Origin of the sequence: Prosthecobacter dejongeii (assembly GCF_014203045.1) — a bacterium.
GTDB classification, from domain to species: Bacteria; Verrucomicrobiota; Verrucomicrobiia; order Verrucomicrobiales; family Verrucomicrobiaceae; genus Prosthecobacter; species Prosthecobacter dejongeii.
The window spans coordinates 403,700-450,173 of sequence record NZ_JACHIF010000005.1 but is presented as its reverse complement, the minus strand read 5'-3'; the positions used below and the strand labels follow the sequence as shown (position 1 = coordinate 450,173).

Below are 46,474 nucleotides of genomic sequence, written 5' to 3'. Positions count from 1 at the left end.
ACCACCAACCCCACCAACCACCGCCAACCACGCCAACCACGCCAACCACGCCAACCACGCCAACCACGCCAACCCCACCAACCACGCCAACCCCACCAACCCCACCAACCCCACCAACCCCACCAACCCCACCAACCCCACCAACCACCGCCAACCACCGCCAACCACGCCAACCACGCCAACCACGCCAACCACGCCAACCACGCCAACCACGCCAACCCCACCAACCACCACCAACCCCACCAACCCCACCAACCCCACCAACCACCGCCAACCACCGCCAACCACCGCCAACCACCACCAACCCCACCAACCCCACCAACCACCGCCAACCACCGCCAACCACCGCCAACCCCCACCCACCCTTTTTCATCCTCGTTGATTGACTCCGCCCTCCCCTTTCGTTCATGCTTTCACCCGCATGACCTCCCGTCGTTCCTTCCTCACCACGGCCACCACCGCGTCTCTCGCCTTTTCCGCCCTGCCGCTCCTCGGCCAGCAGAGCAAAAAATTCCGCCTCGCCCTCATCGGCAGCGGCTGGTGGGGCATGAACATCCTGCGCGAGGCCCTGGGCCACGGCCGCGTCCAGGTCGTCGCCCTCTGCGACGTGGATGAAAACGTCCTGGCCAACAGCCTCGAAGACGTCAAAACCGAAAGTGGCGATGCCGCCAAAGGCTACAAAGACTACCGCGAAATGCTGGCCGAGGCCAAGCCCGACCTCGTCATCATCGCCACGCCCGATCACTGGCACGCCCTGCAATCCATCGCCTGCTGCAAAGCCGGCGCCCACGTCTTCGTCGAGAAACCCACCGGCCACACCATCCACGAGAGCCGCGCCATGGTCCAGGCCGCCCAGCAGGCCGGCGTCACCGTCCAGGTCGGCCTGCATCGCCGCATCGGCCCGCATCACGTCCAGGCCATGGACTTCCTGAAATCTGGCAAGGTGGGCAAAGTCGGCATGGTGCGCCTGTTTGCCGATAGCAAAGGCGGCCCTGAAGCCCCCAAACCCAACAGCAAAATCCCCGACGGCCTCGACTGGGACCAGTGGTGCGGCCCCGCCCCCCTGCGCCCCTTCAACACCAAACTCCACCCCGGCGGCTGGCGCCATTTCCTAGACTACGCCAATGGCACCCTGGGCGACTGGGGCGTGCACTGGCTGGACCAAGTCCTCTGGTGGAGCGGCGAAAAAGGCCCGAAAAAAGTCTTCTGCACCGGCGGGCGACCCATCTTCGGCCCCGCCATCCTCAACGACCAAGAGCAGACCACCGACGCCCCAGATCACCAAGTCGCCACCTTTGAGTTCGAGCAATTCACCGCCGTCTGGGAACACCGCAAATTTGCCGAAAACAACAACGAAAAGCACAAGATCGGTGCCTACTTCTACGGTGAAAAAGGCGTGCTCCACATCGGCTGGCGCGACGGCTGGACCTTCTACCCCGTCAATGCCAAAGAAGCCCCCACCCACGGCGACCACCAACTGCAGGAGCCCGATGGCCACAACATCTCCCTCCTCTGGGCCGACTTCATCCAGGCCATCGAAACCGGGCGCAAACCCGTGGCCGATATCGAAAGCGCCCACCGCTCCAGTTGCCTGCCCATGCTCGGCATGCTGAGCTGGAAAGCCGGGCGCAGCATCGCCTGGGATGCCGAAACCGAAACCATCCTGGGCGACCCCGAGGCCAGCAAACTCCTTCGCCGCGCCTACCGTCCCGGTTGGGAATACCCCAGCGTTTAAGGCCGAGCGTGCCCCCCCCAGCGCGCCCGCCCCAGCCCCGCAGTTGCACCCCCAGCCACCCGGGGCCAAAGTAAGCCCGCCCTGCCATGACGCTGCGTTTCCCCCTCCTCCACCTCGCCGCCAGCCTGGCCCTGGCCCTGCCTGCCGTGGCGGAGGACCTCCCCGCCGCCCCCACGCCCGGCCTGCGGGATGACACCCGCGCACTTTCCGAAACCCGCCAGACCGAGCTCGCCCGCGACATCGCCGCCTTCCGCGCCGATCTCGGGGTGGATCTCTGGTTCACCGCCGGCACCTTCCTCCCCTCCGGCGAGACCGTGCGCAGCCACGCCCGCCGCCTCCGCCAGCACTGGAGCCCCCAGCGCGAGGCCGTCCTGCTGGCCTACGACCGCGCTAGCGATTCCCTGGGCGTCTCCCTCAGCCCCGGCCTCTGGCAGCGCTACCCCACGGCTGAGCTCAATGCCCTGCCGCAGCGCCTGGCCCCCCTCATGATGCAGAAAGGCCAGCCCCTGGAAGACCGCCTCAGCCAGAGCCTCCGCCTCATCGCCACCCGCCTCCAGCAGTTGGAAAAGCAGCACCGCATCTCCCAGGGTCCCCTCAGCCCCGCCCACCTCCAGCTCGGCCGCGCCTACGCCATCGGCCTTGCCGCCGGGGCCAGCCTGCTCGCCCTGCTCGGCATCCTCAGTCGCCGTCGGGCCATCCACGCCGCCTGGCAGCTCCACTTCCCCAGCGTCCAGGTCGGCCTCCGCTTCGGCGCCCCCCACGGCGGCGGCGTCCTCGCCGAAAAAGCCCCCTGATTCCCCCCCACGCTCTCAAAAGCACTCTCCCCCAGAGCCCCGCCTAACCAACAACGCGTCACCCCTCACCGCCTCCCAGAGTTACGTACCGTATCCATCACTCTCCAAGTGATGCCGCCCGCCCCAAAACGCACCGTCCGCCATGGAGCACACGCGTCTCGCGTGCCGAGTTCTGCGTCTCGCGGAACTCCCATCTCACATCCTCGTCCGCCCCCTTGGCACCGGCCAGGCGTGAGCGCTTCCAGCCCTCTTCCTCCCCGCTCGCTGAGGCCAGGATGGCCTCACTCCTTGAGCCCGCCCACGTTCGCAAGGACAGTATCCATCACTCTCCGAGTGATGCCGTCCGCCCCAGACAGGCCCCGTCCGCCATGGAGCGCACGCGTCTCGCGTGCCGAGTTCTGCGTCCTCGCGTCCCGCGCCTGCGGGATCACACCCACGTTCGCCCCCTTGCACCCTCCCCCCGCCCCGGAGGGGCGAAAGAACAATAGCCGGGGGTGAAGGTGCGCTGCACCGAGCACCCCCGGACCCCCGCCTAACCAAAAACGCGTCCACCCTCCCCGCGCCCTGGCGGGGCGCGAGCCCCCCCGTCCGCCTCCGCCATCCCGAGCTTCCAAAAGACCCTCCCTCTCCCCGCTTGCGGGGATGAGGCCCAGGTGAGGGGTGGTCGCAGCACGCAGAACGCCGTCCGCAAAAGGCACCCCTTTTCCCTCAAACGACACCTCCGCCCTCGCCCCCCTCGAGACCATCCCACCGCCCCTCACCCCTGGCCCTTTCGCTTCGCGGCTTCGCAACCCCGCAAGCGGGGAGAGGGGGGACGTCTTTTCGCCTTCATTGGCTGAAGACCGTCCGATGATCGTTCTCTCTAAATCAGCCCCCGTTCGCCCCACCTGCCCGCGCGCATTCACGACTCGTTCGGAGGGGGCGGACCATCCTGTGTGGGGTGGACGGCATCACTCGGAGAGTGATTCATCCTGTACCAGCACCCGCCCCCTTTGCACGCACTTCCCTGAGACGGGAAACACGCTTCCTGTTAGGCGGCGTTGCGCTCGATGCGCTTGCGCAGGATGGGCGGGCGTTCGCCTTTGACGACGGCTTCGTTGATGGAGACGGAGCGCACGTCCACGCGGCTGGGCACGTCGTACATGACGTCGAGCATGATGCGCTCGAAGATGCTGCGCAGGCCGCGTGCGCCGGTGCCGCGTTTGGCGGCCTCGCGGGCCATGGCGAGGAGGCCTTCTTTATTGATGTTCAGGTCCACGCCGTCCATGTTCATGAGCTTGGCGTACTGCTTCAGCAGGGCGTTCTTCGGCTCGGTGAGCACGCGGACGAGTTCTTGTTCAGACAGGGCCTCGAGCGAGCAGATGACGGGCAGGCGACCGATGAATTCGGGGATGAGGCCGTAGCCCAGGAGGTCTTCGGGCTCCACCACCAGGGGGCCTTTTTTCTCGTCTTCAGCCACAGGGGCGGCCATGTTGAAGCCGAGGGTTTGTTTGCCCTTGCGGCGTTTGATGATGTCTTCCAGGCCCACGAAGGCGCCGCCGCAGATGAAGAGGATGTTCTCCGTATTCACCTGGATGTATTCCTGCTGCGGGTGCTTGCGCCCGCCCTGGGGCGGCACGTTGCAGACGGTGCCTTCGATGATTTTCAGCAGGGCCTGCTGCACGCCTTCACCGGACACGTCGCGGGTGATGCTGACGTTGCCGGTGGTGCGGCCGATTTTATCAATTTCATCAATGTAGATGATGCCGATCTCCGCCTTGGCGATGTCGTAATCCGCCGCCTGAAGCAGACGCAGGATGATGTTTTCCACATCTTCCCCCACGTAGCCGGCCTCGGTCAGAGTGGTGGCATCGGCGATGCTGAAGGGGACGTTGAGGATCTTGGCCAGGGTCTTGGCCAGGAGGGTCTTGCCGCAACCGGTGGGGCCCAGGAGGAGGACATTGCTCTTTTCCAGCTCCACATCATCCGGGCCGGGCATCTTGCGGGCGTTGCCTTCTTTTTTGGCGGCCTGCTGCTGGCTGTGCAGGATGCGCTTGTAGTGGTTATGCACGGCCACGCTAAGGACTTTTTTTGCCTGGGCCTGGCCGATGACGTGCTGGTCCAGGATGGCGGTGATGTCCACAGGCTTGGGCACGGAGAGGACGGGCAGCGTCTCAGTCTCCTGCGCGGCTTCTTTATCCAGGATGGCTTTGCAAACACCGATGCAGTTGTCACAAATGTACACGCCTGGCCCTGCGATGAGTTTGCGCACCTCCGCATGGCTTTTGCCGCAAAAGGAGCACAGGGTAACTGTCGAGGCGCGAGGCATAATTCAGTGTGACATGAAGGGGGTGGGGGCGTCAAGCAGGCGTGACGCTGAATACGCCTAAGAAAAGGCGCATCTACCACGGTAACAGGGCTGTCTTTAGCAAGAGCCGTGCCCGGTCAAAAGGGCGCGCGGCTCTGCTGAAAAGGATGCCCGAGGCCGCTGGGGGGGGGAACCCACAGCGGCGGGAGCTGAGCGCGGAAAAAAAATTCGCGCGACTCGGCGGGGGGGAGCTTAAGCGGCGGTGTGGGCCATGAGCTCGCGATTGCTCTGGAGGACTTTGTCCACCAGGCCGTAAGCGGCGGCTTCTTCGGCGCTCATGTAATTGTCGCGGTCAGCATCGCGCTCGATGACTTCGGGGGTCTTGCCGCAGTGGTGGGCGAGGATGCGATTGAGCCGGCGCTTCAGTTTGTACATGAAGTCCACGGTGCGCTCCACATCGCTCGCGGTACCACGGGCACCCCCGGAGACCTGGTGGATCATGATGTCGCTGTTCGGCAGGGCGAAACGTTTGCCCTTGGTGCCGGAGGCCAGGAGGACGGCGCCCATGCTGGCGCAAATGCCGATGCAGTAGGTGTTCACGTCGCAGGTGACGAACTGCATGGTGTCATAGATGGCGAGGCCGGCGGTGACGGAGCCGCCGGGGCTGTTGATGTAAAAGTGGATGTCCTTCTTCGGGTCCGCCATCTGGAGGAAGAGGAACTGGGCGATGATGACGTTGGCGACTTGGTCATTCACGTCGCTGCCTAGGAAGATGATGCGATCCTTGAGCAGGCGGGAGAAAATATCATACTGGCGTTCATTGCGGCCTTCGGTCTCAATGACGGTAGGATAAATGTAGTTGCTGGGGGAGATGGAGCTGGGGAAATCTTCGGGGTGAGACATGGTGAGGTAATGAAGGGGTGGGCGTGCAGCTTGTCAAACAAGCCCTGGGGTTGAAGTAAACAATACGCCGGCCGCGCGCAAGCAGGCGGAAGGAAATGGGGGGGCGGGAAAGCGGAAGGTGGAAGGGCGGAAGGGGGCGGACCATCCTGTGTGGGGCGAACGGCATCACTCGGAGAGTGATGAATACTGTACTGCCGCAGACGACCTCACAGCCCCCTTTGCCCCCCTGGCCCCCAACCCGCTGCGCCTGGGGACCCTGCGCCCTACCTTTCCGCCTTGCACCGCCCCGGAGGGGCGCGGACATTCGCTTCGCGGCTTCGCACCCTCCCCCGCCCCGGAGGGGCGAAAGAACAATAGCCGGGGGTGCAGCGAGGCTTGGCGAGCGAGAACCCCCGGACCCCCGCCTAACCAACAACGCATCCACACCTACCGCGCCCTGGAGGGGCGCGAGAAGCGCACTCGGACCCAACCGCCCACCCCTCACCTCCCCACGCCCCCGCACACCCCCGACCGGAGCGCGAATATCCTATTCGCCTAACTCCCCCAGCGCGTACGAACACCTAAGCCACCCTCGTTCGCCTCACCTGCCCAACGCTTCCAGGGCTCGTTCGGAGGGGGCGGACCACCCTGTGTGGGGCGAACGCATCACTCGTAGAGTGATGAATACTGTACCTGCGCCCTGGAGGGGCGCGAGAAGCGTGCCCCCACTCTCACGCCCACCCCTCAACTCCTCACGCCCCCGCACACCCCCGACTGGAGCGCGAATATCCTATTCGCCGAACTCCCCCAGCGCGCACGGACACCTCCCCCACCCCCGTTCGCCTCCTTGGCAGTACAGGATGAATCATTCTCCGAGTGATGCCGTCGCCCCTCGCCTCCCCCCGATGCCGGAGGCATCGCAGCCGATAGCCAGGGGTAAAGTGAGTCCCGCCTGCGGGACGAACGCACCCCTGGTGGTACAAAGACGTCGCCTAACTCAAGGTCGCATCCTGGAAGGATGCCAGCGGCGTGCGCTTGGTCTAACATCCCCGGGGTGAATCGGGGGTGCAATCGCCCCTTCTCGCGCCCCTCCAGGGCGCACCTCTGACCACATCGTTGGTTATTCCACCCATCCGGGGGTTCCCGCTCGCCAAGCCTCGCTCCACCCCCGGCTCCTCTTCTTTCGCCCCTCCGGGGCGGGGAGTGCGCAAGGGGGCGGATGGAGGCGGGCTCAAGGAGTGAGGCCATCCTGGCCTCAGCGCTCCCCCCGTAGCCGCCTGCGCCAGCAGGTGGTCTTTGAAGCTCGAAGCCACACCAAAGCCACGCCCGCCCCCACTTCCCCCTCAGCGACGGCTGAAGCACCCCAGGAGTGAGGCCATCTTGGCCTCAGCGAGCGGGGAGAAAGAGGGCTGGAAGCGCTCACGCCTTGCCGATGCCAGGGGCGGACGCATCACTCGGAGAGTGATGAATACTGTACTTGCGGACGGGGCCGTTCCCCCAACCCGCTGCGCCTGGGGACCCTGCGCCCTACCTTTCCGCCTGGCACCCTCCCCCGCCCCGGAGGGGCGAAAGAACAATAGCCGGGGGTGCAGCGAGGCTTGGCGAGCGAGAACCCCCGGACCCCCGCCTAACCAACAACGCATCCACACCTACCGCGCCCTGGAGGGGCGCGAGAAGCGCCCTCGGACCCACCCCCCCACCCCAGAGATGTTAGACCGAGACCACACCGCTGGCATCCCTCCAGGATGCGACCTTGCGTGGGGCGACGTCTTTGCACCACCAGGGGTGCGTTCGTCCCTCACGCGGGACTCACTTGACCCCGGGCTACCTGCTGCGGTGCCTCCGGCAGCGGGGGACAGAGGGCAGGGCGGGCGGTGTCGTTCGGGAGACGGGGCATCCTGGGGCTCTGAGCGAGGGGGCTTCCCTGAGCTTTCCGGGTGGCCTAGCTACGAAAAAACCCAGGCCTGTGACAGACCTGGGCTTCTCCGAAAAAAATCACGGCACCGTCGCGGGATCAATCTTCCGGCATGGCGCGGCCTTTGGTCTCAGGCAGGAACAGCAGGGCCACCAGACCGAGGAGGAAGATCGCGCTCATGTAAGAGCAGGCATTGCGGAAGGCCTCCAGCTTCGCCTCGGGCGTCGTCGCGCCTGCCTTCAGTCCGGCCTGCAGAGTGCCGAGGGTGAAGGGACCGCTGGCCGCCACAAAACGGCCCACGTTGTAGCAGAAGCTCGTGCCGGTGCTGCGCAGGCTGGTGGGGAAGAGCTCTGGCAGGTAAATGGCAAACCCGGCAAACAGGGCGAGCTGGCAGCCACCCATGATGGCGCTCATCCAGATGTCACCCCGGCCATTGAAAAGCTGGAAGTAACCGACGGTGGCCACCAAGGCCGCGATGTAGGCGATGGCGAAGGCTTTTTTCCGCCCCAGGCTCTGCGCGAATTTGGTGAACAGCAGCATGCCGATGAAGGCGCCGATGTTTTGGACGATGGAGTTCACGCCGATCCAGTAAGTCTTTTGACCCGCGATCTCAGCCGCAGGCACGCCTTCCGCCTCCAGAGAACGCTGCATCACATCCCCCACCAGCTCAGGGCTGAAGAAGCCGATGCCCCACAGGCCGATCACCCCCGCGATGCAGAGCACCATGCCCAGCAGCGCATTTTTGCGCCAGCGCACATCCCCCAGCAGGGCTGAGTATGAGCCGAATTTCACCCCGGCTGCCTTGCCGGCGGCGCGCGCTTTCACCCACTTTTCAGGCTCCTTCAGGCGGATCTGGATGAACACGCACAGGAATGCGGGCAGGGCACCGACGAGGAACATGTACTTCCAGGACACGCCCGCCTCGATCACCTTCGTCTGCTCCAGGCGGCCCATCAGCATGCTGACGAGACCGGCGGTGACGTTCCCCACGGCGGACAGCGCCTGCAGGGTGCCCAGGGCGCCGGTGCGGGCGCGGTCAGGCAGCGTGTCTGCCACCAGGGCCACGGCCAGGCCGAAGACCCCACCCACGCCCAGGCCGGTGAGGAAGCGGTAAATGGCAAAGTCCACCCACCCTTTGGAAAAGGCGGAAAGACCCGTGCAGACGGAATAAATCAGCACCGTCAGCGTGAGCGTCTTTGCCCGGCCGATGCGGTCCCCCACGGAACCAAAGATGAGGCCCCCGGTGGCCCAGCCGGCCACGAAGATGGAGGTGGCGTAACCGCCGTATTTGATCGGGTCCATGTCCGGCGGCAGCAGGGCCTTCATCGCCGAATTTCGCGCCAGGAGGAAAAGCTGCTGGTCCAGGCAGTCAAACAACCACGCCAGGGAGGCCACGATGAACACAAACCAGTGATACGGCGTCAGGTGTTTGTACCACGGGTCGTTATCGTTGGGAGAGAGGGCTGTTTGGCTCATGGGCGCGGAGAGTGAAGCAGGCATACCAACGTGGCAATCAGGAAATGCATTGCAGGGAGAATGAAGAGATCCCCTGCATGCCCTGTCGCACCCGCCTCTTGTCACCCGGCCCATCTCCTGCCACCATGGCCGCAAACGCGCCCGCTTTCCCCGCTGCCCTCCTTTTTTCCCCTCTCACCCATGACCCTCCGCGAACCTGAAATCGTCGAACTCCCCACGCCCACCGGGCCCATGCGCACCCTCATCCTGCGGCCTGCCGCCGCCGGGCGCTACCCTGGGCTGCTCTTTCACTCAGAGATCTTCCAGCTCACAGGCCCCATCGTCCGCACCGCTGCATTCCTCGCCGGGCACGGGTTTGTGGTGGGGCTGCCAGAGATTTACCATGAGTACCTGGCGGCGGGAACGGTGCTGGCCTATGACCAGGCCGGGTCTGACGTGGGCAATCGCCTGAAAACGGAAAAGCCGGTGTCGGCTTATGATGGCGATAACCGCGCGGTTCTGGATTACCTGAAGGGGCATGAGGCCTGCACCGGGCGGCTGGGGTCCTTCGGCCCCTGCATCGGCGGGCATCTGACGTATCGCGCAGCCCTGCAGCCGGATGTCGCCGCTGCGGCCTGTTTTTACCCGACGGATCTGCACAAGCGCAGCCTGGGGGCGGGGATGAACGATGATTCGCTGGCCCGCGCGGCGGAGATCGCCGGAGAGCTGATGCTGGTCTTTGGGCGGCAGGATCCGCACGTGCCTGCGGAAGGGCGCGCGCTCATCTACCAGACCCTGACGGCGGCGGGGGTGAACTTCACCTGGCATGAGTTCAATGCCGCGCACGCCTTCCTCCGCGATGAAGGCCTGCGTTACGATGCCGAGCTGGCGCGCCAAGCACTGGGCATGACGGTGGATTTTTTCCGCCGCTGCCTGGCGTGAGCCTTGGGCGTGAGGGGCAAAGGTACAGTATTCATCACTCTCCGAGTGATGCGTCCGCCCCAGCACGCACCGTCCGCCCTCTGGCACCTCCCCCCGCCCCGGAGGGGCGAAAGAACAATAGCCGGGGGTGAAGGTGCGCAGCACCGAGAACCCCCGGACCCAGCCTAACCAAAAACGCGTCACCACCCGCTGCGCCCCGGAGGGGCGCGAGAAAGTCGCTCGCACCGAGACGTCCACCCCTCACCTCCCCACACCCCCGCACACCCCCGTGCCGGAGCGCGAATATCCTATTCGCCTAACTCCCCCAGCGCGCACGCACCTCTCCCCCCACCCTCGTTCGCCCCCACCATCGACCCATTCCACTCCCCAGCGCGCCCCCAAGCCTGAAACACCACAGAGGTAAGAAAACCGCAGAGAAAACCCTTCTGAAAAACTCTTCTCTGCGGTGTTCCTATCTCTTGCGGTGTGTCCTTTTTTCAAAAGCGGATGGGCCTATCGGGAACGGTCGCGCACGGACACTCCGGTCGCGCTAAGAAAGTCAGGCGAATAAAATATTCGCGCTCCGTCCGTCGGCCTTCGGACTCGCAGGAGTGGAGGGGTGGGCGTCTCGGTCCGAGTACCCTTCTCGCGCCCCTCCAGGGCGCACCCTTTTGCCACATCGTTGGTTATTCCGTGCCTACGGGGGTTCCCGCTCGCCAAGCCTCGCTCCACCCCCGGCTACCCGCTTCCGCCCCTCCAGGGCGGGGGCAGTGCAAGAATAAGGCAGGGCGCACGGCCCCCATGCGCAGTGGGGCGGGGAGAATGGCCACGTCCGCAGTACAGTATCCATCACTCTCCGAGTGATGCGTCCGCCCCCAAACGCACCGTCCGCAGTACAGTATCCATCACTCTCCGAGTGATGCCGTCCGCCCCCAAACGCACCGTCCGCCCCCTCCCCCCGCCCTGGAGGGGCGAAAGAACAATAGCCGGGGGTGAAGGTGCGCAGCACCGAGAACCCCCGGACCCAGCCTAACCAAAAACGCGTCACCACCCGCCGCGCCCTGGAGGGGCGCGAGAAGCGTGCCCCCACTCTCACGCCCACCCCTCCACTCCTCACAACCCCGCACACCCCCGACCGGAGCGCGAATATCCTATTCGCCTCACTCCCCCAGCGCGCACGCACCTCTGCCCCACCCCCGTTCGCCCCACCTCCCCGCAGTTCCAGTGCTCGTTCGGAAGAGGGCGGACCATCCTGTTTGGGGCGGACGGCATCACTCGGAGAGTGATGAATACTGTACTTGCGGACGGGGCCTTTCCCCCACCCCCCGCCTAACCAAAACCGCGTCACCGCAGGGCTATTACAGCTTGGCCAGAAGGGCGCGCCCGACGGCTTTGGCTTCTTCGTCGTCTTTTTCCACGCTGGGCATTTTCAGGCCTTTGGCCAATTGCTTGCGGGCTTCGCTTTTGTTGCCCATCTGGGCATGGGTGCGGCCTAACTCGATGTAGTGAATGAGGCGACGGGGGTTGAGGGCGATGGCTTTTTCCAGGCAGGTCACGGCCTGGGTGGTGCTGGCCTCCGGCAGCTCTTCATAGACAAGGGCGGCGAGGGTGCGCTTGATACCGCTGATGTCGGCCACGTTGCGATGCCAGCGGCCGATGATGTGCCAGGCGAGGTCGTTGCGCGGATTGAGCTGGATGGCTTTTTCCGCCCCTTGTTTGATGAGCTTGGAGCAGCGCACTTGCTCACCGGAATCCTGGAGCGGCAGCATCTTCCCGTAGCTGATGGCGGGAGAAAGTTGCGCATCGGAGTTTTTCGGGTCCAGGGCGGCGGCGCGCTGGCCGTAACCGAGGGCGATTTTACCCAGCTTCAGCTTCTCCGTTTTGGAGGCGGTGTCTGCCATGAGATGGCGATACTGCCGGGCAATGCGCACGAGCACATCGGCGTTTTGGGGATCCAGCTTTTCTGCTTGCTGGTAGTAGGTCAGGGCCTGGTTCGCATCCAGCTTCAGGTCATAGACCTCGCCCTGTTTCACGAGGTCCTGCACGGACTGTGCCTGAACTGCGCCTGCAAGCAAAATGCCCGATGCGCAAATCGCACGGACGCCGAACCAAAAGGATGACCATTTTTTCATAACCGCTTTGAACTCACAATGCGCCCAGCGTTCAAAAGTTCGGCTTCACTTAAACGCGGACCCACGAGTTGCAGGCTGGTGACGGGGACTTCTTTTCCCTGCAAGGGCACGGGAATGGCGATAGCGGGGTTGCCGGAGTAATTGAAGCTCACGGTGTTTTGCAATCCGAAGGTGACGGCCTCAAACAGGGCGGAGCCGCCGAAGCGGGGGATGGCGGGTGGCAACTGCTTCAGCGTGGGCAGGGCGATGAGGTCCACACGGCCAAAGGTGCGGCGCAGGGTGCGCTGCCAGGCGGCTTTGCGCTTCAGCGCGGCCTCGTAACCGCCAGTGAGGTGCTCGATGCGGCCTAACAAAATGGTTGCTTTCGTGACGCTGGACACACCGCGCTTGTTGCGGTACTGCTCATCATTCGTCCAGGCATCTCCCACAGCCAGGGTGAGGCCATCTTTTTGCGCCTGGTCCCAGGCGTCTTTAAAAGACTTGTCCAGTTTCACGATGCGGAAGCCGGATTTTTTCAGGGCTGAGTCAATGGCGCGGTCAATTTCAGGGTCGGTGCCGTCCACGTAGAGGCGGCCCACGCGCAGACTGCGGCCATTGGGGTGCTCGGCCCGGGCCTCGGCGTATTCGTCTTCAAAACCGGCCTTCAGCAGGCTCATGCCCGTGGCCAGATTGGGGATGGTTTTGGCCAGCGGGCCCACGGTGTCCAGGTTCTTGGGCGACATGGGGAAGACGCCTTTCAGGGAGACGAGGCCATAGGTGGTCTTCAGCCCATACACGCCGCAGCAAGCCGCGGGGATGCGCACCGAGCCACCCGTATCCGTGCCAAAGGCCACGTCTGCCATGCCCGTGGCCACGGACACGGCCGAGCCACTGGAGGAGCCACCGGAGATGACGCGGTGCTTGCGATCTGTGAGCGGGCTGCGCGGCGTGCCAAAATGGGGATTCACGCCGGAGGACGTGACGCCAAATTCGCTGGCATTCGTCTTGCCCACGATGTGGACACCGCGCGCACGCGCCAGGCGCAGGCAGGCAGCATCCTGCGTGGCGGGCGGGCTGTTCTTCGCCAGGTAGGCAGAGCCTGCGGAGGTGACCTGACCATTGATGTCAATGAAGTCCTTCACCGCCAGTTTCAGGCTGCCTTCTGGGGCTGGCCAGTAGCGGACAAAGACATGGTCCGTAGGGTTGCGCGCGGGCTTGGTGGCCACCAGCGTGCACGAGGGTAAAGTGGGCAACAAACAGGCGACAGTGAGGAGCGAGGAAGCCAGCCGGAGGTGAGGGGAGCGCATACGAGGAGTGAACAGGGAAGTGAGGGATATGCCAGCGAAATTCAGAGACTGATCCAATAGAAACGTGCCGAACGGCCCTGCGTCCGCAGAGAGTCGAGGAATGATTTCGGGGGCCAATTCGCGCCGGGCGGTGAAGATGGATGGCAGAGAATTTTAAAATTCACAACGCACTTTTTGTTACGCACAGAAAATGTCCGCATGGCGAATAGACAGTGCAGGTGGTGATACTGCCTGCCCCCAAAAAAACCAAACTTCTACTCATCCCTGCATCATGAAAGCACTCTTCACTCACTCCCTGAAGGCTGGCCTACTGGCCGCCACACTCCTCACCTCCTCCTCCCTGCTGGCGCAGGTGCAGCGGGTGGAAACCGTCACGGCGACTTCTTCCGAAGGCGTCATCAATGAATTCGGCCCGCAGTCCATCATCATCCGCTCCAGCACCGGCGCGGCCCCTTCCCGCTACACCTTCCGCGAGACCACCACCTATGTGGATGAATATGGCAATCCGGTCTCCACCTCCGTGGTGAAGTCTGGCCTGCCCGTGACGGTGTACTACAGCCAGGAAGGCGATGCCATGGTGGCCTCTAAAGTAGTGGTGCGTGGCATCAATACCCCTAGCGCAGCCGCAGCCGTGGAAACCAGCCAGACCACCACCACCGGCGTGATCAATACCTACGGCCCCGAAGGCCTGGTGGTACGCACAGAGACCTCCGCAGATCCCCTCCGCTACACCTTCAGCAAGACCACCACCTATGTGGATGAAAATGGCCAGCCTGTCTCCATCGAGACCGTGAAGTCCGGCCTGCCAGTGACCGTGTACTACACCCGCAATGGTGACAGCCTGGTGGCCAATAAGGTCATCGTCCGCCGCTCCGCTGCGGTGGTGCCTGCCCCTGAGCCGACGGTGGAAAAAAGAACCACCACGACCACCCGCAGCACCATCATCAAAGGTGACGACTGAACCGCCTAACGAACTGTGCAATACGCCTATCATTTCAAACCCATCCCTCTCATGAAAAAACTCGTTTATTCCTGCATCGGCAGCGTGTGCTTCCTCGCTCTGGCCTCCTGTGAATCCACCGACTACGATGACGACGATGAAGATCGCCGTGTGCAGACGCAGACCACCGTCACGGAGGAAGTCGTGCGCTCCACCCCGTATCCAGGCGTGATCCAGACGCAGACCACGACCGAGCGCGTGTATTGATTTTTTTAGCTTTCTTCAGTTTTTAAAAGCTGGATCTTCGCTGCCCTGGATGTTTTCCGGGGCAGCGTTTTTTATGGGCTTCGAGTGAGGCGTGGATCGGTTTTGGAAAGGTGTTTTTTTGATCGGCCTAACGGCAAAGGTGGCCAGGTAGGTCGCATGCCCCCCTGCACAGCGGGTGCGATGGTGATGCACCCTCAGACATGGCGTCACAACGAGGGAGCGAACGGCAAGGGTAGCCAAGTAGATCGCATGCCCCCTTGCGCAGCGGGTGCGATGGTGATGTGCCCTCAGACGTCGCGTCACAACGAGGGGGCGAACGGACGTTTCTCGCGCCCCTCCAGGGCGCACCACTGACCGCATCGTTGGTTATTCCAACCATCCGGGGGTTCCCGCTCGCCAAGCCTCGCTCCACCCCCGGCTATTGTTCTTTCGCCCCTCCGGGGCGGGAGGTAGGGCGCACGGTCCCCATGCGCAGCGGTCGGGGGAACAGCAACGTCCGCCAGTACAGTATTCATCACTCTCCGAGTGATGCGTCCGCCCCAGCACGCACCGTCCGCCAGTACAGTATTCATCACTCTCCGAGTGATGCGTCCGCCCCAAAACGCACCGTTCGCCATGGAGCGCACATGCGCCTGTCCCGCGATTGCGGGATCACACCCCCGTCCGCCCCCTTGCACCCACCCCCGCCCCGGAGGGGCGAAAGCTCATAGCCGGGGGTGAAGGTGCGCAGCACCGAGAACCCCCGGACTGCCGCCTAACCAACAACGCATCACCACCCGCCGCGCCCCGGAGGGGCGCGAGAAATCACCGCCCGGAGAGGCGCTTCCACAGGCTGCGTTTGCTGCCGGTTTCTGGCTCGCCCTGGCTGGGGGCCAGGCCGCTGCTGCTGGACTGCCCACGCGCGGGGCGTGGCTGGCCGCCGCCCTGGCCGCCGGGGCCACGGGCATCGCGAGCACCGCCCCCCTGACCGCCACGAGCAGGCCGTTCACCCTGCGGGCGTCCACCTTGGCCTCCCTGGCCTTGCGCACGTCCACCCTGGCCACCTTGACCCTGCGGCCGTCCACCTTGACCCCCTTGACCCCCTTGACCTCCTTGACCCTGCCCTCGTCCACCCTGGGGCCGTCCACCGCGCCCTTGGGCCCGTGGATCGCGATAACGTGGCGGCTCTTCGCTGCGGGGAGGTGCGGAGGCGTTGTAGTCAAACCCTTCGGCTTTTTTGCGAATGAGGCCGCGATTGATGAAACGCTCCAGGGCTTTCAGCGAGGACTGATCCTCCGGGCTGATGAAGCTGATGGCGTCGCCAATGGCCTGCGCACGACCGGTGCGGCCGATGCGGTGCACGTAATCTTCCGCATGCATGGGAAAGTCAAAATTCACCACGTGCGAGATGCCATCCACATCAATGCCGCGCGCGGCGATGTCCGTGGCCACCAGCACGCGCACCTCGCCAGATTTGAAATCGGCCAGGGCCTTCAGGCGCTGGTTCTGGGAGCGATTCGCATGCAGCGTGGCACAGCGCACGCCGGTCTGCTCCAGCTTCCGCGCCACGCGGTCGGCCCCGTGTTTCGTGCGGGTGAAGACGAGGACCATGTTCATCTGGTCATCCTTCAGCAGGTGGCTGAGGAGGGAGGGCTTCAGGTGCACGGGCACTTCATAGACGAGCTGCGTCACCGTCTCCGCCGGGTTCGAACGGCGGCCGATTTGGACGATCTTCGGGTGGCTCTGGAACTCATGCGTCAGGGCCTCGATCTCCTTCGAAAGCGTGGCGGAAAACATCAGCGTCTGGCGCTTGCGCGGCATCTTTTGGACGATGCGTTTGATGCTGGGCAGGAAGCCCATGTCCAGCATGCGGTCGGCCTCATCCAGCACCAGGTGCTTCAGCCCGCTGAAGTCGCCGTGGCCCTGACCCATGAGGTCAATGAGACGGCCAGGCGTGGCGATGACGATGTCGCAGCCATTGCGCAGGGAGTTGATCTGCGGGCGCTCGCCCACGCCGCCGAAGACCTTCGCGATGGTGAGCGGCAGGTGCTTGGCATAAGCCAGGACGTTTTCTTCGATCTGCACCACCAGCTCACGCGTGGGTGCCAGGATCAGCACTTTCGTGCCGCGCTTGCTCGGGCCTTCGCCTTGGGCATTCGCCAGGCAGGTCAGCACGGGCAGCGTGAAGGCGGCGGTTTTTCCCGTGCCGGTCTGGGCGATGCCGATGAGATCATTCCCCGCGATGATGGGCGGGATGGCAGCGGCCTGGATGGGGGTCGGTTCAGTATAACCCGCTTCGGCGATGGCTTGGAGAATTTTGGCGTCAAGGCCAAGAGCTTTAAAAGGCATCGGTGAGTATGCACGGGATCGGACGATGTGCGAGCAACGTTTTAAGAAGGGGTAGGAGATGCGCTGAAAATTGTAACTGGCAAACGCCCCACTTCCGGCATCCTGTAACCCGTCTGCGCAGTCCCCCCACCACCCCTGATGCCGCCTCTATGAATGCACGCTTTTTGAAATCGGTCTGCCTCACCTTCACCCTCGGCCTGCTCACCCTGGCCCCGGCCATGGCTCAGGAAACCGCGCCCTCACCCGCGAAGGAGGCGCTGGCAAAAAAGCTGCAGGCGGACATGATCGTGCCCGGTGTGGCCCTGGCGGAAGGCGTGTCAGAGATCACCGGCGTGGCCATCAGTCCTTTGTTAGGCATGAGCGCCATCGGCGCCTGGAAATATTATGAAACGCAGCCCGCGCTGCGCCATCGCCTGCCCTGGTACTGCCACCCGTATGCCTGGGGCACGGGCCTGGCGCTCATCGGCCTGTGTTTTTTAAAGGACTTCCTGGGCGCAGCCGCCCCCGCCCTGGTGAAAAAGCCCCTGGACTTTGCCGAGCTGTTTGAGGACAAAGCCAGCGCCCTGGTGGCCAGCACCGCCTTTGTCCCCCTGGTGGCCCTGGCCATGGCGCAGGTGCAGCGCATCCCCACCCAGGCGCTGGAGGGGCTGCCCGCCCCAGGCCTGGCCATGCTGCCCATGACGGCGGGGCTGGAGGCCGTGCTGCACACGCCCTGGCTCACCGTGCCGCTTTCCATCTTCGCCTTTGCCGCCGTGTGGCTCAGCTCCCACGCGCTGAATGTACTCATCGCGCTTTCGCCCTTTGGCATTGTGGATGCCGGGCTGAAGCTGACGAAGCTGGGCCTGCTCACGCTGGTCACGGGCAGCGCCGCGCTCATCCCCGTCACGCCCATCCCGGCGCTGCTGGTGTGCTTCACCCTCATCCTCATCGGCCTGCTGCTGGCCGGGTGGTCCTTCCGCCTCACCCTGTTTGGCACACTCATGGGCCGGGATTTCCTGCTGAATAAACGCGCCCAAAAGGCGGATCTGGATCGCGGGGTGAGGGGCTTCCTCGCGCGCCGCACCGGGGGCGTGCCCGTGCGCACCCTGGGCTGGCTGCGGCTGGAGGAAGGCGCACCCACCGCCCACTTCGTCTATCGCCCGTGGTTACTCCTGCCGGAGAAAAAAGTGCCCGTCAGCAGTCAGGAGATGATCCTTTGCCGCGGCCTGCTGCACCCCACCGTGGCGCAGCGTGGCGATGCCACCACCCGCCCGCGCCATGCCCTCATCCTCCTGCCCCGCTACCGCCGCCTGGAGGAGGCCATCGCCCAGCGGTTCGGCTGCCAGGAGGTGATGGATAGCACCCTCATGCGCGGCTTCAAAGCCATGCGCCACTGGCTGACCACCATGCTCTCCCCCAGCACCTGGGGCAAAGCCGACCCCGCCCGCCTGCCAGGGTGAAGGGGAAGCGGGGCGGGGAAATGGCCCCGTCCGCCAGTACAGTATCCATCACTCTCCGAGTGATGCGTCCGCCCCAGCACGCACCGTCCGCCAGTACAGTATTCATCACTCTCCGAGTGATGCGTCCGCCCCAAAGCGCACCCGTCCGCCAGTACAGTATTCATCACTCTCCGAGTGATGCGTCCGCCCCAAAGCGCACCCGTCCGCCTCCTCCCCCCGCCCCGGAGGGGCGAAAGAACAATAGCCGGGGGTGCAGCGAGGCACGAGCGGAACCCCCGGTGACGACATAACCAAAGGCGTCGCAAAATGAGCGCCCTGGAGGGGCGCGAGAAACCCCGTCCGCCACCTCCATCCCGAGCTTCCAAAAGACTCTCCCTCTCCCCGCTTGCGGGGATGAGGCCCAGGTGAGGGGTGGTCGCAGCACGAAAAACCTCGTCCGCAAAAGGCACCCTTTTCCCTCAAACGACACCTCCGACCTCGACCCCCGAGACCATCCCACCGCCCCTCACCCCTGGCCCTGCTCCCCGCAAGCGGGGCGAGGGGGGACGTCTTTTCGCCTCCGTGAACAAAAGACCAAACCACCTTCATTCGCCCTCAATCAGCCCCCGTCCGCAGTACAGTATCCATCACTCTCCGAGTGATGCGTCCGCCCTAGCACGCATCGTCCGCCCCCTTGCACACTCCCCCCGCCCTGGAGGGGCGAAAGAACAATAGCCGGGGGTGAAGGTGCGCAGCACCGAGAACCCCCGGACCCCCGCCTAACCAAAAACGCGCCATCACCCCCGCGCCCTGGAGGGGCGCGAGAAGCGCACTCGGACCCACACGCCCACCCCTCACCTCCTCACGCCCCCTCACACCCCCGACCGGAGCGCGAATAGCCTATTCGCCTAACTCCCCCAACGCGCACGAAATCCTCCCCCGCCCCCGTTCGCCCCCACCATCTACCCATTCCACTCCCCAGCGCGCCCCCAGGCCTGAAACACCGCAGAGGTAAGAACACCGCAGAGAAAACCCTTCTGAAAAACTCTTCTCTGCGGTGTTCCTATCTCTTGCGGTGTGTCCTTTCTTCAAAGGCGGATGGGCCTATCGGGAACGGTCCCGCACGGGCACCTCCCCCGCTCTCGTTCGCTCCATTCATCCACACTTCCCGTTAGGCCTTTTCCTAGACCGTCCCGGATGCGGGGCGGGACGACCCTACCCGGCCCCAAACCTGCCCCCCCCTAACGGCCTTTCCTGTGAATCCTGAAAATCCTGTGAATCCTATCAAAAAAACGGTACCCCGGCCATCACGCCACATTCACCCCACACCCACCTTTTCTGGGGTTGTCGGGCCTGCCCGCCTCACACCGCCACCTGCACCTTGAACGGTGCGGCCTGAAACACCACGGGGGTGCCGATGCTGGCCAGCTCGCCATCCACCTCCAGCGGCGCGGCGGGGGTGGAGGTCACGGTGAACTCGCGCAGTTGCAGGTAATCAATGTCCTCCGCAGGCTCATACCCATCCACCAAAATCGCCCGCAGCATCTGCGCAAATTCCCAGCCGCCCAGGCCGCGAAACACCAGCACATCCAGCAGCCCGTCCTGATTCGACGCCTGGCGAAACACCGGCACCGGGCCGCCGTAATGCCTGCCCGCGCCCACCAGCACCACCGAGCCATGCAGCGAGGGCCGCCCCTCGATGTGGACGGAAAGCACGGGCGGCTGCCGCGTCAGCACCTGCATGGCAGACATGACGTAACTCAGCGGGCCAAAGCGTTTTTTGCTCTCCCAGGAGGTCTCCTGGATGATCTCGGCATCGAACCCCACGCCCGCCAGTTGCACAAAGTACTGGTCATTCGCCATCCACAGGTCCAGCTCCCGGAAACGGCCCTGGGAAATCTGCGCCCAGCACGCCGGCAGATCCGCACTGGGCAGGCCCAGCTCCAGCGAAAAAACATTCATCGTCCCCACCGGCAGCACGCCCAGCGCCGTGTGTTTTTCCCCCGCAGGACGGGCGGCATTCACGCGGCACAGGCCCTGCAGCACCTCATTCATGGTGCCATCTCCGCCAGCGGCGACGATGAGCGGGTGGCCTTCACGGGCCAGTTTCTCCGCCAGCTCCGTGGCCTGGCCGGGGCCTTCCGTGAGGATGAGCTCGGGCGCGGGAGTCAGTGCGCGGATGGCTTTTTCACGCGCAGCCGCCTGGGTGCTGCGGGCGGCCGGATTCAGAATGACGGGGATTCTTTCGGGCATGAGGGGCAGCGCCTATGGGCCAGAATGGGGCCGAGCTCAAGCAACACTTCCCTTGGCGAGGCGGCACGCCACCGATCAAGGGTACTTTGCCAGCAGCTCCGCCGCTTTGGCAGGCTCCACCTTTTCAAAAAAGTCGTCTTCCACCATGCACACGGGGCCAAAGCCGCAGCTCGCCAGGCACTCAGCAAATTCGATGCTGTACTTGCCGTCTTCACTCACCGCGATGGGGTGGTGGTGATCGCAGTGGCTGCGGTCAATTTTGGCCTCTTTGCACAGCGCATCCATCAGCTCATAGCTGCCCGTCATGGCGCAGGAAAGCGTGCGGCAGACGCGGATGTGGTACTTCCCAGGGGCGCTCTGGCGGAAACCGGGGTAGAAGGTCACCACCTCCAGCACCTGGATCGGCTCCAGCCCCAGCTTCGCCGCCACCCAGTTCACGATGTCATCGCTGATGAACCGGTAGTGCTCCTGCATCAGGTGCAGCAGGGGCAAAACGGCACTGCGCTTGGAAACGGGGTAATGCGTGATCACCTCGTCCATCTTGCTCTCCAACTCTGCGGGGACTGCGAATGCCATCTTAAAAGTTCAGGTAGTAAAAGGTTGCTAGATTCAGCGCGTGCAGCCTCAGCGGTCGCACTCGCCCATCACGAAGTCGAGGCTGCCCAGCACGGAAGGAATGTCGCTGAGCATGTGACCGGGCATGATTTTGGAAAGGATGCTCAGGTTCACGAACGAGGGGCTGCGGATCTTCAGGCGGTAAGGCACCCCACCGCCCTTGCTGTGGATGTAAAAGCCCAGCTCTCCCTTAGGATTTTCCGCGCCAAAGTACACCTCACCCGCAGGCGCATCAATGCCCTGAGTGGCGATGATGAAGTGGTGGATGAGCTCCTCCATCTTCATGAGCACGCGATCTTTATTTGGCAGCAGGCCTTTGGCATCGGCCACATTGATGGGGCCGCCGGGCAGCTTCGCAAACACCTGACGCAGGATGCGCACGCTCTGGCGCATCTCTTCCATGCGGACGAGGTAACGATCGTAACAATCTCCCTTGGTGCCGATGGGCACATCGAATTCGTACTTCTCGTAGTCGAGGTAAGGGTTCGTTTTGCGCAGGTCATGCTCCACGCCGGAGCCGCGCAGGTTCGGGCCCGAGAGGCCGTAGGCGATGGCATCCGCCTTGGTGATGACGCCGATGTCCTGCGTACGGGCGATGAAGATGGCGTTGCGCGTCAGCAGCTTGTCAATCTCATCAATGACGGGCTCCACCTCGGCAAGGAACTTCAGGACCGACTCGGTAAAGCCGTCTGGCAGATCGCGGATCTGGCCGCCCACGCGGGTGTAGCTGGTGGTGAAGCGTGCGCCGGTGAGCTGCTCGCACAGGTTATAGATCTTCTCACGCTCCGTGAACGTGTAGAGGAAAACCGTCATCGCGCCCACGTCCATGGCGAAGACGCCCACGCCCAGCAGGTGGGCGGAAATGCGCGCCAGCTCACAGCAGATCACGCGGATCGCACGGCCACGCTCCGGCACTTCCCAGCCCATCAGTTTTTCCACCGCCAGGGCGTAAGCCACGTTGTTGGCCAGGGGGGCCAGGTAGTCCAGCCGGTCTGTGTAGGGCACGAACTGGTTGTAATGCATGTTTTCGGCGATCTTTTCATCGCCCCGGTGCAGGTAGCCCACATCTGGCTCCGCCTTCGTGATGGTCTCGCCATCCAGTTCCAAAATCATCCGCAGCACCCCGTGGGTGGCTGGGTGGGAGGGCCCCATGTTCAGGACCAGCTTCTCGCCCACGAGATCGGTCGTCGTCTCTTCGAGACTGTCCAGGTGCATCGCCACCTTGGCGGCGGTGTCCGGGGACTCGTATTCACGGGTAACAGCAGGCATAATGGGGTAAAGATGACTATTCTACGCGGGCCAAACAGCGGCAACACGAATTTGTGAAAAATTTCACAAGCTCCCCTTCGGTGTCCCTGGGGAGTTCGCAGGACTCGGGGGCGGGGGGAGGTGTAGGAGAAAAGGTAGGCGCAGGGGGACGGTGCGCCGCGCGTGGGGGCGGACGGATGTTTCTCGCGCCCCTGCGGGGCGCCCCTCTTGCCACATTGTGGGGGGTTTCGTCCATCCGGGGGTTCCCGCTCGCCAAGCCTCGCTCCACCCCCGGCTACTTTTCTTTCGCCCCTCCGGGGCGAGGAGGTGCAAGGGGAAAAGGTAGGGCACACGGTCCCCAGGCGCAGCGGGGTGGGGGGATGACCTCGTCCGCAGTACAGCATTCATCACTCTCCGAGTGATGCCGTCCGCCCCAGCACGCATCGTCCGCCAGTACAGTATTCATCACTCTCCGAGTGATGCGTCCGCCCCAGCACGCACCGTCCGCCAGTACAGTATTCATCACTCTCCGAGTGATGCCGTCCGCCCCAGCCAAGCCTCGTCCGCCATGGAGCGCACGCGTCTCGCGTGCCGAGTTCTGCGTCCTCGCGGAACTCCCATTTAGCGCCCTCGTCCGCCCCCTAGCTTCCACCCCACTGCGCATTGGGACAATGCGCCCTACCTTACCCCCTCGTCCGCTCCCCCATCCTAAACCTCCCCAAGCCCCTCCCCGCGCCCCGGAGGGGCGAAAGAAGACTAGCCGGGGGTGGAGCGAGGCACGAGCGAAACCCCCGGTCACCTAACCAAGAGCGCGTCCACACACGCTGCGCCCTGGAGGGGCGCGAGAAAGGTCGAATGTCCCCCGATGCGTGTTGTTGGTTAGGCGCTGGTCCGGAGGTCTCTCTGGATGTGGAGGCCCGGTGTTTCGGGGCGCGGGTGTGGGCGCGCACCGCACAAAAAAGGCGACTGAGGTTTCCCTCAGTCGCCTGGAAATGAAACGAGGAGGTGCCGCGGCACGTCCTCATTCGGGGGTTAGCCGATGACTTCTGGCCACTCGGTGTGGAAGAACTCACCTTCAGGCTTGTCCGTGCGCTCATAGGTGTGAGCACCGAAGAAGTCGCGCTGGGCCTGCAGCAGGTTGGCGGGCAGGCGCTCGGCGCGGTAGCTGTCGTAGTAGCCGAGGGAGGCGGAGAAAGCCGGAACGGGGATGCCGTTCAGCGTGGCCAGGGCCACGACTTCGCGCCAGTTCTGCTGCGTCTTGCTCAGCAGGTCCTTGAAGAAGGGGGCCAGCATGAGGTTGCTCAGCTCTGCGTTTTCACGATACGCGTCGGTGATCTTGTTGAGGAAGCGGGCACGGATGATGCAACCGCCGCGCCAGATGGAGGCGATGCGGCCGAGGTCGAGGCCCCAGTTCTTCGCTTCGCCCATGGTCTTGATCAGGTCCAGGCCCTGGGCGTAGGAGATGACTTTGGAGGCGTAGAGGGCATCGTGCACTTTCTGGACGAGCTCGGCTTTGTCCGTGGTGATGTTCACCTTCGGGCCGGTGAGTTCCTTGCTGGCAGCCACGCGGGCTTTCTTCTTGGAGGAAAGGATGCGGGCCTCCACAGCGGCATTGATGGTGCTGATGACGACGGCGTTTTCAGCGGCGTTCAGCAGGGTCCACTGGCCCGTGCCTTTCTGGCCAGCCTTGTCCACGATGAGTTCGACGATCGGCTTGCCCGTCTCAGGGTCTTTCTGTTCCAGGGCCTTGCCGGTGATCTGGATGAGGTAGCTCTGCATGTCGCCGTCGTTCCAGTCGGTGAAGACCTGGGCGATTTCATCCGTGGTGAAGCCGGCGTTTTTGAAGATGTTGTAGGCTTCGCAGATGAGCTGCATGTCGCCATACTCGATGCCGTTGTGGATCATCTTCACGTAGTGGCCAGCGCCGCCAGTGCCGATGTGGATCACGCAAGGCTCGCCGTCCACTTTGGCGGAGATGCTTTCAAAGATGGGCTTCATGACTTCCCAGGTGCTGGCCGGGCCACCAGGCATGATGGAGGGGCCTTTGCGGGCGCCTTCTTCACCGCCGGAGACGCCTGCGCCGATGAAGCGGAGGCCTTTTTCGGCCAAGTATTTGTCGCGGCGCTCCGTGGTCAGGTAGTAGCTGTTGCCACCGTCAATGACGATGTCGTCCTTTTCCAGGAGGGGGATGAGCTGCTCGATCACGGCATCCACCGCGTCGCGGTCGCTGTCTTTGACGGCGTTGGACTTCACCATGATCTGGATCTTCCGGGGAGTGGCCAGGGACTGGACAAATTCTTCCAGGGTCTTGGCGCCGACGAGCTTTTTGCCAGGGTGCTTGGCGATGAATTCGTCCGTCGTGGCGGTGGTGCGGTTAAACACGGAAACCTGGAAGCCACGGCTTTCCACGTTCAACACTAGGTTCTGGCCCATCACGGCGAGGCCGATCAATCCGAAGTCACTTTTTTGGCTCATTTTCAGTCAGTAGGGGTAAGTTAGGCCGCCTGGGCGGGGGCGGGAGTCATACCTGCCGGGGGGATATTTGGCAAAGGGGATTTTGTTCATGGGAAGGATGAATGCGGCTGATGGCCCGGTGAATGGCGGGTGGAAAGGCCTGAAAAAGCTGCACAGAAGGGCGCAAGCGCGTCATTTCTGGGGGTGAAAAAAGTGGTTTTTTCATTCGTTGTCTTCTGAGTTGCCCTTACATTTTGCACGCATGGTTTCCCTATCGCCTTCATCCCGCCGCTTAATCGGCAGCCTCTGCCTGGTGCTGGGGGTGGGGCTGCTGGGCATCGCCGCCCTGGGCCAGTGGACCTCCTGGGGGCATGACCACCGGGAGCCTGCACGGGCGGGGGAAAAATTTGACCCCACGCTGGCAGCGGAGCTGACGGACTACACGCGGCTGCGGGCCCGTGCGGTGGAAAAAATGGCCGCCGCCGGGACGGATGCGGAAAAAATGCGCGCGCTGTGTGATCTGGTGGCCGCCCGCTTCACCCATGAAGAGGCGCACCACACCCTGGCCAGCAACTGGATCCTGGCCGCCGCCGGCCTGCTGCACCCCACCCTGGGCCACATGTGGTCCCCCCGGCTCATCGTGGCGTACGGCAGCACCGTGCTGTGTGACCAGGCCTCGTATGTGATGATGGACATGGCCTTGGCCCAGGGGTACCCGGCGCGGCACATCGGCCTGCAGGGGCACGTGGTGCTGGAGGTGTGGTATGGGGGAGACTGGCACCTGTATGATCCCGACCTGGAGGTCATCCCCATGAAGGCGAACGGGGAGGTGGCCAGCCTGGATGAACTGGCGGCCGATGAGACGCTGCTGGCCGCCAGCTACGGGCACCACCCGCGCATGGCAGACCTCATCCGCACGCGGCAAAATCACCTCTACATGAGCACGCCCAGTGGGGCCCGGTTTGAGTGGAAGGCGAATGTGCTGGCCGTGGTGGAGCAGGTGGCCGAGGTGATGAAATTCCTCCTCCCCCTGGCCCTGGCGGGAGCGGGGCTGTGGCTGCTGCGGCCCGTGCGCCCAGTGCGCGGCTGAGGGGAGCGGCTGCAAGGGGCGTGTGCACATCTTCGAGGTCGGCGCGGCCTCGGTCTAACATCCCCGGGGTGAATCGGGGGTGCAGCGGCCCTTCTCGCGCCCCTCCAGGGCGCACCTCTTGCCACATCGTTGGTTATTCCGTATCTCCGGGGGTTCCCGCTCGCCCAGCCTCGCTCCACCCCCGGCTACCCGCTTCCGCCCCTCCGGGGCGGGAGAACGGCCCCGTCCGCAGTACAGTATCCATCACTCTCCGAGTGATGCGTCCGCCCCAAAACGCACCGTCCGCAGTACAGTATTCATCACTCTCCGAGTGATGCCGTCCGCCCCCAAACGCACCGTCCGCAGTACAGTATTCATCACTCTCCGACTGATGCGTCCGCCCCCAAACGCACCGTCCGCCAGTACAGTATTCATCACTCTCCGAGTGATGCCGTCCGCCCTAGCACGCACCGTCCGCCCCCTACCCCGCCCCGGAGGGGCGAAAGCTCATAGCCGGGGGTGAAGGTGCGCAGCACCGAGAACCCCCGGGCCTCCGCCTAACCAAAAACGCGTCCACCCTCCCCGCGCCCTGGAGGGGCGCGAGAAGCGTACCCCCACTCTCACGTCCACCCCTCAACTCCTCACGCCCCCGCAGGCCCGCAGACGGAGCGCGAATATCCTATTCGCCTAACTCCCCCAGCGCGCACGCACCTCTCCCCCGCCCCCCGTTCGCCTCACCTGCCCGCACGCATTCACGACTCGTTCGGAAGAAGGAGCGGACCATCCTGTCTGGGGCGAACGCATCACTCGGAGAGTGATGGATACTGTACTGCCGCAGATGACCTCACACCACTATCCGTCCCCCCTCACCCCACTACGCATGGGCACCCCGCCCCCCTACCCGCCCCCTCACGCGTTCAGCGCGCTCTGCACATCGCCGCGATGCGGGATGCCTTCTTGGGCGCCGACTTTCAGGGTGGCCAGGGCACCGGCGGCATTGGCCCAGCGCACACATTCCAGCAGGGGCGCGCCTTCCGCCAGGTGCGTGGTGAAGGCTCCGGCGAAGGTATCGCCTGCGCCCACGGTATCCACGGCTTTGACCTTGTGCGCAGCCACTTTTTTCAGCCCCGCTTCCGTGAGCACCAGGGTGGATTTTTCACCTCGGGTGACGATGAGCGTGCGGATCTTTTTTTGGCCTAACCAAGTTTTCCATTCGTCCACCTTTTCAGCCATGTCCTCCGCGTCCGCGCCGAAGATCTGCTGGGCCTCGCCGCTGTTCACGATGAGCACAGTGACGGCCACCTCGCCCCAGGGGAAATCCGGGTGAATGGGCGAGGGATTCAGCACCACGGGCACATCGCGGCCATTGGCCAGTTTGATGGACTCCACCACGGTCTCCAGCGGCACTTCCAACTGGATGAGCAGGGCCTTGGCCACCTCGATCCGCGAACGCTGCATCTTCAGCGCGGGGGCCGTGAGCGCGGCATTCGCCCCAGGGATGACAATGATCTGGTTTTCCCCCTTCGCATCCACGGCGATGAAGGCATTGCCCGTGCCGCCTTTCACGGTGTTCACGGCGCTGCAGTTGATGCCTTCGCGGCGCAGGTGATTGCGGTAGTCGCGGCCATCGGGGTCATCGCCCAGGCAGCCGATCAGGGTCACCAGGGCCCCATGACGGGCAGCGGCCAGGGCTTGGTTCGCCCCTTTGCCGCCGAAGCGTTTTTCCAGGGACGCGGCCGCCACCGTCTCACCCGCTGCGGGCAGACGCTTCACGGATGCGATGAGGTCCACATTCATGGACCCCACGACGACGACGGAGGCTGCTGAGTTCCTGGCCATGTGACTTGGTTGTTAAAAGGGGGGAAGTGACGCTGCTGCTCCCCCAATGCAAGCGCCCTGCGACAATCTTTTCTTCGATTCAACAAAACACGCGGTGAGGTTGTCTGCCAGTCACCATGCGCCGCATTCCTTGTTTTTTTCTGCTCCTCACGGGTCTATGGAGTTCCGTATCCCTGCTGCACGCAGAGGTCTTAAAGGCGGAGTCCATCGAGGCCACCACAAATGTGAAAGCTCCGGACGGATCGGCGAAAATTGACTTCAAGGAAAAAACCATCACGGCCAATGGCCAAAAGCTGCCGCTGATCAAAAAGCCGAGTCAGGACAAAGTGGACCTGACGCTGGATGCGAAGCAGGAAACCGGCACGCTGAAGCTGACGATGGATGGCCACACCCAGACGGTGCCTCTGCGGCCTGCGGGGATCGAGGTCTTTGAGCAAGGGCTGGGCATGCTGAGTCTCAGCGATACTTGCCTGGTACTGGGCTGCACCGACCCGGCCACCGGCTACACGGGCAAGGCACTGCGGGCCTGGGTGGGCAGCCAGTCAGAGCAGGGATTTCAGTTCCGCTACTTCATCACCCAGGTGACCAATCAGCACTTTCTCATGCGCATGGAAAGCGGCGGCAGCGATGGCGGAGCGCAGGTGACGCAGAAGTTCGAGTGGTTTTTGACCCGGCCTTAAACCTCAGCGTTTCGTCGGCGGCTCCACACACAGTTGCACGATGGCCTCACGCACGCGGGCGGCTTGCTCGGGAGACATGACGAGGTAACGGTGGCGGCCTTTGCCATCTTTGGAAGGGCGGTACCAGGTGGCACCATTGTCCTCCACCGTCACACCGCCGGGAGGCGAAAGATCAAAGTACCCGCGATCTGGATAAATGGCATACAGCACCGCCGTCGGGTCCCAGGTGGGGCGGTCATGCGGCGGGGGGTTGTAGGCGTAGTAGGCCTCCTTCAGCGGGTGATGCTTCACGTATTCAAAATCGCGCTCGATGCTCACGTGCGGATACGTCGCCGCCATGCCGATTTCATAACCGCTCCAGACGATGGGTGTGGGCCAGTGGATGGCCAGCTTTTGCGCGGCGGGGACGTCTTTGACCACGTTGTACTCCAGGTGCCGGGTTTCCCATTTCACCGTCTGGAAAGCGCCGGCCATGATGGAAAGGACGGTGACTTTTTGCTTCAGCAAATCGCGTCCGCTGAGTGGCGAGTGGGCATCCGCTGGGGAGTCCAGCAAGCGGGCGAAGTTGGTGAAAAAACCCACCTGCGCCAGCACTACGGATTTGTCTGGCTGGGCGGCCAGGAGCTTGCGCAGCAGGCCCACGGCTTCAGGCGCATCATTGCCGCTGAGGAGGTCATGCGGGTAACGGTAGCTGCCATCGGCGTTCTTTTCATCGGCCAGCAGGTTGAACTTTCCAGGCTCGGGCGTGGCACCATTTTTCACCACGCCGATGGGCGTATCAGGATACCCATGGAAGGTATTCACCGCATCCACAAAGGCGGCGGCCTGGGGATGATCTTTGGTGATGGTCACGGCCAGCAGTTCACAGGCCCCGCGCTTTTGCAGGTTGTGGATCATCTCCAGCGCCATGACGTCATCCACGTCATTGCCCATGTCGGTATCGAAGATGAGTTTCACGGGCGCAGCCTGGCTGAGGCAGGCCGTGGCCAGCAGGGAGTATAACAAAGGTTTCATCATGGTTTTGGAGGTTGGGCGGTGAGGTGGACCATCGCCTCCAGCACGCGGGCGCGCTGGGTGGGCGTGAGGGTGAGAAAGCGATCGCGCACGGGCTGGCGGTCATCCTTTTTCGGCAGGGTGAAGCGGGTGAATCCATCCGCCGCCACACTGACCCGACCGGGCTGCGAAAGGCCGAAGTACTCACGCTCTGGGAACACGGCGTAGAGCACGCTGCTTTGGTCCCAGCAGGGCCGGTCATGCTCTGAGCCACAGTACAAAAGATAGGCCTCTTTCACCAGGTGATGCGGCAGATAATTAAAATCCCGGGCGATGCTCTGGCGCGGATATGGCAGGGAAACGCCGATCTCATACCCGCTCCACACCACCGGCACTTCCACGGGCCAATCCTGCGCCACCGTTTGCATGGCGGGGATGCCATTGATGACATTCGCCTCCAGGAAATGGTTGTTGCTTTCGATGGTGGCAAACCCACCCGCCATGATGGAAAGCAGCTTCACCTTTTGGCGGATCAAAGCCGGACCCGCGAGCGGTGAATGTGCATCGCCCGCGGAACGCAGCAGGTTCGCCATGTTCGCGGCGATGCCCACACTGACGATGCTGACGCTGCCGTCTGGCTGTGCGGCCAGCAACTGCCGCAGCAGGGAGACGGCCTCCGGCACGGCGTCATTGCTCACGATGTCATGCTTATAGTTAGGCGATTCCGCCAGCTTCAGGTAGCGGCTGTCCCGCTTCTGCGCCGTCGCGTCCCGCGTCACGCCGATGGGCAGATCCGGCCTGCCGTGAAAGGTATTTTGCGCATCCACAAACGCTGCCGTCTGCGGATTCTGCTTGGAGATGGTGACGCCCAGCAGCTCACAGGCCCCGCGATCCGCCAGGTTGTGCAGCATCGCCAGCGCCAGCACATCATCCACATCCCCCGTGATGTCCGTATCAAAGATGATCCTGGGCCTCTCCGCCTGGGCGAGGGGGAGGGATAGAACGAAGCTGAGAAGGAGGGTGAAGAAGGGTTTCATGCTTAGCTTTTGCTCGATGAGTTTTTAAGATGAGCACGATCTGTCTCGACCAACTCTTTGAGTTGAGCTGCCGTGGGCAGGGCGGTCAGATAACGCGAAACAAACAGCTTTTGATCCATCCCCGCCGTCGCAAATTCCACTTCGGTTCCATCTTTATCGGTGCATAACAAGATGCCCACCGGGGGCTGATCATGGCCCTGCATCATTCGGGCCTTGAACCAGTTCAAATAGAAGTTCATCTGGCCCGCATCCTCGGGTTTAAAAGCGCGGGTTTTGAGGTCCAGCAGCACATGACATCTCAAGACACGATGATAAAAAACGAGGTCCACGCGATGGTGCTTTCTCCCCTCCGTCATGCGGAACTGCCTGGCTTCAAAACAAAAGCCTTTTCCCATTTCTAACAAAAAGCGTTGCAGATGATCCAGCAAGGCCGTTTCGAGATCGTTCTCACTGTATTGCGGCCGTTCCGCCAGACCAGTAAACTCCAGAATGTAAGGATCACGCATCAATTCCTCAATGGATTCTGGTTGCCCTGTTTTGGCCTGTTTTCTAGCTCTTTCGATCACCGCCTTCTTGTTGGTCGAGAGCCCCGTGCGTTCGTATAGGAGGCTTTCGATCTGCCGCTGAAGTTCGCGTACCGACCACTTTTCCTTCAGGCATTCATTCTCATAAAAAGCCCTCTTCCAGGGATCCGAAATACGAATGAGTTCTTGGAGCTTTGTCCAAGAGATGTCCAAAATCAATACCGAGTCCAAAGGAGTTGGTGAGTGCTGAGAAGGCTCAGATTCGGCGGTCACTGACCGCCGAATCTCGACAGATAATACTTCCAACTCCCCAGAATGTGACGGTTCCCGCCCTCGCAAAAGGCTGACATCCATGAATTCGGCGGTCACTGACTGCCGAATCTGCGGATACATCGCAGAAAAGGTCCGGCAGTCTCGAAGCCTCCTTAGATCCAACCCTTTGATCCCTTTTTTCACCAGATCATCAGCCAATCGTTCCAGCAGACGCTCCCCGTACTTAGCACGGTCTGCGCCCCCTTGTTCAAACTCGACGATGTAGGCTCCGACGATCCAGTTGCGCAAGACGAGTCCCTGATTGGCCACTGAGGCAACTCGTTTGGCCATTTGCGAGCTGAGGTCGGCTATTGCACCGACAAGATGCTTGTAGCCTGTCTGACGCGCAGAAACAGATGCTTGACGTTTTTTCATACCTTCCGCCTCCAGGTATCCGCCAGCACAGCGGCGACGATGACGGCCCCGGTGACCACGCGTTTCACGGGCTCGGAGGCGCCGATTTGCACCAGGCCAGCCTCCAGGGTGGCAATGATGAGGACGCCGAGGAAGCTTTTCACCACGGAGCCCCGCCCGCCCATGAGGCTGGTGCCGCCCACCACCACGGCGGCGATGGCGGAAAGCTCAAAGCCCACCCCCGCATTTGGGTCGGCACTGCCCAGGCGGGAGCAGTTGAAGACGGCGGCGAGACCCGTCAGCAGGCCTAACAAAGCGTGTGCTAAGATGCGTGGGCGATCCACCGGCACCCCAGAAATGAGCGCCGCCTCACGATTCGCCCCAATGGCAATCAAGTGACGACCTAACGTCATGTGTGACAGCATCACCTGCCCGCAGGCGACAATGAGGAGCGCGATCACAAACGCGGGCGAGATGACCAGCCCCCCGATGGGTGCGCCGAGCGACTCCACGCTCGCCCCGATGTACTTGGTCTGCGAATCCGTGGTGAGGAAGGCCAGCCCACGCGCGATCTCCAGCATGCCCAGAGTGACGATGAAGGAGGGCAGGCGCAGTTTCACACTCACCAGACCATTGAGCCCGCCCATCAGCGTACCCACTACGAGGCTAGCGCCAAGGGCCCCTGGCAGCCCCCACTGCTGGTCTGCCATCAGCACGCCCACCACCGCCCCGCAAAAGCCCAGCACGGAGCCCACCGAAAGGTCAATGCCACCCGTCACCATCACCAGCGTCATGCCCGTGGCCACCAGCGCCAGCGCCGGGATGCGATTCGCCACGGACCCGAGCGTGGAGACGCTGAAGAAGCTATCCCGCAACAGGCCAAAGAGCACGATCATGCCCGCCCACACGGCCATGAGTACCAGGAAGTCAGTCCAGCGGCGCAGGTTCATGAGGAGGGGAAGAATAGGGGCAAACTGGGCTATCAGGGTTTAAGCTGGAAGACTTGATTGGCTTGCAGGGGTGTAGTGAGGAAGGTCTTTCCAGAGAGCCACCAAAACAGGGGCTTCGATTTGCGGTCGAAGGAGTATTGAAAGGTGGCCACGCATTGAGGATGGCGTGTCGTATAAACGCCACTGTTTCCAGCTCCATAATCAACGGTCATTACCCAAGTGCCATCGGTTCTGCGCAGATAGGGAATCGTGGTTTCTAAAACCAAAGTCTGACCCGCAGGCAGCATCTTGACTTGGTTCCATTCAGCACGCGGCGAGGCCCTGAACGAGCAGCCCAAGAGTGTGTCCGATGCCTTTTTCGGACTTGCCAGCAACCTTGAAAATTCCGGGTGATCCACCAGGGCCACAGGCCGCGTCGAACGCGAGTGGAGAACCGCTCGCAAGTGAATGTGCTCAGCCGTGACTCTTGGAATCAGTTCCACCTGCGGGGCTTCATTCGACACTGGGTGCACGGAGCAGCTCATCAGCAAACTACAGGCTGAGCCCAACAGAAAAAGAAGATGCCGCATGATGGGTGTGGAGAGATGTTTGCCGTCTTTAGCCCAACTCACTTCGCGATCACATCCACCGTCGTGGTTTGGTCCGCTGGCGCCGCGCCACCTTTCAGGACTTTCAGCGCGGCTTCGATGCCGAAGACGGCGAGTTGATCCGCGTGTTGATCGGCGGTGGCGAGCACGCGGCCTTCGGTGAGCAGGGGTTGGAGCGCGGTGATGTTATCAAAGCCGACGATGAGGACCTGCCCGGTTTTGCCAGCGGACTGCACTGCCGCCGCTGCGCCCAGGGCCATGTTGTCATTGGCACACAGCAGGGCTTTGACATTCGGGTGCGCGCTGAGGATGCCAGCGGCCACGGTGTTTGCCTTTTCCATTTCCCACTGGCCACTCTGCACGCTGACGATGCTCATGCCTGCGGCCTTCATCGCATCCTCAAATCCCGCGCGGCGCTGCTGGCCATTGAAGGCGGTGGTGATGCCTTCGATGATGGCCACCTCATCCCCGGCCTTGAGTTTCTTGGCCAAAACCTCGCCCACACGCTTCGCTCCTTCACGATTGTCCGGGCCCACAAAGGGCACACTGAGCGCGGCCTGTTTCAGGACATCAGGGTCCAGTTTGTTGTCAATGTTGATGACCAGCACACCCGCCTGCTGGGCGCGTTTCAGGGATGGCACCAGGGCCTTGGAATCGGCCGGGGCGATGACGATGGCCTTCGCCCCCTGCGCCACACTTTGCTCCACCAGGTTCACCTGCTCGGTGAGGTCCGTTTCATTTTTGATGCCGCTGACGAGCAACTCATAGTCCGCACTGTGCGCGGCCTGGTGCTTCTTTGCCCCTTCCGCCATGTTGCTGAAAAACTCATTCGCCAGCGACTTCATCACCAGCGCCACCTTGGGTTTGCCCGTGTCCGCAGAGGCCGGGGAGGCGGGTTTACAAGAAGACAGGCCCAGGGCCAAAGCAGGCAGCAGGAGGTGGGTGGTGAGTTTCATGGCTGGGTAAAGCGCAAACGTTTGCGCAAAAGAGTTCTTTCGGTCAATCTTATTCTAACGAGATCGGGTCAAAGGGGCCACCGAGCCGCGTGAAATGAGCGTCACGGGCAGCACCAGCTTCGGTTTGGCCGGGGCCGCAGCGGTGGGGTGGAGCTGCTGAAAGAGCAGGCCCATGGCACGCTCTGCCAGCGCCTCGATGGGTTGGGAAAGGGTGGTCAGCGGGGGATCAATCAGCTCGGCCCAGGGCTGCTCATCAAAGGAGATGAGGGAGACCTGGCGGGGCACCTTCAGCTTCAGCGCACGCAGTGCCTGCAAGGCCCCGAGGGCAATGAGATTCCCCAGCGCCAGGATGGCCGTGGGCCGTGGGCGGCTGCTGCGAAAGAGCTGCTGCACGGCTTCCCGCCCGGTCTCGATGGCGTAGTCATGGCCGATGATGAGGGCCTCATCCACGGGCAAGCCCGCCTTCTTCAAAGAGTGGAGGTAGCCGTGAACACGCTCTTGGTTAGCCGAGGAACCCGGCAGGCCCTGGAGACAGACGATGCGCTGGTGCCCGTGGCCGATGAGGTGGCGCATGGCCAGGCGCGTGCCCTGGCGGTGATCACTGGTGACACAGGGGCCGGTGAAGCCCGCAGGCACGCGATCCATCAGCACCAGCGGCCACTGCTCAGCCCGCAGCGATTGCAAATGCGCGGCCTCCAGCCCCACCGGGGCCACGACCAGGCCATCCACCCGGCGGCTGCGCATCAGCCGCACCGCCTCCGCTTCCACCTCCGTGCTTTCTTGCGAATCCGCCAGCAGCACGGAGTAACCCTGCGCGCGGGCCAGGTGCTCCACCTGCCGGGCCAGCGCGGCGAAGAAGGGATTCGACACATCCGGGATGATGAGGCCGATGGTCTGCGTGGTGCGCAGCCGCAGGCCCCGGGCGATCTCATTCACCACGATGCCCTGCGCCCCCGCCGCCTCGCGCACGCGGGACTGAGTCTCCGCGCTGATGCGATACGCCGCCGCCTTGCCACTGAGCACGCGGGACACGGTGGAGACGGAAAGGCCCGTGGTTTCAGCCAGGTGTTTCAGGCCCTCTTGCGGGAAGGATGCCATGGGTCAGCAGAGGGGGGCTACTTCGTGGCCTTCACAGGCTTTTTCAGGAAGACTTTGCGGTCCCAGTTTTTCGCCAGGGCCTCCGGCGTGGTGGTGGAGGCCAGGCCCTGCGCAGGCACTTCCAGCTTGCTGGTCCAAAGGATACCATTCAGCAGCAGCTTGCGTTGATTTTCATTCGCCCAGTTCGCGTGTAAATCACAGCCCGTGAAGCCAAAGCTGCGCCCGCCCGCAGGCCGCTCATAGGCCCAGGCCACCGTCTCCGCACGCCCCGCATGGGCCTTCGCCGCTTCGTTTTTGCGGCTGCTATCGGGCATGGGGCAGGCCAGCAGCGGCGTCACGCCTTTTTCCGCAAAGTGCAGGTTGTACAGCCAGCCATCCTTCGGCAAAGCAAAGGTGGTTAGACCTTGATTGATGGGATGAGCGGGCACGCTGTCAAACTGCACATCCCAGTGGCCTCGGCAGCCGATGTCACTCTGGAACACGGCGCCGAACCACGCCTTAAAATCCGCCGCGCGATCCGCTGGGCAATCAATGGCCTGATGCAGGATGACCAGCCCCGTGCCTGCCGCAGCCAGGGCCTGCATGCGCGCCCAGCGGTCCGGCGTGAGGAAGGACAGCTTGTCCCCGCCATCCATGTAGATGACCACGCAGCGCGCCCCCTCCAGCACCGCCTCATTTTTCGGCCAACCCTCCGCCACCATCACCGGCGCCACCCCCGGAGCCTGCCGCAGCCAGTCCATGAGCAAAGCGCAACCCGCAAAGTATTCGTGCTGACCCGGTTTATTGCTCGGCGCACCCGCCAGCAGCACCACCTTTGCCAGCGCCGGATCTTTCGGCAGCACCTCCAGCGGCACCTGCTGCTGTTCCAGGGTGAACTCAGCCTGCGCCACAGCGGCGAGGAACACAAAAAGCAGTAAAAGAGAGCGCATCCCCGCAGCCTGAAGAATGCCCCAGCAAGTGGCAAGCCCCAAAATGCAGTGTGGGTATTTGGCAGGGTGTGTCAAAACACCATCAAGCAGCCCCGTCCGCCAGTACAGTATTCATCACTCTCCGAGTGATGCCGTCCGCCCCAAAACGCACCGTCCGCCAGTACCGTATTCATCACTCTCCGAGTGATGCCGTCCGCCCCAAAACACACCCGTCCGCAAGTACAGTATTCATCACTCTCCGAGTGATGCCGTCCGCCCCAAAGCGCTCCCCGTCCGCCATGGAGCGCACATGCGCCTGTCCCGCGATTGCGGGATAACACCCCCGTTCGCCCCCCTTGCACACTCCCCCCGCCCCGGAGGGGCGAAAGAAAAACAGCCGGGGGTGAAGGTGCGCAGCACCGAGAACCCCCGGACCCCCGCCTAACCAAATACGCGTCACCAAGGGCGCGCCCTGGAGGAACGCGAGAAACGCACTCGAACCCAGACGCCCACCCCTCACCTCCTCACGACCCCGCACACCCCCGACCGGAGCGCGAATATCCTATTCGCCTAACTCCCCCAACGCGCACGAACCTCTAGTCCGCCGTCGTTCGCCTCACCTGCCCCCCGCATTCACGGCTCGTTCGGAAGAAGGAGCGAACCATCCTGTCTGGGGCGAACGCATCCCTCTCCGAGTGATTCATCCTGTACTGCCGCTGACGACCTCACAGCCCCCATCCGCTGAGGCCAGGATGGCCTCACTCCTTGAGTCCACCCCCTCGCCCCACCCCGCTGCGCATGGGGACCCTGCGCCCTCCCTTTCCCTTTGCCCCACCCTCGCGCCCTGCCATCCCGGCTTCAGCCAGCCACGCGCGGCCTAACGAAACGTGTAGAAACTAACGACCAAGACACGAAATAAATCTCCCCATGACGGCAAAAAAAACCCCGCCGGTTTTCACCAGGCGGGGAAAGCTCCACAACGAGGAGGAAAGGCGGCGGCTACTGCGGCGGCACGCGGAAGAGTTTGCCCGTGTAGGGGCACTTCACTTCCATGCCCGTGGGCAGGCCAGTCACGTCCACGAGCTGGTGCTTGGCGGCGTAGGGGCTGTTGACAAACCCGGCACGGCCAGGGATGGCGTTGCCGTAGGGCAGGTCAGAAGCCGGGGCAGCGGCTGGGCTAGGCGCAGGCGTGGTGGCGGGCGTAGGCTCCAGCTTCGGCTCAGGGGCGGGGGTGATGGCGGCCACTTTTTCAGGGGTGCTGGAGGGCACCGGGACGGTGACGGAGCTGCGCGGCTTGGGCTGCGGGCGCTGGGGCTCGGCCTGCACGCGGGGCTGCTGCGGAGCTGCGGCTACCTGCGGGGCAGCGGGGGCGCTGAGGCCGCTAGGCACCAGGAAAGGCTTCTGCGTGTAAGGGCACACGACTTTAGACCCAGCACTCATGCCGCGCACGTCCACTAGGCGACCGGGAGTGGTGTAGGGGGAACGGACATAACCGGGCAGATCACTGACAGCGCGGGCCACGGGAAGATTGCTATTATTAGAGGCGACCACCACAGGGGCCTGGCGCTTCGGCGCGGCAGCGGGGGTGCTCACGGCCACGTTCTGGCGGCTCGGGCTGGAGCTCAGCGGGGCACCGGAGGAATGGCCCACGTAGTAGCTGATGAGGCCTTTGCTTTGGATCTGATTCCACGCTTCACGGGGAGGCATGGCACAGGAGGACAGAGCTGCAACAGTCATGCCCATGAGGGGCAGACGGAGCCGGGAGAGCGTCGGAGAGTTCAGCATGGCGGGAGCGTTTTTTTTGAATTCGCAGTCTTATTCTAGTGATTTTTTAAGATTATGCAACATCAATGCCAAGACGTGACTGTAATAACGGCTTAATTTTTCGCTTTTATTAGATTTACCATAATAAAGAGCACCTTGTTCTTTGCCCGATTCCTTTTTTATGCACTGGCGCATCATCACTGTGGGAAAGCCCGCGCTGCCCTGGGCCCGTCTGGGTCTGGAAGATTACCTCTACCGCCTCCGCCGCGTGGCGCGGGTGGAGCACATCGTGGTCAAAGAGGGCCCGCGCGAGCAGGTGGAGGCGCAGCTTTTGCAGGCCAGTGTGGAGAGCCTGCGCATCATCTTGGATGAGCGCGGGAAGGCTTATCGCAGCTTGGATCTAGCGCGCTGGATCGAGCAAAAAGACATCCAGGGCACAAAGCGCGCCAGCCTCATCATCGGTGGCGCAGATGGCCACAGCGCCACTTTTCGTCAACAAGCTGATGAATGCTGGACGCTGTCTTCGTTTACCCTTCAGCATGAGATTGCCCTCGTCGTTTTGGCTGAGCAACTGTACCGTGCGTACAGCATTTTACGGAAGGAGCCCTACCACCGTGAATGAAACACCCCTGCCGCGCTTTTTCTCATTTGCGACGCATTTCACTGACGTTTCGCCTTGTTGAGAACTTGAGATTCGCTTATATTTAAAAAATTCCGACTTTCAGCCTCCCGGCCTCCTAATGTCCTCTTCCGTCCTCCGCAACGTGATTCAACCTAAACAATCCTCCTCGCCCCAGGCGCGGACGGGGTCGGAAGAGTTTGCAGAGGCCGAGCGCCCGGTGGAGGAAATGGAGCAGGTGCTGGGCGTACTCATCGAGAACGCACCCGTGGCCATGGCCATGTTTGACCACCAGATGCGCTACGTTTTGGCGAATCGGTCCTGGGTAGAGGAGTTTTCCTTACAGGGGGTGCATCCTTTGATTGGGCGCAGTCAGTATGAAGTCTTCCCCGGCATGCACCCCGGCTGGCGGCAGGTCTATGACCGCGCCCTCCAGGGCCATGTGGTGCGCAGTGAGCACGATGCGCTGTCAGGTCCCGATGGCCGCCGCGTGGTCTATCGCTGGGAGGTACGCCCCTGGCGGCGGAAGAAGGATGCCAGCGTGGGCGGCCTCATGGTCACCTGTGAAAAATTTGGCAATGCCGCCGCCATGCAGGCCCTCACGCCGGAGGAACCCACCCCTGCGCCTGCCCCCGAGGTGAAAGACCGCCGGGGCGACCTGGCGAAGACTCCCCTGCCCATGCTCCGCCTGGATGAAAAGGGCATCATCCACCAGACGAATGCCGCCGCCATGGAGCTGGGGCTGGCCCGCGGCATTCAGGAGGGGTTTTCCACCCTGTGGGAGGTCTTTGCCGATACGCGCGACTCTGCCCGCATGCCCGGTCTCTGGGCCGCCACGCTGGAGAAACTGGCGCGCGATAGCCAGTCCACAGGCAGCGTCTTTGAGATCCCCGCACTCCAGGCCATGGTCTTTACAGATGCCCAGCGCCTGCCCCCGCAGCGCTGGCTCATCACCCCCTGCCAGGAGGCCGAAGGGCCAGAGGATGGGGAAGGCAGCCACTACCTGGCCCTCCTGCTCCCCGCCCAGGCCCTGCCAGAGCCGCGCCCCCAGCCCGCCGCCGCACCCGCCCCCACCGCCCCGCCGAATCTCCCCGCCATCGCACAAGCCGTGGCCGCGCTGACCCAGCACGCCCCCGCCGCTGCCACTGCCGCCGCCCCCGTGGCAGAGCCGCCCGGCATGATGCTGGAGCTACGCCGCGTGCAGGATGAGCTAGCCCGCGCCCGCCAGGAGCTGCGCACCCTGCATGAGGCCGAACGCGTCTTTACCCAAAAAGAATCCCGCGTGCTCCACTACCTGGATGCCCTGCCCTGCGGCGTCCTCGTCCTGGATGACCTGGGCAGCCCCGTTTACCAAAACGAGCCGCTCATGAAGCTGCTGGGCCGCCCCGTGGCCCGCGAAGAAACCGTGGAGGATTGGTTAGGCGCGGCCTGCCCGACCCAGGAGCACCTGCATGAGGTCACCACCCTGTGGCGTGAGGACGTGTGGCGCCGCCAGCTCACCCGCACCTTCTCCCTGGCCACGGCAGATGGCCTGCTGAAGGAGCTAGAGTTTCAGCCCTCCGGCCTCCCCGGTGGCGGGCTACTCATCTGCATCCAGGATGCCACCGAGCACTGCCGCCATGAGGAACAACTGCGCGCCACAGAGGCCAAGTTCCGCACCCTCCTGCATGAAAACCCCGTGCCTGTCGTCCTCATGGACAAAGCTGGCGCGGTGTTTGAAGTGAACCATTTGGCAGAAAGTTTGTTAGGCCAGCCAAAGACCGAGCTGCGCCGCTACGCCCTGGATGCATGGCTGGAGGGAGACTCCACCACCGCCCGCCGCGAGGCCCTGCGGCAGATGCTGGAGACCGGGGAACGCAGCCTCACGGTGGACATCCACCTGCGCCAGCCCGGCGGCCACCTGCTGCCCGCCAGCCTCACCATCGCCCCCGTGCTGGATGCCCAGGGAGACCCCCACTGCACCATCCACTTCCTCCAGAAAAAAGTGGCCGCGCCCACCGCCGCTGCCGCCAGCGTGCCCGCCCCTGCGGCCCCCGCTCACCACGCCTGGGCCAGCGCCCCAGAGGTGCAGCCCACCCAGCCCGCCAGCCTCTTCACCCCGTCCGCCGCACCATCGGTCCCTGCCGCCCCCCGGCCACCGGAGGAGCACCTGCTGCTGCGCACGAACGTGAATGGTCGCATCAAATTCATCACCCCCCACGGCCTCACCCTGCTGGGTCTCACAGAGGCAGAGGCACGCGGCCGCGCCCTGCACCTGCACTTTCGCCCCTCAGACCCCACCGGCTTTTACGCCCAGCTCACCCACCTGGCCCAGTCGGTCCATCCCGTGGACATGCCCTGCTTCACCCGCGAAGGCCAGCGCCAGCCCACCCGCCTGCGCATCACCGCCACAGACGGCGGCGGCTTTGACTTTGAGCTGACCCAGATCGTCGAAGCACCCCCGCCTCCCCCCGCCACCCAGCCCCCTCACACCGGGCCAGACTCTGCCCCCTCATCGCGCAATGCCCTCACCAGCGCCCCGCACGCAGCCTGGCCCGTGGCGGATCTCTCCCGTGAAAAACTCCTGCTCAGCGAGACCCATCACCGGATCAAAAACCACCTCCAGATCATCTCCAGCCTCCTGAATCTGGAGTCCAACAGCCTCACAGATCCCACCGCCCGCAGCGCCCTGCGCTCCAGCCAAAATCGCGTCCGTGCCATTGCCGAGCTGCACCAGCACCTCTACCAGCTCGCCATCGGCACCGGAGAAAGTTTCCAGGTCTTCGCCGAGGGCCTCGTCCAGCGCCTGCGGGATTGTTATCAAGTGCCCGCCGGGCGCGTGAGTGTGGAGCTCAGCCTCCAGGCCGGCCACATCGAGCCCGAATGGCTCATGCCCCTGGCCCTCACGCTGAATGAGACCCTTTCCAACAGCTTCGAGCACGCCTTCCCCGAAGGCCGCAGCGGCAGCCAGCAGGTGCGCCTCACCTTCAGCCCCCACGGCGGCCAGCTCCTGGTGCGGGACGACGGCATCGGCCTCGCCGAAGACTTCGACACCGCCGCCTCCACCGGCCTCGGGCTAAAGATTCTCGGCGTCTTTGCCGAGCAAATGAACGGCTCCCTGCAACTCACCCGCCTCAGCCCCAGCGGCACCCAAGTGCAACTGAACTTCCCCCTCGCCCCCGCACCCAGCGCGTAGGTCTGCGCGTGAACGCAAAGTTGATTAGGCCACATGGAAGCCACCTTCGCCCCCCTCCGGGGCGCAAGCAAAGGGGAAAGCTAGCGCACAGGGTCCCCAGGCGCAGCTGGCCAACGGAACAGCCCCGTCCGCCAGTACAGTATTCATCACTCTCCGAGTGATGCCGTCCGCCCCAGCACGCATCGTCCGCCCCCTTGCATCCCGCCCCGGAGGGGCGAAAGAACAATAGCCGGGGGTGAAGGTGCGCAGCACCGAGAACCCCCGGACCCCGCCTAACCAAAAACGCGTCACCAAACGCTGCGCCCTGGAGGGGCGCGAGAAGCGTCCCCCCACTCTCACGCCCACCCCTCACCTCCCCACGCCCCCGCACACCCCCGACCGGAGCGCGAATATCCTATTCGCCTCACTCCCCCAGCGCGCACGGAGTCCTCCCCCACCCCCGTTCGCCCCCACCATCTACCCATTCCACTCCCCAGCGCGCCCCCAAGCATGAAACACCGCAGAGGTAAGAAAACCGCAGAGAAAACCCTTCTGAAAAACTCTTCTCTGCGGTGTGTCCTTTTTTCAAAGGCGGATGGGCCTATCGGGAACGGTCGCGCACGGGCACTCCGGTCGCGCTAAGAAAGTCAGGCGAATAAAATATTCGCGCTCCGTCCGTCGGCCTTCGGACTCGCAGGAGTGGAGGGGCGAGCATGAGATGCGAGCCCCCTTCTCGCGCCCCTCCAGGGCGCACCTCTTGCCGCATCGTTGGTTATTCCGTCCATCCGGGGGTTCCCGCTCGCCAAGCCTCGCTCCACCCCCGGCTACCTGCTTTCGCCCCTCCAGGGCGGGGGAACAGCCCCGTCCGCCAGTACAGTATTCATCACTCTCCGAGTGATGCCGTCCGCCCCAAAGCGCACCCGTCCGCCCCCTTCCCCCCGCCCCGGAGGGGCGAAAGACCAATAGCCGGGGGTGAAGGTGCGCAGCACCGAGAACCCCCGGACCCCCACCTAACCAAAAACGCGTCACCACCCGCCGCGCCCTGGAGGAGCGCGAGAAACCTCCGTTCGCTCCAACCACCCACACTTCCTGTTAGGACCCTTCCCAAACCGTCCCGCGTGCGGAACGGAACGACCATGCACGCAGCCCCCGACCATCAAACGTCTTCTTGTCCCCCATTCGCTCCATCCCCCGATGCCGGAGGCATCCCAGCCGATAGCCAGGGGTAAAGTGAGTCCCGCCTGCGGGACGAACGCACCCCTGGTGGTACAAAGACGTCACCCCACCCAAGGTCGCATCCTGGAAGGATGCCAGCGATGTGCGCTCGGTCTAACATCCCCGGGGTGAATCGGGGATGGATCGCCCCTTCTCGCGCCCCTCCAGGGCGCACCTCTGGCCACATCGTTGGTTATTCCGCGCATCCGGGGGTTCCCGCTCGCCAAGCCTCGCTCCACCCCCGGCTCCTCTTCTTTCGCCCCTCCGGGGCGGGGAGTGCGCAAGGGGGCGGATGGAGGCGGGCTCAAGGAGTGAGGCCATCCTGGCCTCAGCGCTCCCCCCGTAGCCGCCTGCGCCAGTACAGTATTCATCACTCTCCGAGTGATGCGTCCGCCCCAAAACGCCTCGTCCGCAGTACAGTATTCATCACTCTCCGAGTGATGCGTCCGCCCCAAAACACACCGTCCGCCCCCTTCCCCTCGCCCCGGAGGGGCGAAAGAAAACTAGCCGGGGGTGCAGCGAGGCACGAGCGAAACCCCCGGCCCCCCGCCTAACCAACAACACCTCACTCCCCCCCCCGCGCCCTGGAGGGGCGCGAGAAAGGCCGATTGCACCCTTTCGAGGTTGGTGAACCCAGCGACACCGCTGGCATCCCTCCAGGATGCGACCCTGAGAGAGGGCATATCTTCGCCTCACCAGGGGTGCGTTCGCTAGGGCTCACTTGACCCCTGGCCACCGGCGGCGATGCCTCCGGCATCGGAGAAGGCGAACGACATCCCTCTCCCAGTGATTCATCCTCTACCGCCGCAGACGACTTCTCACCCGCCCCACCCTCAAACCTCCCTTCGCTCTCATCCCTGATTAAATCCCACCCCTCAGCCGATGCTGGAGTCCCCTGCCCACAACTAGGCAGCCTTCGCGGGCCTGCTCCCTATGCCTGTCACGGACTTGTGACACGACTCCGGCTGACGACACCTCCTGGGGGCGTTACGGGCAGGGCCCCCCATGATAAAGCTTTCCCGTAGCCTCCTTCTTTGGTCGTGTTTGTGGTTAGTCGCCCCCGCACTGCGGGCGCAGACGGCCACCTGGAATGCCACGAATTCCACCTGGGGCACCGCAGGAAACTGGCTGCCCGCCTCCGTGCCCGTGAGTGGCAGCGGCCTGCACCTGCGCTTTTTCACCGGCACTTACACGAGCACGAACAACATCGGCCCCATGACGCTGAATCGGCTCACGGTGACAAACACGGGCAATGGCACCCTCACCCTGGCCGCCTCCGCAGCGGCGAATACCCTCACCTTTGCGGGCACCAATCCCACGCTCGACATCACCGGGCTCGCCCGTTTCACCGGCTTTCTCGCGGGCAATGGAACGATCACGAAGGTGGGCTCAGGCAACTTCATCCACGACAGTGACAATGCGGGTTTCACCGGCACCCTCATCATCAATGAAGGCCGTTTTTCCAACTGGGGCGGCACCAGCACCACCCCGCTGGTGAATAACTTCAACCCCGTCTCCATCGTGGTGAACAACGGCGGCACCTACCAGTTCGGCAATGCCGGCGCAGGAGATCCAAACCTGCCGCTCACCACCTACATCACGGTCAATACCGGCGGCACGGTGAACTGGCAGGAGGGGCAGACCTTTGGCGGCTTTCACCTCCAGGGCGGCAGGCTGGAGCTCACCGGTGGCGCGCCTGCCACCAGCGGCAGCACGCAGCAGACGTGGACCAGCGGCAGCGTGGTGGGAAATGCGTACACGGGTACTGCCTACAATGTGGGCGGCAGCGGCATCATCAACAAGACCACCAGCGGCACCGTCACCCTCAGCGGCTCCACCGCGCTGAATAACACCGGCGGCCTGCGCATCCAGGACGGGCGCGTCATCCTTTCCCATGCGCTGAATCTGGGCACCGCCCCGCTCACCTTGGGTGCCAGCGGCACCACCGGCACGCTGGAATATCAAGGCGCCACCGCCACCCGCGCAGGCACCCTCACCCGCGCCACCGGCGGCAGCGGCGTCATCCAGATCACCGATGCCAGCGCCATCCTCACCCTCACCGGCACGCAGTCCGGCTCGGGCATGCTGACGAAGACCGGGCCCGGCACCCTGCACCTCACCGGCACCTCCACCGCCACGGGCCTCACGCAGGTGAGCCAGGGCACCCTGCGCATGAACCCCCTCACCCTTTCCGGCGGCATCAATGTGGGCGCAGGCAGCACCCTGGCTGTGAATGTGGGCAGCAGCACGGCGGAGTTCAGCCTGCCGGGCCTGTATCTGGAGGATAGCACCTCCGTGCTCGCGCTGGAGCTGGCCACCGCCACCGTGCCCACGCAGACGCTGGTGAATGTGCGCAACAACAGCAGCTTCCTCTTCACCCCCGGGGCCACGCTGCGCGTGAGCAATACGCTGCCCTTTGCCAATGGCACCTACACCCTGCTGGACTACGATGGCTTTGAGATTGATAGCGGGCTGAATCTGCAACTCGCGGGCCGCACCCTCGGCACCCTCATCTATGACACCGCGAATACCCGCATCCAGCTCAGCATCACAGGCACCGATACGCTGAAATGGAAGGGCGACCTCAGCAGCGTGTGGGACGTGGGCAGCGCCGCGAATGTGGGCGGCACGAACAACTGGCAGCTCGTCACCGCCGGCACCGCCACGAACTACATCCAGACGGATGCCCTCCGCTTTGACGATACGGCCACCACCTTCAATGTGCAGCTCAATGCCGTGGTGAGTCCGCAATCCGTCACCGTGGATACCGCTGGCACTTACGCCCTCGCAGGCGCGGGCAAGATCACCGGCACCACAGGCCTAACCAAAAGCGGCACTGGCACCCTCATCCTCGCCACGGACAATGACTACACCGGCGGCACCCTCATCTCCGGCGGCACTTTGCAGTTAGGCCAGGGTGGCAGCCAGGGCAGTGTGAAAGGGCCCGTCACCCTCAGCGATGGCATCCTCGGTTTCAATCGCTCCACCCCCACCACCTTTGACAATGTCTTCACCCTCCTGGGCAGCAACGGCATCCGCCAAGATGGGGCCACCGTCACGCTGAATTCCCGCCTCACCCTCGGCACCGCCACCTTCTCCATGGATGGCACCGGCACGCTGGATGTGGTGGGCGGCATTTCCGGCACGGGCATCCTGAATAAATTTGGCAGCGGCACGCTCACCCTGCTGGGGGACAATGGCTTCACCGGCACCATCAATATCCACCAGGGCATCCTGCAACTGACGGATCGCGGCGCAGGCGGCGACCTCGATGCCGCCTCCATCGCCATCCACAATGGCGGCACCTTCATCTTCGGTCCCGATGGCAATCCCGACCTGCCCGGCACCACCATCGTCACCATCAATGCTGGCGGTTTGTTCGATATCCAGACGGGTGAAAGCTACGGTGGTTTCATCCTCAATGGCGGCGAATACCGCGCCTCTGGGGCCTCCAGCACGGCGGACACCACCGTGGTGGGCACGTC

Annotated in this window: 31 protein-coding genes and 1 pseudogene (1 of these 32 only partly in view); 12 read left to right on the top strand and 20 right to left on the bottom strand. The window is 63.5% G+C overall.

Annotated features, from left to right (window positions below):
* The 3 genes and pseudogenes from HNQ64_RS24175 to HNQ64_RS14340 form a co-directional block, all read left to right on the top strand.
* Positions 1 to 382, top strand: a pseudogene (locus tag HNQ64_RS24175) (hypothetical protein); the annotation flags it as partial.
* A gap of 39 nt (positions 383 to 421) precedes the next feature.
* On the top strand, positions 422 to 1,735 hold the full coding sequence (locus HNQ64_RS14345) for a Gfo/Idh/MocA family protein (protein WP_184209740.1): 1,314 nt from the start codon (positions 422 to 424) through the stop codon (positions 1,733 to 1,735).
* Positions 1,736 to 1,821: 86 nt separating this feature from the next.
* The gene (locus tag HNQ64_RS14340) at positions 1,822 to 2,529 is read left to right on the top strand and encodes a hypothetical protein (protein ID WP_184209738.1); all 708 of its coding nucleotides are present in this window, start codon (positions 1,822 to 1,824) and stop codon (positions 2,527 to 2,529) included.
* A 1,030-nt stretch (positions 2,530 to 3,559) separates the two neighbouring features.
* Here HNQ64_RS14340 and clpX read toward each other — a convergent pair.
* The 3 genes from clpX to HNQ64_RS14325 all read right to left on the bottom strand — a co-directional run bounded on the left by clpX (position 3,560) and on the right by HNQ64_RS14325 (position 9,113).
* Positions 3,560 to 4,837, bottom strand: coding sequence for an ATP-dependent Clp protease ATP-binding subunit ClpX (gene clpX / locus HNQ64_RS14335; RefSeq protein ID WP_184209736.1), 1,278 nt, complete (start codon positions 4,835 to 4,837; stop codon positions 3,560 to 3,562).
* Between the two features lie 231 nt (positions 4,838 to 5,068).
* Positions 5,069 to 5,719 carry an ATP-dependent Clp protease proteolytic subunit gene (locus tag HNQ64_RS14330; RefSeq protein ID WP_184209734.1) on the bottom strand — a complete coding sequence of 217 codons (651 nt, stop codon included), beginning with the start codon at positions 5,717 to 5,719 and terminating at the stop codon, positions 5,069 to 5,071.
* Positions 5,720 to 7,712: 1,993 nt separating this feature from the next.
* A complete protein-coding gene (locus HNQ64_RS14325) occupies positions 7,713 to 9,113 on the bottom strand; it encodes an MFS transporter (protein WP_246431053.1) in 1,401 nt (466 codons plus the stop codon).
* Positions 9,114 to 9,269: 156 nt separating this feature from the next.
* Here HNQ64_RS14325 and HNQ64_RS14320 point away from each other — a divergent pair, with 156 nt between their 5' ends.
* The gene (locus HNQ64_RS14320; protein WP_184209730.1) at positions 9,270 to 10,010 is read left to right on the top strand and encodes a dienelactone hydrolase family protein; all 741 of its coding nucleotides are present in this window, start codon (positions 9,270 to 9,272) and stop codon (positions 10,008 to 10,010) included.
* 1,337 nt (positions 10,011 to 11,347) lie between these two features.
* Here the strand turns inward: HNQ64_RS14320 and HNQ64_RS14315 are convergent.
* Positions 11,348 to 12,121, bottom strand: coding sequence for a tetratricopeptide repeat protein (locus tag HNQ64_RS14315; RefSeq protein WP_184209728.1), 774 nt, complete (start codon positions 12,119 to 12,121; stop codon positions 11,348 to 11,350).
* Positions 12,118 to 13,407 carry an amidase gene (locus HNQ64_RS14310; protein ID WP_184209726.1) on the bottom strand — a complete coding sequence of 430 codons (1,290 nt, stop codon included), beginning with the start codon at positions 13,405 to 13,407 and terminating at the stop codon, positions 12,118 to 12,120. The genes HNQ64_RS14315 and HNQ64_RS14310 overlap by 4 nt, the downstream gene beginning before the upstream one ends.
* A gap of 271 nt (positions 13,408 to 13,678) precedes the next feature.
* On the opposite strand from HNQ64_RS14310, the gene HNQ64_RS14305 reads away from it, so the two are divergent.
* Together HNQ64_RS14305 and HNQ64_RS14300 are read left to right on the top strand one after the other, a co-directional pair.
* Positions 13,679 to 14,368 (top strand): hypothetical protein, encoded by a 690-nt coding sequence (locus HNQ64_RS14305; RefSeq protein WP_184209724.1) that lies wholly within the window; start codon positions 13,679 to 13,681, stop codon positions 14,366 to 14,368.
* A gap of 51 nt (positions 14,369 to 14,419) precedes the next feature.
* Positions 14,420 to 14,614 (top strand): hypothetical protein, encoded by a 195-nt coding sequence (locus tag HNQ64_RS14300; RefSeq protein WP_184209722.1) that lies wholly within the window; start codon positions 14,420 to 14,422, stop codon positions 14,612 to 14,614.
* 804 nt (positions 14,615 to 15,418) lie between these two features.
* Here HNQ64_RS14300 and HNQ64_RS14295 read toward each other — a convergent pair.
* Positions 15,419 to 16,942, bottom strand: a complete 1,524-nt coding sequence (locus HNQ64_RS14295; RefSeq protein WP_184209720.1) for a DEAD/DEAH box helicase — start codon at positions 16,940 to 16,942, stop codon at positions 15,419 to 15,421.
* A 149-nt stretch (positions 16,943 to 17,091) separates the two neighbouring features.
* On the opposite strand from HNQ64_RS14295, the gene HNQ64_RS14290 reads away from it, so the two are divergent.
* Positions 17,092 to 18,381 carry a hypothetical protein gene (locus HNQ64_RS14290; protein ID WP_184209719.1) on the top strand — a complete coding sequence of 430 codons (1,290 nt, stop codon included), beginning with the start codon at positions 17,092 to 17,094 and terminating at the stop codon, positions 18,379 to 18,381.
* 1,341 nt (positions 18,382 to 19,722) lie between these two features.
* Here the strand turns inward: HNQ64_RS14290 and HNQ64_RS14285 are convergent.
* From HNQ64_RS14285 to gnd, 4 genes are all read right to left on the bottom strand, one after another.
* Entirely contained in the window at positions 19,723 to 20,613 is an 891-nt protein-coding gene (locus tag HNQ64_RS14285; RefSeq protein ID WP_184209717.1) for a diacylglycerol/lipid kinase family protein, read from the bottom strand.
* Positions 20,614 to 20,688: 75 nt separating this feature from the next.
* Positions 20,689 to 21,189: an NADH-quinone oxidoreductase subunit NuoE family protein gene (locus tag HNQ64_RS14280; RefSeq protein WP_184209715.1), complete on the bottom strand. Its 501-nt coding sequence runs from the start codon at positions 21,187 to 21,189 to the stop codon at positions 20,689 to 20,691.
* A 48-nt stretch (positions 21,190 to 21,237) separates the two neighbouring features.
* Positions 21,238 to 22,497: an NADH dehydrogenase (quinone) subunit D gene (gene nuoD / locus HNQ64_RS14275; protein WP_184209713.1), complete on the bottom strand. Its 1,260-nt coding sequence runs from the start codon at positions 22,495 to 22,497 to the stop codon at positions 21,238 to 21,240.
* Positions 22,498 to 23,508: 1,011 nt separating this feature from the next.
* Entirely contained in the window at positions 23,509 to 24,951 is a 1,443-nt protein-coding gene (gene gnd / locus HNQ64_RS14270; protein WP_184209711.1) for a decarboxylating NADP(+)-dependent phosphogluconate dehydrogenase, read from the bottom strand.
* Between the two features lie 241 nt (positions 24,952 to 25,192).
* Here gnd and HNQ64_RS14265 point away from each other — a divergent pair, with 241 nt between their 5' ends.
* Positions 25,193 to 26,020, top strand: coding sequence for a hypothetical protein (locus HNQ64_RS14265; RefSeq protein ID WP_184209709.1), 828 nt, complete (start codon positions 25,193 to 25,195; stop codon positions 26,018 to 26,020).
* 888 nt (positions 26,021 to 26,908) lie between these two features.
* Here HNQ64_RS14265 and HNQ64_RS14260 read toward each other — a convergent pair.
* Positions 26,909 to 27,838, bottom strand: coding sequence for a ribokinase (locus HNQ64_RS14260; protein ID WP_184209707.1), 930 nt, complete (start codon positions 27,836 to 27,838; stop codon positions 26,909 to 26,911).
* A 116-nt stretch (positions 27,839 to 27,954) separates the two neighbouring features.
* On the opposite strand from HNQ64_RS14260, the gene HNQ64_RS14255 reads away from it, so the two are divergent.
* Entirely contained in the window at positions 27,955 to 28,518 is a 564-nt protein-coding gene (locus tag HNQ64_RS14255) for a hypothetical protein (protein WP_184209705.1), read from the top strand.
* Between the two features lie 3 nt (positions 28,519 to 28,521).
* Here the strand turns inward: HNQ64_RS14255 and HNQ64_RS14250 are convergent, their stop codons facing one another.
* The 9 genes from HNQ64_RS14250 to HNQ64_RS14210 all read right to left on the bottom strand — a co-directional run bounded on the left by HNQ64_RS14250 (position 28,522) and on the right by HNQ64_RS14210 (position 38,022).
* Positions 28,522 to 29,532 carry a nucleoside hydrolase gene (locus HNQ64_RS14250; RefSeq protein ID WP_408004364.1) on the bottom strand — a complete coding sequence of 337 codons (1,011 nt, stop codon included), beginning with the start codon at positions 29,530 to 29,532 and terminating at the stop codon, positions 28,522 to 28,524.
* Positions 29,532 to 30,548, bottom strand: coding sequence for a nucleoside hydrolase (locus HNQ64_RS14245; RefSeq protein ID WP_184209701.1), 1,017 nt, complete (start codon positions 30,546 to 30,548; stop codon positions 29,532 to 29,534). The genes HNQ64_RS14250 and HNQ64_RS14245 overlap by 1 nt, the downstream gene beginning before the upstream one ends.
* A gap of 2 nt (positions 30,549 to 30,550) precedes the next feature.
* On the bottom strand, positions 30,551 to 31,759 hold the full coding sequence (locus tag HNQ64_RS14240) for a PDDEXK nuclease domain-containing protein (RefSeq protein WP_184209699.1): 1,209 nt from the start codon (positions 31,757 to 31,759) through the stop codon (positions 30,551 to 30,553).
* The gene (locus tag HNQ64_RS14235) at positions 31,756 to 32,688 is read right to left on the bottom strand and encodes an ABC transporter permease (RefSeq protein ID WP_221305457.1); all 933 of its coding nucleotides are present in this window, start codon (positions 32,686 to 32,688) and stop codon (positions 31,756 to 31,758) included. The genes HNQ64_RS14240 and HNQ64_RS14235 overlap by 4 nt, the downstream gene beginning before the upstream one ends.
* A gap of 32 nt (positions 32,689 to 32,720) precedes the next feature.
* Positions 32,721 to 33,212 carry a hypothetical protein gene (locus HNQ64_RS14230; RefSeq protein WP_184209697.1) on the bottom strand — a complete coding sequence of 164 codons (492 nt, stop codon included), beginning with the start codon at positions 33,210 to 33,212 and terminating at the stop codon, positions 32,721 to 32,723.
* Positions 33,213 to 33,295: 83 nt separating this feature from the next.
* Positions 33,296 to 34,231, bottom strand: coding sequence for a sugar ABC transporter substrate-binding protein (locus HNQ64_RS14225; RefSeq protein ID WP_184209695.1), 936 nt, complete (start codon positions 34,229 to 34,231; stop codon positions 33,296 to 33,298).
* Positions 34,232 to 34,285: 54 nt separating this feature from the next.
* Positions 34,286 to 35,329 carry a LacI family DNA-binding transcriptional regulator gene (locus tag HNQ64_RS14220; RefSeq protein ID WP_184209693.1) on the bottom strand — a complete coding sequence of 348 codons (1,044 nt, stop codon included), beginning with the start codon at positions 35,327 to 35,329 and terminating at the stop codon, positions 34,286 to 34,288.
* Positions 35,330 to 35,346: 17 nt separating this feature from the next.
* Entirely contained in the window at positions 35,347 to 36,258 is a 912-nt protein-coding gene (locus HNQ64_RS14215; RefSeq protein WP_184209691.1) for a ThuA domain-containing protein, read from the bottom strand.
* Between the two features lie 978 nt (positions 36,259 to 37,236).
* Entirely contained in the window at positions 37,237 to 38,022 is a 786-nt protein-coding gene (locus HNQ64_RS14210) for a hypothetical protein (RefSeq protein WP_184209689.1), read from the bottom strand.
* A 160-nt stretch (positions 38,023 to 38,182) separates the two neighbouring features.
* On the opposite strand from HNQ64_RS14210, the gene HNQ64_RS14205 reads away from it, so the two are divergent.
* The 3 genes from HNQ64_RS14205 to HNQ64_RS24170 all read left to right on the top strand — a co-directional run.
* On the top strand, positions 38,183 to 38,623 hold the full coding sequence (locus HNQ64_RS14205) for a 23S rRNA (pseudouridine(1915)-N(3))-methyltransferase RlmH (protein WP_184209686.1): 441 nt from the start codon (positions 38,183 to 38,185) through the stop codon (positions 38,621 to 38,623).
* 118 nt (positions 38,624 to 38,741) lie between these two features.
* A complete protein-coding gene (locus HNQ64_RS14200) occupies positions 38,742 to 41,795 on the top strand; it encodes a PAS domain-containing protein (RefSeq protein WP_184209684.1) in 3,054 nt (1,017 codons plus the stop codon).
* A 2,199-nt stretch (positions 41,796 to 43,994) separates the two neighbouring features.
* Positions 43,995 to 46,474: the 5' end (the start) of a beta strand repeat-containing protein gene (locus tag HNQ64_RS24170; RefSeq protein WP_184209682.1), read on the top strand. Its footprint extends 2,743 nt past the window's final position; 2,480 of the gene's 5,223 nt are visible here — the first part of the coding sequence; it begins with the start codon at positions 43,995 to 43,997; the stop codon falls past the right edge of the window.

Coding starts and splice junctions, on each gene's coding strand:
- HNQ64_RS14345 (WP_184209740.1), top strand. CDS start 422: ATGACCTCCCGTCGTTCCTTCCTCACCACGGCCACCACCGCGTCTCTC.
- HNQ64_RS14340 (WP_184209738.1), top strand. CDS start 1,822: ATGACGCTGCGTTTCCCCCTCCTCCACCTCGCCGCCAGCCTGGCCCTG.
- clpX (WP_184209736.1), bottom strand. CDS start 4,837: ATGCCTCGCGCCTCGACAGTTACCCTGTGCTCCTTTTGCGGCAAAAGC.
- HNQ64_RS14330 (WP_184209734.1), bottom strand. CDS start 5,719: ATGTCTCACCCCGAAGATTTCCCCAGCTCCATCTCCCCCAGCAACTAC.
- HNQ64_RS14325 (WP_246431053.1), bottom strand. CDS start 9,113: ATGCCTGCTTCACTCTCCGCGCCCATGAGCCAAACAGCCCTCTCTCCC.
- HNQ64_RS14320 (WP_184209730.1), top strand. CDS start 9,270: ATGACCCTCCGCGAACCTGAAATCGTCGAACTCCCCACGCCCACCGGG.
- HNQ64_RS14315 (WP_184209728.1), bottom strand. CDS start 12,121: ATGAAAAAATGGTCATCCTTTTGGTTCGGCGTCCGTGCGATTTGCGCA.
- HNQ64_RS14310 (WP_184209726.1), bottom strand. CDS start 13,407: ATGCGCTCCCCTCACCTCCGGCTGGCTTCCTCGCTCCTCACTGTCGCC.
- HNQ64_RS14305 (WP_184209724.1), top strand. CDS start 13,679: ATGAAAGCACTCTTCACTCACTCCCTGAAGGCTGGCCTACTGGCCGCC.
- HNQ64_RS14300 (WP_184209722.1), top strand. CDS start 14,420: ATGAAAAAACTCGTTTATTCCTGCATCGGCAGCGTGTGCTTCCTCGCT.
- HNQ64_RS14295 (WP_184209720.1), bottom strand. CDS start 16,942: ATGCCTTTTAAAGCTCTTGGCCTTGACGCCAAAATTCTCCAAGCCATC.
- HNQ64_RS14290 (WP_184209719.1), top strand. CDS start 17,092: ATGAATGCACGCTTTTTGAAATCGGTCTGCCTCACCTTCACCCTCGGC.
- HNQ64_RS14285 (WP_184209717.1), bottom strand. CDS start 20,613: ATGCCCGAAAGAATCCCCGTCATTCTGAATCCGGCCGCCCGCAGCACC.
- HNQ64_RS14280 (WP_184209715.1), bottom strand. CDS start 21,189: ATGGCATTCGCAGTCCCCGCAGAGTTGGAGAGCAAGATGGACGAGGTG.
- nuoD (WP_184209713.1), bottom strand. CDS start 22,497: ATGCCTGCTGTTACCCGTGAATACGAGTCCCCGGACACCGCCGCCAAG.
- gnd (WP_184209711.1), bottom strand. CDS start 24,951: ATGAGCCAAAAAAGTGACTTCGGATTGATCGGCCTCGCCGTGATGGGC.
- HNQ64_RS14265 (WP_184209709.1), top strand. CDS start 25,193: ATGGTTTCCCTATCGCCTTCATCCCGCCGCTTAATCGGCAGCCTCTGC.
- HNQ64_RS14260 (WP_184209707.1), bottom strand. CDS start 27,838: ATGGCCAGGAACTCAGCAGCCTCCGTCGTCGTCGTGGGGTCCATGAAT.
- HNQ64_RS14255 (WP_184209705.1), top strand. CDS start 27,955: ATGCGCCGCATTCCTTGTTTTTTTCTGCTCCTCACGGGTCTATGGAGT.
- HNQ64_RS14250 (WP_408004364.1), bottom strand. CDS start 29,532: ATGAAACCTTTGTTATACTCCCTGCTGGCCACGGCCTGCCTCAGCCAG.
- HNQ64_RS14245 (WP_184209701.1), bottom strand. CDS start 30,548: ATGAAACCCTTCTTCACCCTCCTTCTCAGCTTCGTTCTATCCCTCCCC.
- HNQ64_RS14240 (WP_184209699.1), bottom strand. CDS start 31,759: ATGAAAAAACGTCAAGCATCTGTTTCTGCGCGTCAGACAGGCTACAAG.
- HNQ64_RS14235 (WP_221305457.1), bottom strand. CDS start 32,688: ATGAACCTGCGCCGCTGGACTGACTTCCTGGTACTCATGGCCGTGTGG.
- HNQ64_RS14230 (WP_184209697.1), bottom strand. CDS start 33,212: ATGAGCTGCTCCGTGCACCCAGTGTCGAATGAAGCCCCGCAGGTGGAA.
- HNQ64_RS14225 (WP_184209695.1), bottom strand. CDS start 34,231: ATGAAACTCACCACCCACCTCCTGCTGCCTGCTTTGGCCCTGGGCCTG.
- HNQ64_RS14220 (WP_184209693.1), bottom strand. CDS start 35,329: ATGGCATCCTTCCCGCAAGAGGGCCTGAAACACCTGGCTGAAACCACG.
- HNQ64_RS14215 (WP_184209691.1), bottom strand. CDS start 36,258: ATGCGCTCTCTTTTACTGCTTTTTGTGTTCCTCGCCGCTGTGGCGCAG.
- HNQ64_RS14210 (WP_184209689.1), bottom strand. CDS start 38,022: ATGCTGAACTCTCCGACGCTCTCCCGGCTCCGTCTGCCCCTCATGGGC.
- HNQ64_RS14205 (WP_184209686.1), top strand. CDS start 38,183: ATGCACTGGCGCATCATCACTGTGGGAAAGCCCGCGCTGCCCTGGGCC.
- HNQ64_RS14200 (WP_184209684.1), top strand. CDS start 38,742: ATGTCCTCTTCCGTCCTCCGCAACGTGATTCAACCTAAACAATCCTCC.